The organism is Agrobacterium sp. GD03872 (assembly GCF_029840625.1).
GTDB lineage: Bacteria > Pseudomonadota > Alphaproteobacteria > Rhizobiales > Rhizobiaceae > Agrobacterium > Agrobacterium fabrum_A.
In genome coordinates, this window is the sequence record NZ_JAOCCY010000002.1 from 282,959 (window position 1) to 338,663 (window position 55,705).

General features: G+C 65.1%; 56 protein-coding genes and 1 pseudogene (2 of these 57 cut by a window edge). 42 read left to right on the forward strand and 15 right to left on the reverse strand.

Going from position 1 to position 55,705, the window contains the following annotated elements:
• The 4 genes in view from N5D22_RS05325 to N5D22_RS05340 are tightly spaced (at most 52 nt apart) and all read right to left on the reverse strand, a layout consistent with a single transcriptional unit that may run on beyond the window.
• Positions 1-39: the beginning of an ATP-dependent helicase gene (locus N5D22_RS05325; RefSeq protein ID WP_279654728.1), read on the reverse strand. It extends 1,779 nt beyond the left edge of the window; 39 of the gene's 1,818 nt are visible here — the first part of the coding sequence; it begins with the start codon at positions 37-39; its stop codon lies off the left edge, out of view.
• Entirely contained in the window at positions 26-1,810 is a 1,785-nt protein-coding gene (locus N5D22_RS05330) for an AAA family ATPase (RefSeq protein WP_279654729.1), read from the reverse strand. The genes N5D22_RS05325 and N5D22_RS05330 overlap by 14 nt, the downstream gene beginning before the upstream one ends.
• Before the next feature lie 33 nt (positions 1,811-1,843).
• Positions 1,844-4,396 (reverse strand): S8 family peptidase, encoded by a 2,553-nt coding sequence (locus N5D22_RS05335; RefSeq protein ID WP_279654730.1) that lies wholly within the window; start codon positions 4,394-4,396, stop codon positions 1,844-1,846.
• Positions 4,397-4,448: 52 nt separating this feature from the next.
• The gene (locus N5D22_RS05340; RefSeq protein ID WP_099503649.1) at positions 4,449-5,459 is read right to left on the reverse strand and encodes an ATP-binding protein; all 1,011 of its coding nucleotides are present in this window, start codon (positions 5,457-5,459) and stop codon (positions 4,449-4,451) included.
• Positions 5,460-5,981: 522 nt separating this feature from the next.
• Here N5D22_RS05340 and N5D22_RS05345 point away from each other — a divergent pair.
• From N5D22_RS05345 to N5D22_RS05365, 5 genes are all read left to right on the forward strand, one after another.
• Positions 5,982-7,175 (forward strand): DUF932 domain-containing protein, encoded by a 1,194-nt coding sequence (locus N5D22_RS05345; protein ID WP_099503651.1) that lies wholly within the window; start codon positions 5,982-5,984, stop codon positions 7,173-7,175.
• A gap of 173 nt (positions 7,176-7,348) precedes the next feature.
• Positions 7,349-9,487, forward strand: coding sequence for a ParB/RepB/Spo0J family partition protein (locus N5D22_RS05350; RefSeq protein WP_100964849.1), 2,139 nt, complete (start codon positions 7,349-7,351; stop codon positions 9,485-9,487).
• A gap of 59 nt (positions 9,488-9,546) precedes the next feature.
• Positions 9,547-9,765, forward strand: a complete 219-nt coding sequence (locus N5D22_RS05355) for a hypothetical protein (RefSeq protein WP_099503655.1) — start codon at positions 9,547-9,549, stop codon at positions 9,763-9,765.
• A gap of 68 nt (positions 9,766-9,833) precedes the next feature.
• The gene (locus tag N5D22_RS05360; protein ID WP_099503657.1) at positions 9,834-10,247 is read left to right on the forward strand and encodes a hypothetical protein; all 414 of its coding nucleotides are present in this window, start codon (positions 9,834-9,836) and stop codon (positions 10,245-10,247) included.
• Positions 10,244-10,468 carry a DUF6117 family protein gene (locus tag N5D22_RS05365; RefSeq protein WP_099503659.1) on the forward strand — a complete coding sequence of 75 codons (225 nt, stop codon included), beginning with the start codon at positions 10,244-10,246 and terminating at the stop codon, positions 10,466-10,468. The genes N5D22_RS05360 and N5D22_RS05365 overlap by 4 nt, the downstream gene beginning before the upstream one ends.
• Before the next feature lie 31 nt (positions 10,469-10,499).
• Here N5D22_RS05365 and N5D22_RS05370 read toward each other — a convergent pair whose 3' ends face one another.
• Positions 10,500-10,859 carry a hypothetical protein gene (locus tag N5D22_RS05370; RefSeq protein WP_099503661.1) on the reverse strand — a complete coding sequence of 120 codons (360 nt, stop codon included), beginning with the start codon at positions 10,857-10,859 and terminating at the stop codon, positions 10,500-10,502.
• A gap of 231 nt (positions 10,860-11,090) precedes the next feature.
• Here N5D22_RS05370 and N5D22_RS05375 point away from each other — a divergent pair, with 231 nt between their 5' ends.
• The 33 genes from N5D22_RS05375 (at position 11,091) to N5D22_RS05535 (ending at position 40,897) form a co-directional block, all read left to right on the forward strand.
• Entirely contained in the window at positions 11,091-15,416 is a 4,326-nt protein-coding gene (locus N5D22_RS05375) for a strawberry notch family protein (RefSeq protein WP_099503663.1), read from the forward strand.
• Positions 15,416-16,450 (forward strand): toprim domain-containing protein, encoded by a 1,035-nt coding sequence (locus N5D22_RS05380; RefSeq protein ID WP_099503665.1) that lies wholly within the window; start codon positions 15,416-15,418, stop codon positions 16,448-16,450. Before N5D22_RS05375 ends, N5D22_RS05380 begins: the two co-directional genes overlap by 1 nt.
• Positions 16,451-16,759: 309 nt before the next feature.
• Positions 16,760-17,683 (forward strand): DUF2493 domain-containing protein, encoded by a 924-nt coding sequence (locus N5D22_RS05385; protein ID WP_099504010.1) that lies wholly within the window; start codon positions 16,760-16,762, stop codon positions 17,681-17,683.
• Between the two features lie 22 nt (positions 17,684-17,705).
• Positions 17,706-18,341: a hypothetical protein gene (locus N5D22_RS05390; protein ID WP_199777575.1), complete on the forward strand. Its 636-nt coding sequence runs from the start codon at positions 17,706-17,708 to the stop codon at positions 18,339-18,341.
• 218 nt (positions 18,342-18,559) lie between these two features.
• Positions 18,560-18,724: a hypothetical protein gene (locus tag N5D22_RS05395; RefSeq protein WP_162894760.1), complete on the forward strand. Its 165-nt coding sequence runs from the start codon at positions 18,560-18,562 to the stop codon at positions 18,722-18,724.
• Between the two features lie 141 nt (positions 18,725-18,865).
• Positions 18,866-19,309, forward strand: coding sequence for a hypothetical protein (locus tag N5D22_RS05400; protein ID WP_099503667.1), 444 nt, complete (start codon positions 18,866-18,868; stop codon positions 19,307-19,309).
• 563 nt (positions 19,310-19,872) lie between these two features.
• Positions 19,873-20,199 (forward strand): DUF736 domain-containing protein, encoded by a 327-nt coding sequence (locus tag N5D22_RS05405; RefSeq protein WP_099503669.1) that lies wholly within the window; start codon positions 19,873-19,875, stop codon positions 20,197-20,199.
• A gap of 190 nt (positions 20,200-20,389) precedes the next feature.
• Positions 20,390-20,632 (forward strand): helix-turn-helix transcriptional regulator, encoded by a 243-nt coding sequence (locus N5D22_RS05410; RefSeq protein ID WP_024021493.1) that lies wholly within the window; start codon positions 20,390-20,392, stop codon positions 20,630-20,632.
• 120 nt (positions 20,633-20,752) lie between these two features.
• Positions 20,753-21,016 (forward strand): DUF2285 domain-containing protein, encoded by a 264-nt coding sequence (locus N5D22_RS05415; protein ID WP_099503671.1) that lies wholly within the window; start codon positions 20,753-20,755, stop codon positions 21,014-21,016.
• A 118-nt stretch (positions 21,017-21,134) separates the two neighbouring features.
• Positions 21,135-21,419 (forward strand): DUF6499 domain-containing protein, encoded by a 285-nt coding sequence (locus N5D22_RS05420; protein ID WP_246842050.1) that lies wholly within the window; start codon positions 21,135-21,137, stop codon positions 21,417-21,419.
• Between the two features lie 154 nt (positions 21,420-21,573).
• The gene (locus N5D22_RS05425) at positions 21,574-21,900 is read left to right on the forward strand and encodes a DUF2285 domain-containing protein (RefSeq protein ID WP_210408505.1); all 327 of its coding nucleotides are present in this window, start codon (positions 21,574-21,576) and stop codon (positions 21,898-21,900) included.
• A gap of 126 nt (positions 21,901-22,026) precedes the next feature.
• Entirely contained in the window at positions 22,027-22,308 is a 282-nt protein-coding gene (locus tag N5D22_RS05430) for a helix-turn-helix domain-containing protein (RefSeq protein WP_099503675.1), read from the forward strand.
• An 8-nt stretch (positions 22,309-22,316) separates the two neighbouring features.
• Entirely contained in the window at positions 22,317-23,201 is an 885-nt protein-coding gene (locus tag N5D22_RS05435; RefSeq protein WP_099503677.1) for a replication initiator protein A, read from the forward strand.
• Between the two features lie 208 nt (positions 23,202-23,409).
• On the forward strand, positions 23,410-24,048 hold the full coding sequence (gene parA / locus N5D22_RS05440; RefSeq protein ID WP_099503679.1) for a ParA family partition ATPase: 639 nt from the start codon (positions 23,410-23,412) through the stop codon (positions 24,046-24,048).
• On the forward strand, positions 24,045-24,299 hold the full coding sequence (locus tag N5D22_RS05445; protein ID WP_099503680.1) for a hypothetical protein: 255 nt from the start codon (positions 24,045-24,047) through the stop codon (positions 24,297-24,299). Before parA ends, N5D22_RS05445 begins: the two co-directional genes overlap by 4 nt.
• Entirely contained in the window at positions 24,296-24,817 is a 522-nt protein-coding gene (locus N5D22_RS05450; RefSeq protein ID WP_099503682.1) for a DUF2840 domain-containing protein, read from the forward strand. Before N5D22_RS05445 ends, N5D22_RS05450 begins: the two co-directional genes overlap by 4 nt.
• On the forward strand, positions 24,814-25,359 hold the full coding sequence (locus tag N5D22_RS05455) for a S26 family signal peptidase (RefSeq protein ID WP_099503684.1): 546 nt from the start codon (positions 24,814-24,816) through the stop codon (positions 25,357-25,359). Before N5D22_RS05450 ends, N5D22_RS05455 begins: the two co-directional genes overlap by 4 nt.
• Before the next feature lie 46 nt (positions 25,360-25,405).
• The gene (locus tag N5D22_RS05460) at positions 25,406-25,753 is read left to right on the forward strand and encodes a DUF736 domain-containing protein (protein WP_099503686.1); all 348 of its coding nucleotides are present in this window, start codon (positions 25,406-25,408) and stop codon (positions 25,751-25,753) included.
• A gap of 2 nt (positions 25,754-25,755) precedes the next feature.
• A complete protein-coding gene (locus N5D22_RS05465; protein WP_099503688.1) occupies positions 25,756-26,517 on the forward strand; it encodes a lytic transglycosylase domain-containing protein in 762 nt (253 codons plus the stop codon).
• Positions 26,518-26,761: 244 nt separating this feature from the next.
• Positions 26,762-28,501: a VirD2 family relaxase/mobilization nuclease gene (locus N5D22_RS05470; protein WP_279654732.1), complete on the forward strand. Its 1,740-nt coding sequence runs from the start codon at positions 26,762-26,764 to the stop codon at positions 28,499-28,501.
• 25 nt (positions 28,502-28,526) lie between these two features.
• Positions 28,527-30,512 (forward strand): conjugal transfer protein TraG, encoded by a 1,986-nt coding sequence (locus N5D22_RS05475; RefSeq protein ID WP_099503690.1) that lies wholly within the window; start codon positions 28,527-28,529, stop codon positions 30,510-30,512.
• Positions 30,513-30,521: 9 nt separating this feature from the next.
• Positions 30,522-30,956 (forward strand): CopG family transcriptional regulator, encoded by a 435-nt coding sequence (locus N5D22_RS05480; RefSeq protein ID WP_099504016.1) that lies wholly within the window; start codon positions 30,522-30,524, stop codon positions 30,954-30,956.
• A gap of 169 nt (positions 30,957-31,125) precedes the next feature.
• The gene (trbB, locus tag N5D22_RS05485) at positions 31,126-32,109 is read left to right on the forward strand and encodes a P-type conjugative transfer ATPase TrbB (RefSeq protein ID WP_099503692.1); all 984 of its coding nucleotides are present in this window, start codon (positions 31,126-31,128) and stop codon (positions 32,107-32,109) included.
• Complete coding sequence (locus N5D22_RS05490; protein WP_099503697.1) at positions 32,106-32,438, forward strand: TrbC/VirB2 family protein; 333 nt, start codon at positions 32,106-32,108, stop codon at positions 32,436-32,438. Before trbB ends, N5D22_RS05490 begins: the two co-directional genes overlap by 4 nt.
• Positions 32,438-32,719 carry a VirB3 family type IV secretion system protein gene (locus tag N5D22_RS05495; protein ID WP_099503699.1) on the forward strand — a complete coding sequence of 94 codons (282 nt, stop codon included), beginning with the start codon at positions 32,438-32,440 and terminating at the stop codon, positions 32,717-32,719. The genes N5D22_RS05490 and N5D22_RS05495 overlap by 1 nt, the downstream gene beginning before the upstream one ends.
• A gap of 12 nt (positions 32,720-32,731) precedes the next feature.
• Complete coding sequence (gene trbE / locus N5D22_RS05500; RefSeq protein ID WP_099503701.1) at positions 32,732-35,188, forward strand: conjugal transfer protein TrbE; 2,457 nt, start codon at positions 32,732-32,734, stop codon at positions 35,186-35,188.
• The gene (gene trbJ, locus N5D22_RS05505; protein WP_099503702.1) at positions 35,185-35,955 is read left to right on the forward strand and encodes a P-type conjugative transfer protein TrbJ; all 771 of its coding nucleotides are present in this window, start codon (positions 35,185-35,187) and stop codon (positions 35,953-35,955) included. The genes trbE and trbJ overlap by 4 nt, the downstream gene beginning before the upstream one ends.
• A gap of 10 nt (positions 35,956-35,965) precedes the next feature.
• Complete coding sequence (gene trbK-alt, locus N5D22_RS05510) at positions 35,966-36,343, forward strand: putative entry exclusion protein TrbK-alt (RefSeq protein ID WP_099503704.1); 378 nt, start codon at positions 35,966-35,968, stop codon at positions 36,341-36,343.
• Positions 36,344-36,347: 4 nt separating this feature from the next.
• Complete coding sequence (gene trbL / locus N5D22_RS05515) at positions 36,348-37,712, forward strand: P-type conjugative transfer protein TrbL (protein WP_099503706.1); 1,365 nt, start codon at positions 36,348-36,350, stop codon at positions 37,710-37,712.
• Complete coding sequence (trbF, locus tag N5D22_RS05520; RefSeq protein ID WP_099503708.1) at positions 37,712-38,395, forward strand: conjugal transfer protein TrbF; 684 nt, start codon at positions 37,712-37,714, stop codon at positions 38,393-38,395. The genes trbL and trbF overlap by 1 nt, the downstream gene beginning before the upstream one ends.
• The gene (trbG, locus tag N5D22_RS05525; protein WP_099503710.1) at positions 38,392-39,441 is read left to right on the forward strand and encodes a P-type conjugative transfer protein TrbG; all 1,050 of its coding nucleotides are present in this window, start codon (positions 38,392-38,394) and stop codon (positions 39,439-39,441) included. Before trbF ends, trbG begins: the two co-directional genes overlap by 4 nt.
• Positions 39,438-40,658, forward strand: a complete 1,221-nt coding sequence (locus N5D22_RS05530; RefSeq protein ID WP_099503712.1) for a TrbI/VirB10 family protein — start codon at positions 39,438-39,440, stop codon at positions 40,656-40,658. Before trbG ends, N5D22_RS05530 begins: the two co-directional genes overlap by 4 nt.
• Positions 40,659-40,660: 2 nt before the next feature.
• A complete protein-coding gene (locus N5D22_RS05535) occupies positions 40,661-40,897 on the forward strand; it encodes a DUF2274 domain-containing protein (protein WP_099503714.1) in 237 nt (78 codons plus the stop codon).
• Here the strand turns inward: N5D22_RS05535 and N5D22_RS05540 are convergent.
• Entirely contained in the window at positions 40,894-41,793 is a 900-nt protein-coding gene (locus tag N5D22_RS05540) for a LysR family transcriptional regulator (protein ID WP_099503716.1), read from the reverse strand. The two genes, N5D22_RS05535 and N5D22_RS05540, sit on opposite strands and share 4 nt — an antisense overlap.
• Before the next feature lie 355 nt (positions 41,794-42,148).
• Between N5D22_RS05540 and N5D22_RS05545 the strand changes: the two genes are divergently transcribed.
• Entirely contained in the window at positions 42,149-42,565 is a 417-nt protein-coding gene (locus tag N5D22_RS05545; RefSeq protein ID WP_246842056.1) for a MarR family transcriptional regulator, read from the forward strand.
• Positions 42,566-42,679: 114 nt separating this feature from the next.
• On the opposite strand, the gene N5D22_RS05550 is transcribed toward N5D22_RS05545, so the two are convergent.
• The 3 genes from N5D22_RS05550 to N5D22_RS05560 all read right to left on the reverse strand — a co-directional run bounded on the left by N5D22_RS05550 (position 42,680) and on the right by N5D22_RS05560 (position 46,857).
• Positions 42,680-45,658 carry a Tn3-like element ISMpo10 family transposase gene (locus N5D22_RS05550; RefSeq protein ID WP_012449407.1) on the reverse strand — a complete coding sequence of 993 codons (2,979 nt, stop codon included), beginning with the start codon at positions 45,656-45,658 and terminating at the stop codon, positions 42,680-42,682.
• A gap of 4 nt (positions 45,659-45,662) precedes the next feature.
• The gene (locus N5D22_RS05555) at positions 45,663-46,247 is read right to left on the reverse strand and encodes a recombinase family protein (protein ID WP_010339849.1); all 585 of its coding nucleotides are present in this window, start codon (positions 46,245-46,247) and stop codon (positions 45,663-45,665) included.
• A gap of 133 nt (positions 46,248-46,380) precedes the next feature.
• Complete coding sequence (locus N5D22_RS05560) at positions 46,381-46,857, reverse strand: DUF417 family protein (protein ID WP_010339850.1); 477 nt, start codon at positions 46,855-46,857, stop codon at positions 46,381-46,383.
• A 104-nt stretch (positions 46,858-46,961) separates the two neighbouring features.
• Here N5D22_RS05560 and N5D22_RS05565 point away from each other — a divergent pair, with 104 nt between their 5' ends.
• Together N5D22_RS05565 and N5D22_RS05570 are read left to right on the forward strand one after the other, a co-directional pair.
• Positions 46,962-47,504: a MarR family transcriptional regulator gene (locus N5D22_RS05565; RefSeq protein WP_010339851.1), complete on the forward strand. Its 543-nt coding sequence runs from the start codon at positions 46,962-46,964 to the stop codon at positions 47,502-47,504.
• 88 nt (positions 47,505-47,592) lie between these two features.
• A pseudogene (locus N5D22_RS05570) lies at positions 47,593-48,471 on the forward strand (YeeE/YedE thiosulfate transporter family protein); the annotation flags it as partial.
• A gap of 675 nt (positions 48,472-49,146) precedes the next feature.
• Here the strand turns inward: N5D22_RS05570 and cysS are convergent.
• From cysS to N5D22_RS05590, 4 genes are all read right to left on the reverse strand, one after another.
• The gene (gene cysS, locus N5D22_RS05575; protein WP_069311315.1) at positions 49,147-50,514 is read right to left on the reverse strand and encodes a cysteine--tRNA ligase; all 1,368 of its coding nucleotides are present in this window, start codon (positions 50,512-50,514) and stop codon (positions 49,147-49,149) included.
• Between the two features lie 54 nt (positions 50,515-50,568).
• On the reverse strand, positions 50,569-50,871 hold the full coding sequence (locus tag N5D22_RS05580) for a DNA-binding protein (protein ID WP_069310779.1): 303 nt from the start codon (positions 50,869-50,871) through the stop codon (positions 50,569-50,571).
• A 73-nt stretch (positions 50,872-50,944) separates the two neighbouring features.
• Complete coding sequence (gap, locus tag N5D22_RS05585; RefSeq protein ID WP_069310780.1) at positions 50,945-51,952, reverse strand: type I glyceraldehyde-3-phosphate dehydrogenase; 1,008 nt, start codon at positions 51,950-51,952, stop codon at positions 50,945-50,947.
• A 291-nt stretch (positions 51,953-52,243) separates the two neighbouring features.
• Positions 52,244-53,412 (reverse strand): IS3 family transposase gene (locus N5D22_RS05590; RefSeq protein WP_279654734.1). Its coding sequence is split into 2 segments (ribosomal slippage): positions 52,244-53,154 and positions 53,154-53,412, totalling 1,170 coding nucleotides; the frame shifts between segments, so codons are not numbered across the junction.
• 525 nt (positions 53,413-53,937) lie between these two features.
• On the opposite strand from N5D22_RS05590, the gene N5D22_RS05595 reads away from it, so the two are divergent.
• On the forward strand, positions 53,938-54,432 hold the full coding sequence (locus N5D22_RS05595; RefSeq protein WP_210408504.1) for a MarR family transcriptional regulator: 495 nt from the start codon (positions 53,938-53,940) through the stop codon (positions 54,430-54,432).
• A gap of 22 nt (positions 54,433-54,454) precedes the next feature.
• Here the strand turns inward: N5D22_RS05595 and N5D22_RS05600 are convergent, their stop codons facing one another.
• Together N5D22_RS05600 and msrA are read right to left on the reverse strand one after the other, a co-directional pair.
• Positions 54,455-55,213, reverse strand: a complete 759-nt coding sequence (locus tag N5D22_RS05600) for a ZIP family zinc transporter (RefSeq protein WP_069311316.1) — start codon at positions 55,211-55,213, stop codon at positions 54,455-54,457.
• Between the two features lie 66 nt (positions 55,214-55,279).
• Positions 55,280-55,705 carry the 3' portion of a peptide-methionine (S)-S-oxide reductase MsrA gene (msrA, locus tag N5D22_RS05605; protein WP_058193752.1) on the reverse strand. The gene runs 78 nt beyond the window's last position, so 426 of the gene's 504 nt are visible here — the last part of the coding sequence; its start codon lies off the right edge, out of view — the gene reads right to left on this strand; its stop codon occupies positions 55,280-55,282.

A 55,705-nucleotide genomic window follows, 5' to 3' on the forward strand; every position in this document is an offset into this window, starting at 1 on the left:
CTGGGCGAGATAGGCAGCGCTGACGCTACGCAACGGCATCGCGGATGTGCTCGAGCGCCTGCCGGATGTAGTCTGGACAGGTATCCGCGTCGACGTGGCGCGCGAGCGCCTGGGCAAAACGTCCTTTACCAATCCGTTCGATGAGCGCGATCAGCGCATCCTCGTCGAGCGTGTCGGGGTCATCCACCCACCCTTGCAGCTCGTCGCGGGTGTCCTCGCCGATGCTCAGTTCTTCTTCGATCACCTCCTGCATGGCGTCGGCAAGGCCGCCCGTAAACAGCTCGGGTTCCAGCGTGTTGCTGTTGACGAAGTAGCCGAACGGCTCGGCGCGGGTGATCACGGCGTCCGCATCGAGCCGCCTGTAGCTGACGCCTTCTTCGCGCAATTGCAGCACATTGATCAGACGACGCCGAACGCGCGGATGGCTGGCGCCATTGGGGTCGCGGTCCGTCAGGATCACGTGCGGGATGTTCAGGCCGTGCTGGCCCAGCAGCTTCACGTAAGGCGTGAAATTCGTGCCGCTGACCGAACAGACCGTGATGCCGAGCATGTCGAGCGGTATGCCCAGCGCCTCGGCAAAGGCCGGCACCAAGAAGCGCTCCGCGTCGCCCTCGACCAGGACGACACCGCGGGCGAAGAAGATCTCGCCGCGGCTCACATCGATGTAGCGCTGAAGGTCCGCCTCGTCGCGCTCGGTGAATGGCGCCGTGGCTGTCGAGACGGCGATCGTCGCGTTCGTCGCCGCGTCATGGCGGAGCAGGACGATCGAGCGGATCGGCGCGACGCTGGCGATGTGGGGCGAATGCGTCGTGAGGATCGTCGTCAGTGGCGGCGCATCCTCCTCCTCGTCTGCACCCGTGCCAAGGAAGTAACGATAGACAAGACGCTGGACGTGTGGATGCAGGTGCGCCTCCGGCTCTTCGACGACGAAGAAAGTGTGGTCACGTTCACCGTCCGTTACGAGCCGATCGAGTTCGAGACTCTTCAGCGCCATGAAGATCAGATTGGCTGTGCCGAGACTGGCGTCGGCAATCCCACGCGCGCCATTGTCGATCAGGAGGCGCAGGCTGCGCAGCAAGGCGTCGACCCGCGTCGGCGAAAGACCGAGGGTCAGCGGAACCGCATGTTGCTCGCCCGCGATGGCGATCAGCCGCTCGCTGATCCGCTCTGCCGTGGCGACCACTTCGGCATGGCCCTCCAACTCGGCTTGCGCCTCGTTCACCTGATCCTGAATTTCCGCGCGAGCATCCGCGTCCAGGGAGGTCGAAAGCTCCTCGATCAATGGTCTTAGCGGCGAGTTGCGCCAGCTCGCCAGATCCTTCTCGGCATCGCGCAGCGCAACCTGCACGTCGAGCGGCAGCATCCGCCGGAGCGACGGCCCGATCGACATCTCGGGGTCATCACCGCCAAAGATGATGTACTCATAGTCGGCTAGGCTCTCCGGATCTCGTGCGAGAGTGGCCTTCGGCTGAAAGCGGTACGTAAGCCGCGCGACCATCGGCGGCCCGGGATCGACCACGCAGTCATTCAGATGCGCCATCAACCGCGGATCATCGGTGAAGTCGGTCAGCTCGACGGCGATCTCAACCGTTTCCCCGAGCTTGTCCTCGCCTAACCCATCCCAGAAGTGCTCCAGGCCGAGCTGCCGGTCACGCTCCGACAAGCCCGGGTCGAGAATCAGTTGCAGTGCGCGGATGAAATTGCTCTTGCCGACTTTGTTCTCACCGACGATAACGATGTTCTCGCCGGTCTCGAGGTCGATCTCCGAGAAGTTCGCGAAGTTGCTTATCTTTACGCGCGAAATCCGCACGGCAATCCCCCGTTGCTATTCTGAATTCACGCGCTAGCCGAGTAGTACCTCGATCTCCTTGTTCTCAACAAGCGTACTGATCTCACTGTAGAGATCAACATCTTGACCGGGCGCGGAGATTGAAATGACCAGAGCGTACCGCGCTTTATCAGCCACCCGCTTTTGGCCGACGTGCGACTTCCACCATCCGCCGACGGGATAGACCGCGATAGCGTCGTGCCCCGCCAGTTCGATCGCCCTGCCGCGCCACAGGTCGCAATGCAGCGATCCTGCCTGGATAGCTTTTGGCCCTAGAAGCCAGCAACTGGCTTCGCCATCGGCTTCAGTGCCGTCCTTGGCCTGGCTCGCGGAAATCCGGCTACGGAAGCGCGCTGCCGTCTCGGTGCGCTTCTTCATGTCAAACCGCAGCCCGAAAGAACGATAGGTGTCCGGTCGGGTCGCCGCCTTGCCCGCCAAGTTCGGCTCGATGAAATACGACAAGGTCACCTTCATCGTGACAATCTCGTTTTCGAGCTTCTCCAACGCTGCTTTCGGCCAAGGCAGATCGTAGAAATGCATCTCGTTGAACACGCCCGTCCGGCCGTCCGCACCGATCGCGAAGGGCTGAATCTCGGCCTGGGCGACGAGCGTGGCGTCGTTGCGCGCCGACAGGATCGCTCGCTCGATGTCCGGCACGCCGTATCCGAACTCGCGAAGCATCTCCTGCTTCTTGCCTTTGGTAGCCGCCTTCCCGGTCTTCCAGTGGGCTCCGGTGCCGATGAACTTCTTCCGGATCGGTTCGGGCCATCGGGCAGAATCCACGGTTAGTGCGCGATGGGTCTCAGCCCACAGGTCCGGCCGAGCCGCTTGCAGGCGGCCGATGAAGTTTCCGGCCATCCCAGCGGCAGCGCTCGTCGCCCAGAACGGGACAAGCGGTTCAGCCGCGACATCGGAGCCAGCCGACAGGAGGGAGACGGCCGGGTCCCAGCCGCAGAAGCCGGTCGCGTCCGACATCATGTTGCCGGCCTCGAACAACACTTCCGGCTTGATGGGCGTCAGGTCGTCCGGCAGCGACTGAGAGCCACGACTGAAGGGGCTGCGGTGATTGGCCGGGACCGCGGCCTGCAACACAGGCGGCGGTGCCGGCGGCTGCTCCTTGCGGGTGAAGCCGCCAATGGTCAGGGCGTTCCAGCTCTGTGATGGGTCTTCCAGAGGCTGCGAGGGAAGGACGTCCACCGCCATGCCGCCGGAGACGTTCCCCGTGGCGACGACGATCAGCCGCTTGGGTCGCTCGGCCGCCGGGACGGCGTCATCAGCCTCGCCCGGCATTGCACCCGCCGCGATCTGGTCGATCGCACCGCTCCAGGTCGATGGCCGGCTTGGAGGAAAATCGGTGGCGGACGTGGCGATGCAAAAGCTCCGCATCACATTGGGCCGCTCGATCTCGACCGAACTGACAGCGCCTTGGGTCACCACGCCGTAGCTGGGCGGCTTTGTTGGCGGAAACCCGCCGGGCGGCAGCAGCTTCATGGATTCGGCGCCATGGGTGAGTTCGACAGGACGCTCATCGTTCATCAACGGTTCCAGGTCGCCGTAGAGTACGAGCCCCGCAAGCGGCGTGCCGTGACCGCCATGCGGCTGGTGATCGTCCGCACCCCAGGCGGGATCGTAAGCCCAAGCGCCGCGCAGGCCGGGCGCAATCAACGGATGAGCCGCCATCACGCCAGTGTCGAGCGTACAGACCACGGGAGCGTCAGGAGACGGCGGGCTCACGCGCTGCGCCAGCTCTTCCACCCAGTCATGCTGTCCAAGACCGGTCTCCCCACGGTCGAGGAAAGGCTCGATCGTTCCCGTCGCGCGGCGAATTTCGGTGATGGCGCCTGGCACGCGCGCCGCGAACGCTGCCACCGCCGCAGCAACCGCGTGAATGAAGACAACCGTCGTGTCGGGAAAGATCAGGCGATCGCCGTGCACATCGATGTTCGCATTGCGGGCCGCCGCCACCAGGCGATCCGCTAGTGCGACCGGCTGGCGAACCCAGAGCTCCCACCATAGGATGTCGGGCGCAGCCAGATCCACCTCGCCGGTGAACAGCGATACGGCTTCTGCAGCCCTGACTTCCTCGATCACCTCGAACCGCTCGGCATCGGGGCGTCTCTGATTGCCGGGATCGCGTCCATAGTCAGCGATGCGATTGCGCAGGAAGGCGCGGGCATCATCCGGCACGAACACCAAGGCGCTTTCGGTGCGGTCCTCGTTGCGCTCCGATCGCAAGATCACAACGTCCTGTGTAGGAAACTCCAGCGCCGCGGGCACCTTCACGGCCTTGATCCGGGAGTCTTCCGCTGGCGGCAGCGTCGTGACCTCCACGACAGTACCGGATTTCAGCCCCTGTATGGGCAGGCGCGGGTCGGCAGCGGCAGCCGGAACCGTCCCCAGCGCCGCTGCGAGCTGGTCGAGGAGCTGCGTCGCATGCGCCGTATAGTCTCCCCGGAGGGGTTTGCGTTCCTGATTGCGTGAGGGAAAGGTATAGGCCGCGGTCTCACGAAAGACGTCGATCGAGATATGCGCGCGGTCTCTCGTGTCGAAATTATCGGGCTCTGCCATAGGCTCCTACTTCTTCATTCGCGTTCCGTTCGATCCGTTCGGCGGAGCCTGCCTAACGGCCGGGTTGGCGACGGAACTTGCCCTTCAAAGTCTGTCGATTTTGGAGCGCGTCACGCAAGGCATCGGGCGATACCTTCGAGGCGCCTTCCAGGATGGCGTCCTTGACGACGGCATCGGCCGCGCGGACCAACTCGCCCTGGCTCAGGCCTTCGAGCACGCTTTCAATGCCGGGCCATACCGTCGACGCGAACTTGAACTTGCCAAGCCGACGTTCAACGATGGCCCGCGCTGACGTCGCGTCTGGCAATGTATATTCGACCACTTCGTCGAAACGACGCGCCAGAGCTTCGTCCAGGATCTCGACATGATTGGTCGCGGCCAGCACGAGACTGTCGGTTGAATTCGGCTCCTCCATGAAGGCCAGCACCGAATTCAGAACCCGTCGTATTTCGCCGACATCGTTCGGGTGGCCTCGGCGAGAGCCGATCGCGTCGAACTCATCAAGTAGATAGACGCCGCGGGTCTGCGCAATCTGGTCGAAGAGCAAGCGCAGCTTGCCGGCGGTCTCGCCGAAAAACCGGCTGAACAGCGATTCGAGCCGGACCGTGAACAGCGGCAGCCGCAGTTCGCCGGCCAAGGCCGAGGCCGTCATCGTCTTGCCCGTTCCGGGCGGGCCAACAAGGAGCATGTGCGTGGCGGGGGTCTGTCCGTGCTCACGCAGGGTCGCACGCTCCTGCTGCTGGCGGACGACACGGCCCAGCCGCTTGGCAATTTCATCGGAGAGCACCATGCTCGAGAGCGCAACCTTGGGATAGGCGCTCTCGACGAGGCCCTGCAATTCGCCGCGCGGCCGGGCGAGCGGGATCGGGGTCTGTCCGCCGGCAGGTTTGCCGGTCCCTCGCTGATCACGTGCCTTCTGGACAAGCCGTTTCAGCTTCTCAGCGTCATCCGCACGGCCCTGGCGAGCTTCCTGAGCGGCGATCTGCAAGGCGATCGACAGGAGCTGGTCCTCATCCCCGTCGATATGCGAGTTCAGGAGTGCGAGAATTTGCTTAGTCGACATGCTCGCCTCCTTTCTTTGGTTGGGCCTCGCTATACTGTTGCCTGCTCAGATGCTTTTGGCTCTCGCTTGCTTCGCCAACGCTATCGGAATCAGGCCAAAAGCGCCACCGTTTCCTCTCTACCACAGAGTTTCCTAACCATTCTTTCGACCCGTGGGATGCGAAGCTCAGCCGCCCAGCCGGCCAGACCAGTGTGGGCGACATCTCGACCGGCTGTGCTTCCCTCAATCAACGCAGGAACAAAACAGGAACTTTATATCGAACCCATCCTGGGGATTCAACGGGGTGCTTGCGGCCCCTGCGGGAGCTGATCGCGCGGCCGATGTCCTAGTTGTGGGCCGTCGAGGCTTCCAGAGATGACCTTGAGGGGAAAGCATTCCCCGGCGGCCGAGCCTTTGTCTCGGTCGACCCCTTCTGCGGGGAGACCCCGCAACGCCCCCTGAGAGTGAGAGTGCGGACCGGTTTTCCGTGACGGGTTGAGAGCTGGGAGAGAGCTTCCGGTGCCCGTCGTGGAGATTGGTCCCATGAACATACAGGTCCTCGATGCGCGCAGTGATGCGCGTGGCGGTTACAAGGTCGATGTCAGCCGTGGCGAGCAGATCGGCCGCGTCTCGTCCGAATGGTTCTCCCGGCCAGCGGATGAGCGCTATCTATCTCTGTCCGAGCTGGCGCATTCCGTTCGCGACCGGGCCGACCGCAGCCGGACGCGTGTCGTGGAAAGCGCACTCATCCATGTGGAGGCGAACCGCCGCGACCCGGAACGCCTGGCGTTGATCCTTCCCGGCACGGATACGCCTATCGCCCCGACCCATTGGAGCTTCGGCCAACTGGCCGGCCTGGTCGGCGCGCCGGCCGCCTATCTGCGCCAACTCCCGGCGCCGCTCGCCGCCATCAACCTGCAATATGGCCTGACGTCCAATCGGGCCGAGCAGATCAAGACGCTCGAAACCGATAACGGCCGTGTCGAACTGCGCGCCGTCACCGGCCCGGACTATGGCCGCATCTTCGACCACGAGCTGGTCGAGGCGGTGCAGCGCATCGCCGGCAACGGCACGGGCGACACACGCTGGAAGGTGCCAGGCGTGCTGGACTGGTCGACCGGCATCTACAATCCGCGCGTCGACATCACCAAAGACACCACGACGCTCTATGCCTCCGATCGGGATGTCTTCCTGTTCCTCGTCGACGACCTGAACCCGATCGAGGCCGGACGGCTGGCGGACGGCTCGCCGGATCTCTATTTCCGCGGCTTCTACTGCTGGAACTCCGAGGTGGGCGCCAAGACGCTCGGCATGGCGAGCTTCTATCTGCGGGCGGTCTGCCAGAATCGCAATTTATGGGGCGTGGAGGATTTCGAGGAAATCACCATCCGCCACTCCAAATATGCCGCCAACCGCTTCGCCCATGAGGCGGCGCCGGCGCTGGCGAACTTCGCCAACTCCTCAGCCCTGCCTTTCGTAAACGGCATAAAGGCAGCCCGCGAGAGAATCGTGGCACGCACCGATGAGGACCGTACCGACTTCCTGCGCCGCCGCGGCTTTTCGAAGGCCGAGACCAGCAAGATCATCGACACCGTGCTGGCCGAGGAAGGCCGGCCGCCCGAGTCGATCTTCGATTTCGTGCAGGGCATCACCGCCGTTGCCCGCGACAAGGCGCATCAGGACGCCCGTCTCGACATGGAGGCCAAGGCTAAGAAGCTGCTCGATCGGGCGGCCTGATCTCCGCAAGGCCGGGGATGCGGTTTGCGTGTCTCCGGCTCTGCGCTTCCGTGCCTTTCTGGTTTCCCGGTCCGTGGCGCTGCCCCCTTTAGAGGAAGAGGGCGGCGCTTCGCTTCGTGACGGGTTTAGGGCTGAGAGAGAGTCTCTCGGCGCCCGTCGCGGAGTAATCCCCGATGGCTACTGCAGTTCAGAAGATCATCCTGTCGTCCTCACGCGACATCCCCTTCAACAAGCTGGTGCTCAGCCAGTCCAACGTCCGGCGTGTGAAGGCCGGCATCTCGATCGAGGACCTGGCGGCCTCGATCGCGCGTCGCGGCCTGATCCAGAGCCTCAGCGTCGTGCCCGTGGTCGACGCCGAAGGTCAGGAGACCGGCATGTTCGAGGTCCCGGCCGGCGGCCGCCGCTTCCGTGCGCTGGAGCTGCTGGTCAAGCAGAAGCGCCTCGCCAAGATCGCCCCCGTGCCGTGCGTCGTGCGCAAGCGCGACGACGAGGTCCTGTCCGAGGAAGTGTCGCTGGTCGAGAATATCGATCGCGCGCCGCTTCATCCGCTGGACCAGTTCCGCGCCTTCCAGGATATGCGGGTGAAGGGCAAGACCGAGGAGGAGATCGCCGCAGCGCTCTTCGTCCCGGTCCAGGTGGTCAAGCAGCGCCTGCGCCTCGCGGCCGCATCGCCCGTCCTGCTCGACGTCTATGCCGAGGACGGCATGACGCTCGACCAGCTCATGGCCTTCACCGTCACCGACGACCATGCCCGCCAGGAGCAGGTCTGGGAGGCGATCAAGGACGCCTGGTCGAAGGAGCCCTATCAGATCCGTCGCATGCTCACCGAGACCACGGTGCGCGCCTCCGACAAGCGCGCCGTCTTCGTCGGTGTCGACGCCTACGAGGCGGCCGGCGGCATCGTCATGCGAGACCTGTTCCAGTCCGATGACGGCGGCTGGCTGCAGGATGCGGCGCTGCTCGATCGGCTGGTCGCCGAGAAGCTGAAGGCGACGGCTGAGACGATCGCCGCCGAGGGCTGGAAGTGGATCGAGGTCGCAGTCAGCTTCCCCTACGACGCCACGCGCGGCCTGCGCGAGCTGCAGGGCGAGCCGCTCGACTTGACGGCGGAAGAACAGGCGACGATCGAGGCGCTCAACGCCGAATATCAGAAGCTCGAGGCGGAATATGAAGACGCCGACGAGCTGCCCGACGAGGTCGACCTGCGGCTTGGGGAGATCGAGACGGCGCTGTCGGCCTTCGAAACCCGTCCGGTCCGCTTCGAGGCCGTCGACATCGCCCGCGCGGGCGCTTTCATCAGCATCGCCCATGACGGCAGCATCGCCATCGATCGCGGCTATGTCCGGGCCGAGGACGAGGCTCCCGAGCCCGGCATCGAGGCCGATGGGGACGACACCGAGCATCAGCCGGGCGAACCCGGTGTGCCGGCCTTGCAGCGCGCCGTCATCACGATCGGCGGCCAGCCCGTCGAGGCGGAGGACGACGAAGACGACGCGATCAAGCCGCTCCCCGAGCGCCTGGTCATCGAGCTGACGGCCTATCGCACCCTCGCGCTGCGCAACGCCGTCGCGGAGAACCCGCACGTCGCCATGACCGCGCTGCTCCACAAGCTGGTGTCGGACACCTTCATGACCCGCATGTATACGGGCGCCATGGAGGCCGGGGTGAAGCACGTCTTCTTCCCGGCGCAGGACGATGGGCTGAAGGACAGCCCGTCCGCCCGCGCGGTGCAGGACCGTCACGCCGCCTGGGCCGGCGACATCCCGAAGGACGACGATGCACTGTGGGATTGGCTCGCGGGCCTGGACGACGCCAGCCGGATGGCGCTGCTGGCGCATTGCGTCAGCTACGGCGTCAACGCGCTCTATGAGCGGCCGAACCCGCACAGCGCCGGCGGCGTGTCGCAGCACACGCTCGACATGCGGCTCGCCCAGGCCGACCGCCTGACCAAAGCGACGGGGCTCGATCTGGTGGAGGCCGGCTGGCGCCCGACCTTCGGCAACTACCTCAACCGTGTCACCAAGCCCCGCATCCTGCAGGCGGTTCGCGAGGGCATCGGCGAGCAGGCCGCGCAGCTCATCGACCACCTAAAGAAGGGCGACATGGCCAAGGAGGCCGAGAGGCTGCTCGCCGAGACCGGCTGGCTGCCCGAGCCGCTGCGCCTGATCGACGATGCCGAGGCGCCCACGCCGGAAGTCGAGGCTGGCGGCGAGGACGACGATGCGGCGCTGCCCGCGTTCCTCGCCGGCGACGACGAGGTTGTCACGGCGGAGGCCACCGACGACGAAGCGCACCTTGTCGCAGCCGAATGACGAGCACCCGGAGCGGCTTCGGCCGCTCCGGTCCTTTCCCCGATTGAAGGAGCATCGCCATGTCGCGATCCAACCCGTCGCCACGCCGCGTCGTCTTCCAGTACCTCGTTCCCGTACATGTCGAGGTCGAGGACGGCATCGTCGGCCGCGTGACGATCATCGACGAAACCCCGGTGCGCGCCCCCGTCGTCGTCGAAGGCGATCCCGCCTATCTCGCCGACGCCATCCGCGCCGCCGACGACGGCCAGGCCTGGCCATCCTGGCAGTTCGGCTACTAGCCGCGCCACCCCGAACCCACTCCGAGCCCGGCCCGAGCGCCGGGCTCTTTTCGTTTCCGGAGCCCGCCATGACCGATTTCTCCACCCGCTATTCCTGCCTGCTCGATGTCGGCACCTCCGCCAACGTCGCCCGGGCCTTCGACATCTACGCCGCCTTGATGGCCGAGAACGACCGCGAAGACCCGCCGGCCGAGCCGTTTCATCTATCTGTGACACCCGATCACGGTGCGTCGCGGCTCTGGCTGCGCGATCCCGGCACCGCAGATCCGCAGCTTGCGATCACCTTCGTGACGCGCTGCGCCGAGGCCCTCGCGCTGACCGGCCGTTGGGGATTTCAATGGGCCGGCATCGCCTCCGATCCCGTGGTCGATGGTTTCTCGGGCGGCACCCATGTGCTCGATCTTGCCACCGGCGAGACGATCGCATGGACGAGCACCGGCCGCTGGCTCGCCGACCGGCTTGCCAGGGGAGGCGCGCGATGAGCATCCCCGACCATGCCCGCGCCAACTTCCAGACGCTCCTGCGCGCCGCGAACAGTGGCGACCTGGCGCTGATGGAATGCACCGACGTAGCAACCGGCGAACCGCGCTACGTGATCTGCGCCGTCGGCCGCGATGACGGCGAGTTCGTCTTCACACCGTTCGGCCATCTCGCCGATGGCAATCCCTTCGAAATCTACAGCCCGCCGGACGCGTCGACATAGGCGAGCGCGCGCCCAATGTCCTCGCTCGCCGCTACCAGACCGCAACTTCCCACTGCCCGTTGACGCGGGCAAATCCGATTGGCCGGTTTTGCGGGCTCGCGTTCGGCCTGGTCGGATCGAGCACGATCTGCGTCATGCAGGTCACGCCCGGACCGACCCCACCCGGCGAGCAATCGCCGAGCTTCAGCGTCGCGTTCGCCAGCGACGTGCCCGTGAACAGGCGATGGCGCCGCACGGCCGCGGTCGCTTCGCCCTCGCTCGGCTCTGCGACGCCGGCGGCGACGGCCGGAGATGCAGTGACCGGCGAGATCACCGGCCTGAGCACGAAACCCGCACCGAAGCCGACAGCCAGACAGGCCGCGCCGAGAATGCCAATCGCACTGCCCTTCATCTCGCCTCCGATGCTCACTCAGCCGGCGCGGCACGCGCGAATGGTGCGAGGCACAGCGGCTTGTTTTCCTACGAGAACTTAGCGTCCCATCCGCACCGCCGGAAGCCGGTGCGACAGGCCGGGTTCCGGCCGCGCCAGAGTGAGAGGGTGGCCGGGACGGGTTTGAGCCCGTCCGGTCGAGAGAGAGCGCCGGGCCGGCTCGCTCCTGTTCCGCTCTCCGAGGTTCCTCTCATGCTTCATGATCCGCTTCCAGCCGCTCACGCGGCTTCGCTCCCGCTTGTCCCCCACACGCCGCCGGCCGCCTCTATCCTCGCCGCCGCCGAACGCATCCTCTCCCACCTCGAACAGGGCCGCACCGTTGATGCCGCCATGCTGCGCAGCGCCATGGAGGATGCCTTCGGCGCGTCCGACGCAGCCGGCGCGTGGGACTGGAAAGCCGCCTATGACGCCTGCGAGGTCGCGACCGTCCTGTTCCTACGCAAATACGGAAAGCCGCTTTTCCGTAAAGCCGCATCGCCGGCTTCACGACTCTCCGCGCTTGTGAAGATCGTCGGACTGTTACCGACGCACACGCGCCGATCCGAGGAGGCGCAGGCCTTCCAGCAATTCTCGACGCCGATCCCGCTCGGCCTTGCCGCGCTGACGGCGGCAACATTGGCCCCGGCAGATCGCGTGCTGGACCCGTCCGCCGGGACCGGACTGCTCGCCGTCCTCGCCGAGACCGCAGGCGCATCGCTCATCCTCAACGAGCTGGCCGAGACCCGCGCCGATCTTCTCACCTCTCTCTTTCCGGCCATGCCCGTCACGCGCTTCGACGCCGCCCAGATCGACGACCATCTCGATCCGGCCGCTGTGCCGAGCGTCGTCATCATGAACCCGCCATTCTCGGTGATGGCGAACGTCACCGGGCGGGTCGCGGACGCCGCCTATCGGCACATCGCCTCGGCGCTGGCCCGGCTGGCCGACGGCGGACGCCTCGTCGCCATCACGGGCGCGAACTTCTCGCCCGAGCTTCCGGCCTGGCGGGACGCCTTCGTGCGCCTGCAGGGACGCGGCCGCGTCGTGTTCACCGCCGCGATCGCCGGCTCGGTCTATGCCAAGCACGGCACGACCATCGAGACCCGCCTGACCGTCATCGACAAAGCGCCGGCCGAGGACCCCGAGCATTTCCCGGATTCGGCCGGGATCGCACCCGATGTCGCGACCTTGCTCGGCTGGATCGACGCGCAGCTTCCGGCACGCCTGCCGGTCTCGATCATGCGTCCCGCCGCGACACCGGCCGCAACGCCGCGCACGGTGCGAGGCTATCTCGCCCGCGCGGCGACGGCCCAGCCCGCCCGCCGTATCGCCCAGCTCGAAGGCGTGCCGCTCGACTATGAGACCATCGACTGGACGCCGCCGGAGACCGGCCGCCTGTCGGAGTCGATCTATGAGGCCTATGCGCTCCAGTCGATCCGCATCGCCGGCGCACAGCCGCATCCGACCAAGCTGGTGCAGTCCGCCGCCATGGCCTCGGTCGCGCCGCCAAAGCCGAGCTACCGACCGACGCTGCCGGCGCCGATCGTCGCCGACGGCATCCTATCCGACGCCCAGCTCGAGACGATCATCTATGCCGGCGAGACGCATGGCGAATATCTCGCCGGGGCCTGGACCGTGGACGAGACCGGCGATCTCGTCACCGCCGCGCCGGACGATGCCCCGAACGCGGTCCGCTTCCGCCGTGGCTTCATGCTCGGCGATGGGACCGGCGCCGGCAAGGGCCGCCAGTCTGCCGGCATCATCCTCGATAACTGGCTCCAGGACCGCCGCAAGGCAGTCTGGATCTCCAAGTCCGACAAGCTGCTCGAAGACGCCCAGCGCGACTGGTCGGCGCTCGGCATGGAACGCTTGCTGGTCACGCCGCTGTCGCGCTTCCCTCAGGGTACGTCGATCCGGCTGCCCGAAGGCGTCCTATTCACCACCTATGCCACGCTACGGTCCGACGACCGCGGCGAGAAGCTTTCACGGGTCAAGCAGATCGTCGAATGGTTGGGCTCCGATTTCGACGGAGTGATCATTTTCGACGAGTCCCACGCGATGCAGAACGCCGGGGGCGGCAAGGGAGAACGGGGCGATGTCGCCCCGTCGCAGCAAGGCCGTGCGGGGCTCCGGCTCCAGCACGCGCTGCCGAACGCCCGCGTGGTCTATGTCTCGGCGACCGGCGCGACCACCGTCCACAATCTCGCCTATGCCCAACGGCTCGGCCTGTGGGGCGGCGACGATTTCCCCTTCGCCAACCGCGCGGAATTCGTGGAAGCCGTCGAGAATGGCGGCGTCGCGGCGATGGAGGTGCTGGCCCGCGACCTTCGGGCGCTCGGCCTCTATACGTCCCGTTCGCTCTCTTATGACGGCGTCGAATATGAGCTGGTCGAGCACCAGCTCACACCCGAACAGACCCGCATCTACGATGCCTATGCCGGCGCCTTCGCCATCATCCATAATCATCTCGACGCGGCGATGCGCGCCGCCAATATCACCGGCGATACCGGCACGCTGAACCGGCAAGCGAAATCCGCCGCGCGCTCAGCCTTCGAGAGCGCCAAGCAGCGTTTCTTCGGTCATCTGCTGACCAGTATGAAGACGCCGACGCTGGTCCGCTCGATCGAGCAGGACCTGGCGGCCGGCCATTCCGCCGTCATTCAGATCGTCTCGACCGGCGAAGCCCTGATGGAGCGGCGGCTGGCCGAGATCCCCACCGAGGAGTGGAATGACGTCCGCGTCGACATCACGCCGCGCGAATACGTCCTCGACTACCTCGCCCATTCCTTCCCGGTACAGCTCTACGAGCCGTTTTCCGACAGCGAGGGCAACCTGTCGTCGCGGCCGGTCTACCGGGACGGCCAGCCGGTCGAGAGCCGGGATGCCGTCGCTCGCCGCGATGAGCTGATCGAGCGCCTCGCATCCTTGGAGCCCGTGCCCGGAGCCCTCGACCAGATCGTCCAGCGGTTCGGCACGGACGTGGTCGCCGAGGTGACCGGCCGCTCGCGGCGCGTGGTTCGCAAAGGCGACCGCCTTACGGTCGAGAACCGGGCGGGATCGGCCAACCTCTCCGAGGCGGCCGCGTTCATGGACGACGACAAGCGCGTCCTCGTCTTCTCCGATGCCGGCGGGACGGGTCGCAGCTACCACGCTGACCTTGCCGCCCGGAACCAGCGCCTGCGCATCCACTATCTCCTGGAGCCCGGCTGGAAGGCTGACGCGGCGATCCAGGGGCTCGGCCGCACCAACCGTACAAACCAGGCGCAGCCGCCGCTCTTCCGGCCGATCGCGACTGACGTGAAGGCCGAGAAGCGTTTCCTTTCGACCATCGCGCGCCGGCTCGACACGCTCGGCGCCATCACGCGCGGCCAGCGCCAGACCGGCGGTCAGGGTCTGTTCCGGTCCGAGGACAATCTCGAATCCCACTATGCGCGCGACGCGCTGCGCCAGCTCTACCTGCTGCTCGTGCGCGGCAAGGTCGAGGGCTGCTCGCTCGATCGCTTCGAGTCCGCCACCGGCCTGAAGCTGATGGACGACAACGGCATCAAGGATGAGTTGCCGCCGATCACGACCTTCCTCAACCGGCTGCTGGCGCTGACCATCGAGTTGCAGGGTATCCTCTTCACCGCGTTCGAGCAGCTTCTGACGGCGAAGATCGAGGGCGCGATCCGCAGCGGTCACTATGACGTCGGGCTGGAGACGTTGCAGGCCGAGAGCTTCGTGGTCACCGACAGCCAGGTCATCCACGTCCATCCCGGCACCGGCGCCGAGACGCGGCTGCTCACCATCACACGCCGGGAGCGCAATCGCCCGATCTCACTCGCCGATGCACTGGGCCATCTCGCCGATCCTCGCGCGCGCCCGCTGGTGAACGGTCGCTCGGGGCGCTCCGCCGTGCAGATGCCGGCGCCGTCGATGATGCTCGACGATGGCGAGATCGAACGCCGCGTCTGCCTGATCCGGCCGATGGAGCAGCATTATGCGCCGCTGCGCATGATGGACGAAAGCCATTGGGAGGAAGCTGATCGCGCTCGCTTCGCCGCGGCATGGCAAGCGGAGCTTGCCGACATCCCGGAGTTCTCCGACAGCACGATCCACATCGTCGCTGGCCTGCTGCTGCCGATCTGGAAGCGCCTGCCGGACGAGTCGACGCGGGTGTATCGGCTCCAGACCGACGCGGGCGAGCGCATCATCGGCCGCCGGGTCTCGCCGGCCTGGGCCGCCAACGCCGCCTCGCAGGGGGCGAGCACGCTGACGCCGGAACATGCCTTCGCCGCGCTGATGGAGGGCAGTACGGTCCTCGATCTCGCCGAGGGCCTCCAGCTTCGCCGCGCCCGCGTCATGAGCGCCTATCGCCTGGAGCTGACCGGCTTCACCGAGGCGATGCGCGAGCGGCTGCGGGCCTATGGCCTGTTCAGCGAGATCATCTCGTGGAAGCTCCGCTTCTTCGTACCGGCCGACGCCAGCGGCGTGAGCATCCTCACCAAGCTACTCGACACCTATCCGGTGGCGCGCATCTCCGAACGGGAGGCCGCGTGATGTCGCGTCGCGATGCTTCCGATCTCGCGCAGCGTCTCGGCCGGCAGGCCGAGGCGGTGTGTCGCCATTACCTCTCCAGCGGGCGGCGCGAGGGCCGCTACTGGCTGGTCGGCGACGTGCGCAACACGCCCGGTCGCTCGATGTATGTGCGGCTCAAGGACTCTCCGAAAGGTCCGGCCGGCAAATGGACCGACGCCGCGACCGGCGAGCATGGCGATCTTCTCGACGTGATCCGGGAGAGCTGCGGCCTCATCGACTTCAAGGACGTCGCCGACGAGGCACGGACCTTCCTCAGCATGCCCGCATCCACGCCGATGCCGGCGAACCCACGTCAGGCGCCAGCGCCGCACGGATCGCCCGAGGCAGCCCGCCGCCTGATCGGCATGTCGCAGCCGATCACCGGCACGCTCGTACAATCGTACTTACGCGAACGCGGCATTACGGATTTACGCGGAACCGGAAACCTGCGCTTCCACCCGCGCTGCTATTATCGGCCCGACGAGCATTCTCCGACCGAGACCTGGCCGGCGATGATCGCAGCCGTCACCGACCTCCGCGACAGGATCACCGGAGCGCATCGGACCTGGCTCGACCCGCGACGCCGCGACAAGGCGCCACTCGACACGCCGAGGCGGGCGATGGGCGATCTTCTCGGCAACGCGGTGCGCTTCGGCACGGGCGGCGAAGTCATGGCGGCCGGCGAAGGCATCGAGACCGTACTGTCGGTCAGGCAGGTCTTGCCCGACATGCCGATGCTGGCGGCGCTCTCCGCAGCCCATCTCGCCGCCATCCTGTTCCCGGACACGCTGCGGCGGCTCTACGTCCTGCGCGACGACGATCCGGCCGGTGACGGTGCGCGCGACAGCCTGGTCGAACGGGCGAACGCGGCCGGCATCGAGGCGATCGTCATCTCGCCCCAGCTCGGCGACTTCAACGAGGATCTCCGCACCCTCGGCATCGACGCGCTCAGAAGCCAGACCCGGATGCAGATCGGGCCGCAGGACGTGGTGCGTTTCATGGCGCTAGTGGCATAGCCGGCAGGCAGGAAGGCGGCGGCGGTGCCGTCAGGCCCGTCCGGATGCCCCATACCGTCTGAGAGGACCGCGCCTCGGCCTTCGAGAGGGCGATCGGCCCACAGTCGGGCCGGCCCGGCAATGGCGGCGGCCGACTATTTTCCGGCGGCGCGTGCCGCGCCTTTCCATCGCGAGGCAAAATAGCCGGCCTTCGCCATCCTCCGCTGACGCTCCTGCCCTTCGCTGCGCTCCGGGTGCAGAGCCGTCCCGCCGATGGGCTTCGTCGCCATGAAGGCCGCGACGGTCGCGGTCCTACCGACGGAGCATCCCATGGACGACCACGACGACTTCGAACCCCACCACGAATCCTCACCCACCGACCACGTCCTCAACGAATTGCAGCTCCACGGCTACCGGCCCTTCGCCGACGAACCGGACCAGCGGCTTCTTCCGGACGGAAACGCAGTCGCGGGCGCCGTCGCCGACATCTTCGACGCGCTGATCGTCACGCTGGAGGACACACGCCTCGAACCCGACCTCGACGATCTCCTCTGGTCGACCGTCAACGTCTTCCATCGCGCCACCGAACGGATCGCACGCGAGCTCGACGATAACGAGCAGGCCCAGAAGCGCTCGCAGCGGGAACAGGACGGCAGCGAGGTGAAATCGGTCGAACTCGAGCGCCAGATCGCCGAGGGCATGACTCTCATCGAGCGCCAAGCCGCCTTCGAGCTCATGCGCGACCAGGCCGCCGAGCACTACGAGCGCCACGTCGGCAAGCCCTGGCTCCCGCGCAGCGGATCGAAGGTCAACCATCGCAATCTCACCTCGGCAATGATCGACAGCCGCGATTTCCTTATGGCGAAGAAGCGTGCCGAACAGGAAGTCCTTCTTCCTCCCGGCCCGAAGATCGTCGTCACCGGCGGGCTCGACTTCAACGATCACCCGCTGATCTGGGCCAAGCTCGACCAGGTGCACGAGAAGCACCCCGACATGGTCCTCGTTCACGGCAAGTCGCCGAAGGGCGCGGAGAAGATCGCCTCGCTCTGGGCGAAGAACCGCAACGTGCCGCAGATCGGCTTCGCGCCCGACTGGACGAAGCACGGCCGCGCAGCGCCCTTCAAGCGCAACGACGAGATGCTGGAGATCGTGCCGAAGGGCGTGATGCACTTCCCGGGCACGGGCATCAACGACAACCTCGCCGACAAGGCCAAGAAGCTCGGCATCCCGGTCTGGAAGTTCGGCGGCGCGTGAGCGCCGTCAGACTTCGCAATACTTGCCGATCGCGAGTATTATTGCGCGCCGGAATATCAGAAAGGAGACGCCGCTGAATCTCGACCTGGACCTTCCGCCGCGCTCAGAACCACTCATCATTCCCTGGCCATCGCCGGGAATGCCCGGTGGATTCCTTCAATTCAACGATCCCGAGACTTGGCGGAAATTCATCGTCAGCCTCGGCATCGACGAGCGCATCCCGGACGTCGTGCGCGCGAAGTTCGCACGAGCGCAGACGCTCTACCTCCTGGGCTGGGTCGACCTCGACGTGCTGAAAGCCGGCGAGCTTGCGGCGCTGATCGCCCTCGAACTCGCCACGATGGACCGATATGGCGACAAGATTCCGAAGAAGAGCCGCCCCTTCGCGGCGTTGCTGAAGCATATGGTCGACGTCGACGGCCTGACCGACGCGCACATCCCGATGACCGTCCGCACCGGCGGCACCGCGATCGGCTTCGTCACCGGCGACGCGAAGCCCAGCCTCAGCCAGCGGCGCAACGGCATGGCGCATGGCGATCCCTTCGACGGACTGCCGGTCGGCGGGCTGCTCGAGCTGGTTCGCGACCTTATCAACTATGCCTACCGGGACTTCATCGCCAACGCACCGGCATGGCGAATGCAGGTGCTTCCCGACTGACGGGACAGGACCGGCTCGCGGCGCCGAGCACCACACCCGCTTCTCTGCGCTGATCCTTGGTCAGACTGGCCGCTTGGTGCCATCAACCCGTAAAGGGTCGGCTATGCGAGCATGCCGCCGCTGCGGCTGCGCCTGCGCGGTGATTGCAGCGACCAGTCCGACACTTCGGGCGCCTGTCAGCGGGGGATGGTCCTCCGCTCGAAACAGGAGCCGGGTCGATGTCCCTCAAGCAAGCACATGCCTTCGCCTTCAGCCTCGCCACCTCGCTGATGGCCGCCATCGTCATCTTCCAGGCCGGCGACGGCACGCATTCCGTGATGCCCGCCAGCGAGTACGACGGCGACACCGCCGCGATTGTCCATGAGATCGATCCTTTCGCCTGACCGGGGCAACCCGGTCCGCCGAAGCGGAAATCCGCCGCGATTTCCGCTCCCGGCGCAGTCGACCTTCAGCTATAGTGCGGTCGCGCCGTGGTGGTGGTGGCAGGCGCAACCGTCAGACCTTTTGGCACGGAGGCCACCACTATGATCATCCTCGCTATACTCGCATCCCTCGCAGCAATAGGCCTGCTTTGCTGGCTGTTGTTCACGCTGGCCGTCTTCGCGCTGCCGGCCTTCGTCGGCTTCGCCGCAGGAGCCTGGGCCCACGGCACCGGCGCCGGCATTCCCGGCGCGATCCTGGTCGGCCTCGTCGCCGCGGCCGTCACCTTCGCGGTCGGCCAGCTCCTCATCACCTTCGCGCGGCCGATGTGGCTGAAGCTCTGCGTCGCCGTCATCTTCGTCGCGCCCGCCGCCGTCGCGGGCTTCCACGCCACCCATGGCATCGTGAAGCACCTGATGCCGTCGGACGCTTGGCAGATCACATTCTCCGTCGTCGGGGCCATCGCTGTCGGCATCACGGCCTTCGTCCGGGTCGCGGGAATGGCCACGGCCAGCGGCCCCACCGGCCGGGACCTCGCGCGGGCCTGACGTCACGCATGTCGTCATGGTGCGGGCCAGCGCGATGATCGAAGCGGCGATCCCCGTCAGGAGAATGGGCGGTTGCGGGGCTTGGAAAGCGGATCGTCGTTCGGCCCTGAGAGCGACCCACGGCGGGCGCAGGCGAAGCGTCAGCCGTCGTAGCGAGAACCGAGATCCGTTGATGCGGGGACGTCCGCCGGAGGCAGGCCGGGTCAGGATGCCGTGATCGGCCCAGACAAAGGACGACAGCTCGCCGGTGAGGTTCGTGGCGATGTCATCTTGGCGGCAGCGGCGGGCCGCCATCTCTTCCTTTCTGTCCGTCACGCGACCGCTCCAAACGGCCTCTCCAATGGCCTGATCTGGCCGAAGGCCGGCTTCGCCTCGATCGCCTATGACGCAACAGCCGCGTCAAACTTTCTTCCCCTGCCGGCTGCGCCGTCATTCCTCGCGAGACAAGAAAGCCCTCCTTAGCTGTCAGGCCCCTTCGGGGTGCGCCGTCGATCGCCTCCGGCCAACCGATCGCCATCGAGGCCGCAATGGTGCGGCTCGGGAACGGAAAACGGAGACTTACAATGGCGACCATCGGCACCTTCAAGAAGAGCGGCTCGAACGAGTTCACCGGCGACATCGTCACCCTCAGCGTCCAGGCCAAGAACGTACGCATCGTCCCCGACCAGCGCGCCACCGGCGAGAACGCTCCCAGCCACCGGGTCCTGGTCGGCCGCGCCGAGATCGGCGCCGCCTGGTCCAAGCGCTCCAACGAGGGCCGCGACTATCTGGGCCTCAAGCTCGACGATCCGAGCTTCAACGCACCGATCTACGCCAACCTGTTCGACGACGAAGGCGAAGACACCTTCTCGCTGATCTGGTCCCGCCCCAACGGGCGGCGCGGCGACTGAGGCTCCGCGCAAGGCCCCGGCCGGAAGGTCGGGGCCTTCGGTTGTGACAGCCAGGCGACCGAATCAGTCGCCGCGTTTTTGGATCGCACCGAGCCCTCGCAGGCACTTCTTGCTAGAAAATCACGCCGAGAACGGCTATTATAGTCGTAGTTTTGGCGTGCGCGTAGGTCCGTATGGGAGGTGATCATGCATGATCACCGCCCGACAGTTTCGGGCCGCACGCGCGTTGCTGGGTTGGACACAGGAGACGCTCGCTGACAAGGCCCGGGTCTCATTGACTGCGCTCAAGCGCCTCGAATCCACCAGTGGTCTCGAGGTCTTTGAGAGTACGCGCGATGAGGTACGAAGGGCCTTCGAACGCGCCGGCATCGTCTTCCTGAACTCCGATCAGGGCAAGGGAGTGCTACTCGTCGATGCAAAGAAGGAAACCTGACGTTCGACACCTCGCCGCGTTGGCTCAACCTCCCGCAGCCGGGCCTTGCGTCATCCTTCCGATAAAATCATCGTTAACAATTCCCTCCGGATTGGATACATCTCGCGATCGGGGGATGTTGTGACCAAAGACGACTTTCTTGATCAGCCGCCGTCCGGGGCAGCGCTCACGGCCTATGACCACGCACATCTGAAGCTCTACGTCCGGCTGCTCGACGCCGAGAGTGAGGGCGCGGATTGGCGTGAGGTCGTCGCGGTGCTGTTCAATCTCGATGCGGGCGCCGATCCGGAGCGCGCCTTGCACGTCTACACCAGCCATCTCGACCGCGCGAAATGGATGACGAAAAGCGGCTTCTGCGAGCTTCTTCAGTGTCGCCTTCATTAAGGTGATGCGCAAACCGCATCACGTCGCGCCCACTTCGTCCTTCCCCCGCCTCGTTCAACCGGGAATCGTATCTGCCGCATAACTCGCGTTGCACGAATTTGCGCAGAGGCAGAGAAGGATGTCCGAAGATGAAGATTGGCGGTCCGAGGCCGCCTATGACTACATCGATAAGTTGACCCCCGGCGATCTTGCTTGGGAGTTCTTGCGTCGTAACCCCGATTATCGGAACGCATACCGTGACTTGGTAGCCACCGGGCGCCTTACCGAAGCTATCGCTCAGGAATTCGCTGAACGATGGGGGTTGCGATTTCGTCGCCGACCCTCGCAACTCGGCGCTAATCCAGCCGATCTTCTGGACCCCGCAAACCGATCCCGCGACACTTCCGTTCACCGTCGGACCTAACCCGGCGAGACATCTCCGCCTCCGCGTTGAGGATCTTCACGCCCACGCCATCATCGAGCATGATCCTGGTCTGATCCGGCTCGTACTGCGCGGCGAACCCCACGACGTCGCCCTGATCGGCGTTGATGATGCCCGCCCTCTTGGCGCGTTCATCATGTTCGATGAACTGACACCCGACCGGCTGACCGCGGTTGAACGCCTCTGGCACGCTATGTTCGGCAAGCGCGTGCCGCCCGATCCACGCCTGACGCCACAAAGACGTCAGCGCGCCCGCCAGATGTTGCGCGCCATCGACGCGCGCGCGAGCGGCGCCATCTACCGCACCGTCGCGGAGCATCTCTTCCCCCAGCACAAGATCGATGCAGCATCCTGGGTCGGCGACCCGATCCGGGAGATCACCATCCGTCTTGCCCGCGACGGCATGAAGCTCGTTCGCGGCGGCTATCGGACATTGCTGCGTCGCCCACGCCGGGATCGCTGATACCCGCTCGCGTGTCGATTTTAGCATCTTACTTCGACATCGTCCGGGGCGCCGTCTTCGCGCCACCGTGCTCGCAACCCGCCGCTTATTCGCAGCGGCCACCCGCGAGACCACGGAGGTTCGATCATGGCCGAAAAAGCCGCCAATCTACCGCCACGATACCTGAGAACGCAGGAGGCAGCCCGCTTCCTCGGGCTTTCCGAGCGCACCCTCGAAAAGCATCGCACCTACGGGACCGGCCCGACCTACCGCAAACTCGGCGGCCGCGTCGTCTATTCCGTTGACGACCTTCAAGCCTGGGCTGATCGCGGTCTCGTCACCTCGACCTCCGATCCGCGCGGCGGCACCGTTCTTCCGGCCAAGCGCCAGGCCGTCTCCCCTGCGGTCGCCGAACGTTTCCCGCGCTGAGTCCGGGCATGTCGGCGCGCCATCACAGCAGCGAACGCGAGCAGCTCGATCTCTTCCGGGCGCTGCCCGGCGATCTCGCGCTGCGCGATGCGCAGGACCTGATGGCGTACCCGTTCTTCGCGCTCGGCAAGTCCAAGCGGGTGGCGCCTATCGACTTCAAAACCGGCTCCATCGTCATCCGTGTCGAAGCCGTCCCCGAGCACGGCATGGCCACCATCTGGGATGCCGACGTGCTGATCTGGGCGGCCTCCCAGATCGTCGAGGCACGAGACCACGGATTGCGCCCATCGCGTCTGATGGCGACCACGCCCTACGAGATTCTTCAGTTCATCGGCCGCGGCGTCAGCCTGCGGGACTATGAGCGGCTGAAGGCCGCGCTCGACCGACTTCAGTCGACCACCATCGCGACGTCGATCCGCCAGCCGACGGAGCGGCGGCTGCACCGCTTCTCCTGGATCAACGAGTGGAAAGAGCGCGCCGACGGCAAAGGCCGCCCGCTCGGCCTCGAGCTGATCGTGCCGGACTGGTTCTACGCCGCCGTGCTCGACGACGCGCTCGTACTGACGATCGACCGCAATTATTTCGGCCTGACGGGCGGCCTGGAGCGCTGGCTCTATCGCCTCGTGCGCAAGCACGGCGGCAAGCAGGAATTCGGCTGGAGCTTCGATTTTCCGCATCTCCACGCCAAGTCCGGCTCGCTCTCGCCGCTCAAGCATTTCGCCTACGACCTGCGGGACATCGTCCGCCGGCAGCCTCTGCCGGGCTACCGCCTGACCATCGAGCAGGGCCTCGGCGGACCGGAAATCCTCTCCTTCGTGCCGACCGACCCGGATGCCCTCGGCATCCCGCGCCGTCGTCGCCGGAGCAACTCTCGCCCTGGGGATAAGCTGTGAATCGTCTCGTGCTATCAGGGACCGGCACTATCGTGCCATCGGGGACCGGACTCTCGTGCTATCGGGGACCGGAATCATCGATTCCTCGCGGTGAATCAGTAGCTTGCGAGCCCTCTAACTTATCTAACTTAGATTCCTACGGAATCTTTCTAACGCGACCGCGTTTTTCGGCCGCTGTGGACGAGTCCCCGATCGCCGGGAGATCGTCATGATCGTCGCGCTGCTCAACCAGAAGGGCGGCGTCGGCAAGACCACGCTCGCCCTGCACCTTGCTGGCGAATGGGCTCGCCGTGGACAGCGCGTCACGCTGATCGACGCCGATCCGCAAGGGTCTGCGCTCGACTGGTCCCAGCAACGCAGCCGGGAGGGGCTGGAGCGGTTGTTCGGTGTCGTCGGCCTGGCCCGCGACACGCTCCACCGAGAAGCGCCGGAACTGGCCCGCAACGCCGACCATGTCGTGATCGACGGCCCGCCCCGTGTCGCCGGGCTGATGCGCTCGGCGCTGCTCGCCGCCGATCTCGTGCTGATCCCGGTGCAGCCATCGCCGCTCGATGGCTGGGCCTCCGCCGAAATGCTCGCGCTGCTCGGCGAGGCGCGCATCTATCGCCCGCAGCTCGCCGCACGCTTCGTGCTGAACCGCTGCGCGGCCCGCACGGTTCTGGCCCGCGAGACCGCCGAGACGCTGGCGGATCACGACCCGCCCTTGCTCTCGACGACGATCGGCCAGCGCATCGTCTTCGCCGATGTCGTTCAGACCGGCCGGCTCGCCGCCGAGCAGGACGAGAATTGCCCTGGCGCGCGCGAGATCGCCGCGCTCGCAGCGGAAGTCGCGAGGATCGGCGCATGAGCGAACGGTCCCCGAAGCGCAGTTTTGCGGCGCGTCCGGCCGATCCCGAAGACTGGATCAAGGCGCCCGAACGCCATGCCTCCCGCAGTCAGCCCGCCGAGGACTTCTCGGCCCGGCTGACGATCGACGTCACCGCCGACATGCGCGGCCGCATCAAGATCGCCGCCTTTCAGCGCGGCCAGACCGTCGCCGACATGCTGCGTGCGCTGTTCGAGCGCGAGTTTCCACCCCCGTCAGGAGAAGGACAATGACCGGCCTTGTCGCCGTGCCAAAACGCGTCGGCCGTGCTGCCGACGAGCTGCCGCCCGAAGCGTTCACCCAGGTCGAACTCGTCTGGATCGAGAAGCACACGGAGTACTGGGTCCGCTTCGGCCGCGAGCGGCGCGAGCAGATCCTCGACCGCCGCCGTCGCATCCTCTTCTTCCCTCCCGGCAGCGTCTTCGCGCTCGTGCGCTGGGCGGCCAACGAGCACGGCACTGTCCTCTCGCGGCTCGACATCCTGCGCACGGTCGAGCGCAACGCAGCGTGCCAGACCGTTCCGACGGTCGCGCCCGGCGCAGAGGTTCTGCTGCATGTCGATGGCTGGCCGAAGGTCGAGCGCGTGCTCCAGCTCATCGACGCCATCGAGGCGCGCGGCATCGACCCGATCGACGTTTCGCCGGACCATTGGCGCCACGTCCACAACCGGATGACCGTCGGCGAAACGCCACGCGCTTATGGCCTTCGGCAGCATCGCGCATTTCTCCTGCGCCGGGAGATCGGCGCATGACCCGGCTCTCCTATGCCATCGTCACGACAGTGGCCGTGTCGCTTCTCGGCATCGCCTCCGTGGCATCGTTCGCGCCGAAGCTGATCTGGAACGCGTCCGCCAGCACGCCCGTCGGCTTCTACACGATAGAAGAACCCGGCCCGGTCGCCGTGACCGATCTGGTCGCGGTGGATGCCCCCGAGCCACTCGCCACTTTCCTGTCCGACGGCGGCTACCTGCCGCGCGGCGTGCCGCTGTTGAAGCGCGTCGCCGCGCTACCGGGACAGCGGGTCTGCCGGTCCGGGCTCGCCATCACGGTCGACGGTGTACCGATGGGTGAAGCCCTTGATCGCGATCGTCGCGGTCGCCCGCTCCCGATCTGGCAGGGCTGCCGGTTGGTCGCGAACGGCGAACTGTTCCTGATGAACTGGCAGGTCCGCGACAGCCTCGACGGCCGCTATTTCGGCCCGCTTCCGGCCACCGCCGTGATCGGCCGGGCCACCCCCCTCTACACCGACGAGGACGGCGATGGCCGCTTCGTCTGGCGCGCGCCGACGCGGTGACGGCCCGCCCATGACCCTGCCCACCGCAATCTGAAGGAGACGACCCATGCCCGTGATCGGTCAATTCATGCGCGAAAATGATGGCTTCATCGGCCACCTGACGACGCTGTCCTTGCATCAGGACATCATCATCGTCGCGGCCGAACCGTCCGATGCCGAGAACGCGCCGGACTACCGCGTCCATGTGCTTGACACCATAAGCAACGAGACCGGCGCGGAGATCGGCGCGGGCTGGAAGCGCACCGGCGAGAAGGCCGGCGAATACGTCTCGCTGCAGCTCGACGATCCGACCTTCGAACATCCGATCCGCGCCAATCTGTTCCAGTCGGCCGACGACAAGTCCGCCTGGGGCCTGCACTGGAATCGCCCGCCGAAGCGCGGCGAGCGGGACTAACGATGCCCGCCGCGCGCCGTCAGCCTGCCGTCGGAGGGAGGATCACCCTCCGACGTGCAGCCCTCCTTCTCCTTTCCGGCCTGATCCTCGCCGCGCCGGGGGCGAGCCCGGCCGGAGCACAGCAGGCGTCCGCCGAGCGGCCGTCGCGCAGTGATCCCTATGGTGCTTTTATCACCGAGGCGGCGCAGCGGTTCGGCGTCCCGGAAGCGTGGATTCGCGCCGTCATGCGCGTCGAAAGCGCCGGCGACGTGCGCGCCATCTCGTCGGCCGGGGCGATGGGCCTGATGCAGATCATGCCCGCCACATGGGCCGAACTGCGCGTTCGCCATCGACTCGGCAGCAACCCCTACGATCCTCGCGACAACATCCTGGCGGGCGCCGCGTATCTGCGCGACATGCACGATCGCTACGGATCGCCCGGTTTCCTGGCGGCCTACAACGCCGGACCGGGCCGTTACGAAGAGTATCTCGCCGGTCGCCCATTGCCGGCCGAGACGCGCGCCTATGTCACGACGCTCGCCCCAATTGTCGGCGGCGGAGAACTCGCCGGCCCAGTCGTGGTGGCGGCTGCCGATCCGCTCGCCTGGACGCGGGCGCCGCTCTTCGTCGTGCAGTCGGCCGGCAGCGGACCTGCCGCGCCAACGCAGTCCGAAGGCGCGCCCGGTAACAGCACGGCGTCTGCACCGGAGCGCGATCAAGGCCCGGCGGCTTCGCGCACCGATGGCCTTTTCGTCGCGCGCAATGTCGCCGGTGGCCCGCAATGACCGCGTTCGCACCCGTTCGCATTGTGGCGTGGTCTGGCGGGCAAATGGCGGTCCGGAGAGGAGGAGCAGTCAGCACAACCGCACGATGGCGAGATAAAAGCGCGCGAGGTGCGGCTTGGTGCGGTCGTGTTTTTTCAGGGACTTATGGCGCATTTGCGCGAGGTGCGCCTGATCGGCGCAGCCTGCGCTCTCGCGTTTTATTGAGGAATTTCCTTGGCTTTGCGCGATGTGCGGGGCCTTGGCCATGAGCGGAGAGGACGATTTCCGCATTCGCCCTGGCCGCATCCGCTCGACCCGGGCTCAAGCTGCGCGGCCCTTTATCGCGCAGGCGCTGGCAGCCGCGCAGCGAGCCGGTGGACGCGTCTCGCGCTCCGGCCAGATCAGCAAGGGCAATCGCTCGCGGTTTGGACGCGGACGGCGCGCGACCGTGCAGGCCAATCGGCTGCTCACGAGCCGATCGCGAAACACGGTCATCAAGACACGCGTCGTCCGTCATAGCGCGCGGGCTGCGCCGCTCTCCACCCACCTCAGCTATCTCCGCCGCGAGGGCGTCACCCGGGATGGGGAGAAGGCCCACCTGTTTGGTGCCGAGACCGAGGACTCCGATCCGAAGGCCTTCGCCGAGCGCACCCAGGACGATCGGCATCACTTCCGGTTCATCGTCTCACCAGAGGACGCGACCGAGATGAGCGACCTCAAGACCTATGCCCGCGAACTGATGGGGCAGATGGAGAAGGACCTGGGCACGAAGCTCGACTGGGTCGGCGTCGATCACTGGAACACCGACAACCCGCATGTCCATATCATCCTGCGGGGACGGACTGACGACGGCCAGGACCTCGTCATCTCCCGCGACTACATCAAGGAAGGCATGCGCGCCCGCGCGCAGGACCTCGTCACCCAGGAGCTGGGACCGCGCACCGATCACGAGATCCGCCGCAACCTGGGGCGTCAGGTCGAGGCGGAACGCTGGACCGATCTCGATCGCCAGATTGCCCGCGATAGCTATCGCACCGGCGTCGCCGACCTCGCCCCACATCCCGATCGGCAGCCAGACGAATTCCACGCGCTGAAGGTCGGTCGGCTGCGCAAGCTGGAGACACTCGGCCTCGCCGATCAGGTCGGTCCCGGCCAATGGGTCGTATCGGAGAATGCCGAGAAGACGCTGCGCGCGCTCGGCGAGCGTGGCGACATCATCAAGCGCATCCACCGCGGCCTGACTGAACGCGGCATCGAACGCGGCGCCGCGAGCTATGTGCTCGCCGGCGAGAGCATCGACGATCCGGTCATCGGCCGGCTGGTCGACCGCGGCCTCGATGACGAGCTGAAGGGCACGGCCTATGCCGTAGTCGACGGCACCGACGGGCGCACCCACCACATCAAGCTCGCCGATCTCGACGCCGCCGGCGACAGCGCACCGGGTTCGATCGTCGAGCTGCGCAAGTTCGACGACGCGCAGGGCCGCCGGCGTGTCGCGCTCGCCGTTCGCTCGGATCTCGATATTGAGCGGCAGGTCCATGCGACCGGCGCCACCTGGCTCGACCGGCAGGCGATCGCCCGCGAGCCGGTAGCCCTTGGCGGTGGCGGCTTCGGCGCGGAGGTGCGCCAAGCGATGGACCGACGTGCCGAGCATCTCGTTGGCCAGGGCCTCGCCGAGCGGCAGACGCGCGGCGTCAGCTTCTCGCCGGGCCTCATCGAAACCTTGCGCCAGCGCGAGGTCGAAGCGCTCGGCGAAAAGCTCGCGGCCGAAACCGGGCGTCCGTTCACCAAGGCCGGATCGGGCGAGTATGTGGCGGGCACCTACCGCCAGCGCTTCGCGCTCGCCTCGGGCCGCTTCGCCATGATCGACGACGGCCTCGGGTTCCAGCTCGTGCCCTGGTCGCCCTCCCTCGAACGGCAGCACGGTCAGCACGTCTCGGGCGTCTCGCGCGGCCCCGGCGGCGTCGACTGGAGCTTCGGCCGCAATCGCGGCCTCGGCATGTAACCCAACTAAGAAAGGAGTGCCCGCCATGTCGGCGACGAAGATCCTCTGGGGCCAGATCCTCACCGTCTTCCTGATCGTGCTGATGACGACCTGGGGCGCGACGCAATGGACGGCCTATCGTCTTGGCTTCCAGCCTCAGCTCGGCCAGCCCTGGTTCGAGCTCGTCGGATGGCCGATCTACTATCCGCCGGCCTTCTTCTGGTGGTGGTATTTCTATGACGCCTATGCCCCGCCGATCTTCGTCGAGGGCGCCTATATCGCAGCGTCCGGCGGGTTCATCTCCATCGCCGTCGCCATCGGCATGTCCGTGTGGCGGGCACGCGAAGCGAAGAATGTGGAGACCTACGGCTCAGCCCGCTGGGCGCGGCCTGAAGAGGTGAAGGCCGCCGGCCTCCTCGGTCCAGACGGCGTCGTGCTCGGCAGGCATGAGCGCGAGTATCTTCGCCACGACGGCCCGGAGCATGTGCTGTGCTTCGCGCCGACACGTTCCGGCAAGGGCGTGGGCCTGGTCGTGCCGTCGCTCCTGACCTGGCCGGGCTCGGCGATCGTTCACGACATCAAGGGCGAGAACTGGACCCTGACCGCCGGCTACCGCGCCCGGCACGGCCGCGTGCTGCTGTTCGATCCCACAAACGCGAAGTCGGCGGCCTACAATCCGCTGCTCGAGGTGCGCCGCGGCGAATGGGAAGTCCGTGACGTGCAGAACATCGCCGACATTTTGGTTGACCCGGAAGGCTCGCTCGAGAAGCGGAACCACTGGGAGAAGACGTCGCACGCGCTTCTGGTCGGCGCGATCCTGCACGTCCTCTATGCCGAGGCCGACAAGACATTGGCGGGTGTCGCGGCCTTCCTGTCCGATCCGAAGCGGCCGATCGAATCGACGCTCGCGGCGATGATGAAGACCGCCCATCTCGGCGAGGCCGGGCCTCATCCGGTGATCGCCAGCGCGGCTCGTGAACTGCTCAACAAGTCGGACAACGAGCGGTCGGGCGTGCTGTCGACCGCGATGTCCTTTCTCGGTCTGTATCGCGATCCGGTGGTCGCGGAAGTAACCCGCCGCTGCGACTGGCGCATCGCTGACGTGGTCGGCGGCAAGCGTCCGACGACGCTCTACCTCGTGGTCCCGCCATCCGACATCAATCGGACCAAGCCACTGATCCGCCTAATCTTGAATCAGGTTGGACGCCGGTTGACGGAGGACTTGCAGGCTAAGGGCAACCGGCACCGCCTGCTGCTCATGCTCGATGAGTTTCCCGCGCTCGGCCGCCTCGACTTCTTCGAGAGCGCGCTCGCTTTCATGGCCGGTTACGGCCTCAAGGCCTTCCTCATCGCGCAATCGCTGAATCAGATCGAGAAGGCCTACGGCCCTAACAACTCAATTTTGGACAATTGCCATGTCCGCGTGAGCTTCGCGACCAATGACGAGCGCACGGCCAAACGCGTTTCGGATGCCCTCGGCACCGCGACCGAGATGAAGGCGATGAAAAACTATGCTGGCCACCGGCTATCGCCCTGGCTCGGCCACTTGATGGTATCGCGCTCGGAGACCGCCCGACAGTTGCTGACGCCCGGCGAGATCATGCAGCTCCCGCCCTCCGACGAGATCGTCATGGTCGCCGGCATTCCGCCGATCCGGGCGAAGAAGGCCCGCTACTACGAGGATCGCAGATTTCAGGAACGCATCCTCACGCCGCCCACACTCACCAAGCCGGCGAGCGCAATGACCGACGACTGGAGCACGCTCGCCATACCGGCGGCTCCCAAGCTGAGCACGGTCATCGCAGTGCAGGACGGGTCCGATGACGATCCGACGGATTCCGAACGCCGGCATCAACCCGAACTGAGCCGGACCCAGGCCGTCGAGCGAAAGCCGGTGCTCGAAAATGAATTCGAGATCGATCCCCGTGACGATGTCGACGAGGATGCCGCACGCCTGAGCCGCATGACGCAGACGATGCGCCAAGTCGCCCGCCAAGCCTCGCTCGATCCGGGCGACGGTATCGAACTTTAGGATGTGTCGGTGAGCAAGCCTCCGAAAAAGCAACGCCTCTCCGTGTATCTCGACCCGGATGTCATGAAGGCGCTCGCGGCCCATGCGGCGCGGCGAGACCTGTCCCTATCGCTGGTTGCCGAGGCTGGCATTGCTTCGTTTCTCTCGCCGGACGCCGCTGAGCGGCAGGAGGCAGCCACGACGAAGCGGCTCGATCAACTCGACCGTCGCCTGGCGCGAATGGAGCGCGACCTCGGCATATCGGTCGAGACGCTAGCTGTATTCATCCGTTTCTGGCTGACGTCCAATCCGCCGTTGCCGGAGCCGGCCCAGGTCGCGGCACGCGCCAAGGCGGCCGAGCGCTACGAAGCCTTCGTGACCGCGCTCGGCCGACGACTCGCGCAGGGACCGAAGCTCAGACAGGAGATTGCGGAAGACATCCCGCCCGCGCGTGACGCGGAATAATCACTGATCCGCGCATCACAAGTATTCGGGCGTTCCGCCGTTTTCCTGTCTTTGTACGCCACAGTACGACTGCCACATCATGGTTGTTGTCAGGCCATGATTTCTGCCTCTTCTACTCATCCCCGATCCAGGGCCGCGCATCGCGGACCCGCAAGAGAACGGGGACGACGTGGCGGCACCTCACCAGAAATCGGAGGCGATCCTTCGCGGCGCGCGCATGCTGCGCACAGCCCTCGGGTCAGCGATCGCCACGTTTCTGGAAGATCCCGCGATCGTCGAGGTGATGCTCAATCCCGATGGGCGGCTCTGGGTCGACCGGCTTTCAGAGGGTCTTTCCGACACCGGTGAACGACTGTCGCCCGCCGATGGCGAGCGGATCATTCGCCTTGTCGCCCATCACGTCGGCGCCGAAGTTCATCCAGGCGCCCCGCGGGTCTCGGCCGAACTGCCCGAGACGGGGGAGCGGTTCGAGGGGCTGTTGCCTCCCGTGGTGTCCGCGCCGGCTTTCGCGATCCGCAAGCCCGCCGTCGCTGTGTTCACGCTCGGCGACTATGTGGCGTCCGGAATCATGGCGGCGGATCAGGCCGAAACGCTGCGCCAGGCCGTTGCCGATCGGCGCAACATCCTCGTCGCCGGCGGAACCTCGACCGGCAAGACGACCCTCACCAACGCGCTGCTGGCAGAGGTCTCGAAGACCTCGGATCGCGTCGTCCTGATCGAGGACACGCGCGAGCTGCAATGCGCCGCGCCCAACCTCGTCGCCATGCGGACGAAGGACGGCGTCGCCTCGCTCTCCGATCTTGTTCGCTCCTCGCTCCGCCTGCGACCCGACCGCATTCCCATCGGCGAGGTCCGCGGCTCCGAGGCGCTCGATCTTCTCAAGGCTTGGGGCACCGGCCACCCGGGAGGCGTGGGGACGATCCACGCCGGCACCGCCATCGGCGCGCTGCGCCGAATGGAACAGCTTATCCAGGAAGCCGTCGTCACGGTCCCCCGCGCGCTGATCGCCGAGACGATCGATCTGGTCGCCGTGCTCTCCGGCCGCGGCGCCTCGCGCCGGCTTGCCGAACTCGCCCGCATCGAGGGCCTCGGCCCCAACGGCGACTACCGCGTCACGCCCGCAAGCCAACCCCTCACAGGAGACCCGTCATGATCAAGCATGCTTTGCGCTTTCGCCGCCACATCGCCACGGCGGCGTCCGTCACCTTCCTCACGCTCGCACTGGCACCGGCCGCGCATGCGTCGGGCTCATCGATGCCGTGGGAAGCCCCGCTCCAGTCGATCCTGGAATCGATCGAGGGACCGGTCGCCAAGATCATCGCGGTCATGATCATCATCATCACCGGGCTGACGCTGGCCTTCGGTGACACGTCGGGTGGCGCCCGCAAGCTGATCCAGATCGTGTTCGGCCTGTCGATCGCCTTCGCCGCATCCAGCTTCTTCCTGTCGTTCTTCTCGTTCGGCGGCGGGGCGCTCGTCTGATGGCCGACGGCGCGGATCATGGCGGCGAGGTTCCGGGCTTTTCCGTGCCCGTCCACCGGGCGCTGACCGAGCACATCCTGCTCGGCGGCGCCCCACGTTCGCTCGCCATCCTCAACGGCACACTGGCGGCCGCGCTCGGTCTCGGCCTCCGCCTCTGGCTAGTGGGTCTCGCCCTTTGGGCGGTGGGGCACTTCGCGGCCGTCTGGGCAGCCAAGCGCGATCCGCAGTTCGTCGACGTCGTGCGCAAGCATCTGCGCATCCCCGGCCACCTGTCGGTCTGAGGAGCGACACCGATGATGAACCTTGCCGAATATCGTAATCGTAACACCCGGCTCGCCGACTTCCTTCCCTGGGTCGCGCTGGTCGGCGAAGGCGTCGTACTGAACAAGGACGGCAGCCTGCAACGCACTGCACGCTTTCGCGGACCTGACCTCGACAGCGCCGTACCGGCCGAGCTGGTCGCGGTCGCCGGCCGCCTCAACAATGCCTTTCGCCGCCTCGGCTCCGGCTGGGCCATCTTCGTCGAGGCACAGCGGCACGGCGCTGCGACCTATCCCGCCAGCATGTTCGCCAACAGCGCCTCGGCGCTGGTCGATGCCGAACGCAAGGCCGATTTCGAGGAAGCCGGCGCGCATTACGAGTCCAGCTACTTCCTCACCTTTCTCTATCTGCCCCCGGCCGAGGATGCGGCGCGCGCCGAAACCTGGCTCTACGAGGGCCGCGAACATACCGGCGTTGACGCACATGAGATCGTGCGCGGCTTCGCCGACCGCACCGACCGCATCCTCAACCTCATCGACGCTTTCATGCCGGAATGCGCGTGGCTCGATGATGCCGAGACGCTGACCTACCTGCATTCGACCATCTCGACGAAACGGCATCGAGTCCGTGTTCCCGAGACGCCGATGTATCTCGACGCGCTGCTGGCCGATCAGCCGCTCACAGGCGGCCTCGAGCCCCGGCTTGGCAACGCGCATCTGCGCATCCTCACCGTCGTCGGCTTCCCGACCGCGACCACGCCCGGCATTCTCGACGAGCTGAACCGGCTGGCCTTTCCCTACCGCTGGTCGACGCGCGCGGTACTGCTCGACAAGACCGACGCCACCAAGCTGCTGACCAAGATCCGGCGGCAATGGTTCGCCAAGCGCAAGTCGATCGCGGCCATCCTCAAGGAAATCATGACGAACGAGGCCTCGGCGCTCGTCGACACCGATGCGGCGAACAAGGCGGCCGACGCCGACATGGCGCTGCAGGAGCTGGGCGCCGATTATGCCGGCCAGGCCTATGTGACGGCCACGATCACGGTCTGGGACGACGATCCGCGCATCGCCGCCGAGAAGCTCCGGCTGGTCGAGAAAATCATTCAGAGCCGCGACTTCACCGCGATGGCCGAGACCATCAATGCCGTGGACGCCTGGCTAGGTTCGCTGCCCGGCCACGTCTACGCCAACGTCCGGCAGCCACCCATCAGCACATTGAATCTCGCCCACATGATCCCGCTGTCGGCGGTGTGGGCGGGACCGGAACGGGACGAGCACTTCGATGCACCCCCACTGCTTTACGGCAGAACGGAGGGCTCGACCCCGTTCCGGCTTTCCATCCACGTCGGCGATGTCGGTCATACGCTGATCGTCGGGCCGACCGGCGCCGGCAAGTCGGTGTTGCTCGCACTCATGGCGCTCCAGTTCCGGCGCTATCCGCAATCCCAAGTCTTCGCTTTCGACTTCGGCGGATCGATCCGCGCCGCGGCGCTCGCCATGCGTGGTGACTGGCATGACCTGGGCGGTGGCCTAACGGACGGCGCCGACGACAGGGTGTCGCTGCAACCGCTGGCCCGCATCGACGACGTCGCGGAGCGGGCCTGGGCCTCCGACTGGCTGATCGCGATCCTCTCCCGCGAGAGCGTAACGGTCACGCCCGAGGTCAAGGAGCATCTCTGGTCGGCCCTGACCTCGCTGGCATCGGCGCCCGTCGCGGAGCGCACGTTGACGGGCCTCTCCGTCCTGCTCCAGTCCAACGACCTGAAGCAGGCGCTCCGACCCTATTGTGTCGGCGGGCCCTATGGTCGGCTGCTCGACGCTGAGGCCGAGCATCTCGGCGAAGCCGATGTTCAGGTCTTCGAGACCGAGGGATTGATCGGCACCGGTGCTGCCGCCGCCGTGCTGGCCTATCTCTTCCACCGTATCGAGGACCGCCTCGACGGGCGGCCGACGCTGCTCATCGTCGATGAGGGCTGGCTCGCGTTGGACGACGACGGTTTCGCCGGTCAGCTCCGCGAGTGGCTGAAGACGCTCCGGAAGAAGAACGCCAGCGTTATCTTCGCCACCCAATCCCTCTCCGATATCGACGGATCGGCGATTGCGCCCGCCATCATCGAGAGCTGCCAGACCCGCATCCTGCTCCCGAACGAACGCGCGATCGAGCCGCAGATCACCGCCATCTATCGCCGCTTCGGCCTAAACGATCGCCAGATCGAGATCCTCGCGCGGGCGATGCCCAAGCGCGACTACTACTGCCAGAGCCGCAGGGGAAACAGGCTCTTCGAGCTGGGCCTGTCGGATGTGGCGCTCGCGCTTTGCGCGGCCTCGTCGAAACAGCATCAGGCACTGATCGCCGCGGTTCACGCCCGTAGCGGCACGGACGGGTTTCTCACCGAGTGGCTGGCCGAAAACCGGCTCGCCTGGGCCGCCGACCTCGTAGCCGACCTCACCAACGTCACCCCCCAACATAATCCGGAGGCACGCCCATGACCCGTTCCGTTCATTCCCGCTCGCGCGCGCTGCGCATGAGCGCCGCGCTACTCGCCGCGCCGCTCGCGCTGTCGCCGATCTTCGCCCCGCCGGCAGCCGCGCAGTGGGTCGTCTACGATCCGACCAACTACGCCCAAAACGTCCTGACGGCCGCTCGCACGCTTCAGCAGGTCAATCAGCAGATCACCCAGCTTCAGAATGAAGCCACCATGCTGATCAACCAGGCGCGCAATCTGGCGAGCCTGCCTTACTCCTCGCTGCAGCAGCTTCAGCAGTCCGTCCAGCGAACCCAGCAGCTCCTGCAACAAGCGCAGGGCATCGCCTACGATGTCCAGCGCATCGACCAGGCGTTCACGTCGACCTACGGCAACGCCTCGATGTCGGCCTCCGATCAGGCGCTCGTCGCCGGAGCGCGCGAGCGCTGGCAGAACACCGTCGGCGGTTTGCAGGACGCCATGCGCGTGCAGGCGGGCGTCGTCGGCAACATCGACACCAATCGCGGCGAGATGTCGGCACTGGTCGGCCAGAGCCAGGGCGCGACGGGCGCCTTGCAGGCGACACAGGCCGGCAATCAGCTTCTCGCCCTTCAAGCCCAGCAGCTCGCCGACCTCACCGCCGTCGTCGCCGCCAACGGGCGTGCCCAGAGCCTTTCCGAGGCCGAGCGCGCCGCCGCGGCTGAACAGGGTCGCGAACAGCGTCGCCGATTTCTGACGCCAGGCAGCGGCTATCAGCCCGGCAACGCCCGCATGTTCCCGAGCGGCAACTGAGGACGTGGTCATGGACGGCAAGATGCTCGCGCGGGTCGGGGCGGTTGTATTCGTCGCGGTCGCGGTCACCGCCACGGCGATCGAGATGACCCGGAAGGAGGAGCCGCCCGAGCTATGGCCGTCCGGCCGCGCCACTCAATCGCAGAGCGATCCGCTGCGTGACGAGTTGATCCGTTGCCAGGCGCTCGGCGAAGCCGGCCCGCGCGATTCAGCTTGCCTACGCGCCTGGGCGGAAAACCGTCACCGCTTCCTCGCGCCTGGCGCGCGGCCCGCCGAGCGGTTGCCGGACATGCCGCCCGCGCAGCGCGATGGCCTCACGCCTCAGTCGGAACGAAGCAACGCACCAGCCGCGACGCCCGCCACGCCTGAGCTCGACGAGGCGCGATAGCATCATGGGCAGCACCGGCGTCATCGACCACTTCCTCGAGGTTTTCACCCGCTATATCGACAGCGGGTTCGGCCTCCTCAGCGGCGAAGTCGCCTTCATCGCAACCACCCTCATCGTCATCGACGTGACGCTTGCGGCGCTGTTCTGGTCGTGGGGCGCCGACGACGACATCGTAGCGCGGCTGGTGAAGAAGACGCTGTTCGTCGGTGTCTTCGCCTACATCATTGGCAACTGGAACAACCTCGCCCGGATCATCTTCGAGAGCTTCGCCGGTCTAGGTCTGAAGGCAAGCGGCACGAGCTTCTCGACCGCCGACCTGATGCGCCCGGGCAAGGTCGCCCAAACCGGCTTGGATGCTGGCCGGCCGCTGCTCGACTCGATCTCCAGCCTGATGGGCTACTGGTCCTTCTTTGAGAACTTCATCCAGATCGCCTGCATGTTCCTCGCATGGGTGCTGGTGCTGCTCGCCTTCTTCATTCTCGCGATCCAGCTGTTCGTCACGCTCATCGAATTCAAACTGACCACGTTGGCCGGCTTTGTGCTCATCCCGTTCGGTCTTTTCGGGAAGTCTGCCTTCATGGCCGAGCGCGTCCTCGGCAACGTCATTTCCTCCGGCATCAAGGTCCTGGTGCTCGCCGTCATCATCGGCATCGGCTCGACGTTATTTTCCGAGTTCACGTCCGGGTTCGGGGGGCAGAACCCGTCGATCGACGAGGCTATGGCGATCGTCCTTGCAGCTTTGTCGCTGCTCGGTTTGGGAATTTTCGGCCCCGGCATCGCCAGCGGCATCGTTTCCGGCGGCCCGCAACTCAGCGCTGGCGCTGCGGTTGGTACCGGCCTAGCCGCAGGCGGAATGGTCGCACTCGGTGCTGGCGCTGTCGGTGCCGCCGCATCCGGAGGTGCAGCCCTGGCTGGCGGCGCCGCCGCTGCGGCTCGTGGCGGCGCTGCGGTCGCCGGCGGCGCTTCGACCGCTTACAGCCTTGGCTCTGCCGGTCAGTCGGGCGCGGCTGGTGTCGCTTCCGGTCTCGGTGGCGTTGCCCGCGCTGGCGGAAGTGCCGCTGTCTCTCCATTGCGTCGGGCCGCATCGCGCGCCGCCGAAAGCATGAAGTCCAGCTTCAACGCGGGCGGCAAGGCCGCCTTCGAGGCGACGGGCGGCTCCTCCACCATGGGCTCGATCGGCGGTGACGCTGCCGGTGACGGTGCCGCGTCCTCGGGTTCCGCCGGTGCCGGCGGGCCACCCGCCTGGGCGCAGCGGATGCGCCGCTCCCAACACATGACCCATGCCGTGCAAGCCACGGCCCACGCTGTCCGCTCCGGCGACGCCCACGGCGGCGGCTCCTCCGTCAACCTGTCCGAAGGCGATCGCTGATGTTCAAACGACCCTCTACCCACTACGGCAAAGCCCCCGAACCCGAGACGCCCTACCAGCGTGCCGGCCAGGTCTGGGATGAACGCATCGGCGCCCCGCGCGTGCAGGCCAAGAACTGGCGCTTGATGGCATTCGGCTCGCTGATCCTGTCGGCCGGCTTCGCCACCGCGCTCGTCGTGCAGTCGGCACGGGGAACGATAGTTCCTTGGGTGGTCCAGGTCGATCGACTCGGTCAGGCACAAGCGGTCGCTCCCGCCGAGGCGGACTACCGTCCGACCGATCCGCAGATCGCCTTCCACTTGGCGCGCTTCATCGAGCAGGTTCGCTCGATCCCGGCCGACGCGATCATCGTGCGGCAAAACTGGCTGCGCGCGTATGACTTCACGACCGATCGCGGTGCCATGGCGTTGAACGACTACGCCAGGTCCAACGACCCGTTCACACGGGTCGGCCGCCAGCAGGTCGCCGTCGACGTCTCCAGCGTCATCCGCGCTTCGCCGGACAGCTTCCGCGTCGCGTGGGTGGAGCGCCGCTACGAGAACGGCCAGCTCGCCGAGACAACCCGCTGGACTGCGATCCTGACGATCGTCGTGCAGGTCCCCCGAAACGCCGATCGGCTGAGGGCGAACCCGCTCGGCATCTACGTCAACGCCATCAACTGGTCACGGGAGCTTGGGCAATGAAGCCGTCTTTCCGTAAAGCCGGAAGCCCGGCTTTACACACATTCGTATTCCCGGCTCTCCGCAGGGCCGCAATCCCGATGGTCCTGCTGGCGACAACCGCACTCGCCGGCTGCGCTACGACCAACCCCCCGCCTGAAATATCCTACGACAACGCGGCTCCCGCGGTGCAGACCGTCGATCCACCAGCGCCCGTCACTGTGGTCGAGCTGCCGCGGCCGCTCCCGCTACCCGGCCAGTTGCAGCGCGTGCCGGAGACGCGACGCGCGCCCGAGCCGGCCAACCCGACGGCGCGCGTCAACCAGGCCAACGAGGCGGCCCGCGTCCAGCCGGTGCGTGATGGATTTATCAATTCGATGCAGGTCTATCCCTGGACGCAGGGTGCGCTCTACCAAGTCTATACGGCGGTCGGACAGATCACTGACATCGCGCTCCAGCCCGGCGAGCAGCTCGTCGGCGCAGGACCCGTCGCCGCAGGCGACACGGTACGGTGGATCATCGGCGACACCGAGAGCGGATCGGGTGCGACGCGCCAAGTCCACATCCTGGTGAAGCCGACACGGGCCGACCTGATGACCAACCTCGTCATCAACACCAACATGCGCACTTATCACATGGAGCTTCGCTCGACCGAGCGGACCTATATGGCATCGGTCTCGTGGCAGTATCCACAGGATCAGCTTATCGCATTGCGTCGGCAGAATGCCGAGGCGCAAGCCGCCCAACCCGTGGCGAGCGGCGTCGATCTCGCCAACGTCAACTTCCGCTACGCAATCGAGGGGGACCGCGCGCCGTGGAGGCCGCTCCGCGCCTTTGACGACGGCCGACAGGTCTTCATTGAGTTCCCGCGCGGCATCGGCCAGGGCGAGATGCCCCCGCTCTTCGTCGTGGGCGCCGAAGGCAACACCTCCGAATTGGTCAACTATCGCGTCCGCGGCCATCACATGATCGTCGATCGGCTCTTCGCCGCGGCCGAACTGAGGTTCGGCTCCGGCGACCGGCAACGGCGCGTTCGCATCACCCGCACCGATGGGAGGCCGACCTCGTGAGCGAGAGCCCGCCCCGGAGTGGGGATGCCCCGGACGACGATCCGCAGCCCTTGACCGGCGAACCCGCCGGTCCCGCGCCAATGCGGCTGCGGGCCGAGCCGCCGCGTGTGACGCGGCTGTCGCGTAAGGTGTTGGCAGGGCTCGGCCTGATCGCCAGCGTCGGGCTTGGCGGCGCATTGATTTACGCGCTTCAAACGCGGGACGGCGCCCGGCCGAATGAGGAGCTGTATTCCACCGAGAACCGCTCCACAGCCGATGGCCTGGCCGGGCTACCGCGAGACTATGCTGGCGTGCCGCGGCTTGGTCCGCCGCTTCCCGGAGACCTCGGCCGGCCTATCCTCAGCACACAGGATCGCGGCCAGCCAGTGCCGACCCCTGGCATCGCCACGCCCAATCCCGGCATCAGCCCGGAAGAGCAGCGGCGCCTACAGGAGATCGAGACCGCGCGGACGAGTCGCCTATTCTCCGGATCGGAAAGCCGGGGTGCGCCCGCTGCGGCGGGGGCGGCCCCGGCACTCCCGCCCGCACCGGATTTGGCGAGCCTTGGCCTCGCGCCGCCGCCAGCAACTCCCTCCGCACAGGATCGTCAGAACGCCTTTCTCAACGCGGCCACCGATCGACGAACGGTGTCTCCCGATCGCGTCGTTGCTCCGGCGTCGCCGAACATCCTTCAGGCCGGCGCAGTCATCTCGGCGGCACTCATAACCGGCATCCGATCGGACCTCCCGGGCCAGATCACCGCCCAGGTGACCGAAAACATCTACGACAGTCCCACAGGACGCATCCTGCTCGTGCCACAGGGCACGCGCGTCATCGGCCAGTACGACAACAATGTGCAGTTCGGGCAAAGCCGTGTGCTGCTTGTCTGGAACCGGCTGATCTTTCCGAATGGTCGCTCGATCGTTCTCGAGCGCCAGCCTGGTGCCGACGCCGAGGGATATGCCGGCCTGCAGGATGGGGTGGATTACCATTGGTGGGATCTCGCCAAGGCGGCAGGACTTTCGACGCTCCTCAGCGTTGGCGCCGAACTTGCCGTCGATAATGATGACCGGCTTATCCAGGCGATCCGCAATGGCGGCCAGGACACGATCAATGACGCCGGACAGCAGATCGTCCGCCGTCAGCTCAACGTGGCGCCCACTCTCACAATTCGCCCAGGCTACCCAGTCCGCGTCATCGTAACGCGTGATCTCGTGCTCGAACCCTATGGGGAATGAATATGTCTAAGCTCAAGCTAGGTCCCCTCGCGGACGATAAACCCGTAAAGGTTCAGGTCGAGCTGCCAGCCCCTCTGCATCAGGACTTGGCCGATTACGCGGACCTCCTGGGCCGCGAGCAAGGCCAGCCGGCGGTGGAACCCGCTCGGTTGATCGTCCCGATGCTACAGCGGTTCATCGCTACAGATCGCGGCTTCGCGAAGGCGCGGCGAGCGTCCACGCAGCGGAAGGCTGATTAGGCGGCGCCTACTTTCATACCGGGTAGAGCGTCGAAACACTTCAGTAGAAGGGGCAGCGCTGGATTATCGTTGTCGCTAGACGAGATCATTGCTGCGGTCGGCGCCCGGCTGGATCGAAGTGGCACCAGAGCAAGGTCTGGACGGCGAACCGCACTCGTGATGGTAACCCCAAACCCCTGTTCGACCATCGTCAGCAGGGTCTCTCGACTGACCTGTTGAATTGAAAGTTGGACGGCACTCTCGACCGCCCCGACCATCCGTCGCAGCATCGCAGCGAGTTCTCGTCCGGCCCCATCGGAGCGGGACAGAAAGATTTCTCCGCAGAGGTCATCCCAGACGAGATTAGGCCGCGATGCCAATTTGTGACCTGGGGACAGCGCGACGAACAGATCCGGTTCACATAGGCGTCGGATTTGGAGCGCAGGGTCTCTAGCCGCGCCCAGGCTGATTGCCGCGTCTAGCAACCCCCGTCTGACACCCAGTGTGTTTGCTTCTGACGTTCCTTCCTCGAGTTTGACCTCAATCGTCGGGTATCGGAGCCGGAAGCTCGCTAGAAGGTCGATGATAGGGCACGCGGGAAATGCTTCGAGCATTCCGAACCTGACGACACCGGTCGTCTGCTTCCGTGTAGTGCGGATTTCCGTCGCGGCTTCGCGAAGGAATCTCGCACCCACTACCGCCTGCTGAAGGAAGCGTTCCCCCTCGGGCGTCAAATCAGCGCCTGATCGCGTGCGGTGGAATAGCGAGCACCCAAGCTGGCGCTCAAGTATCTGAACCCGACGGCTCACGGTGGATTGCGATATCGCAAGGCGCTCGGCCGCGCGTCGAAAACTACCCGCCTCAGCGACCTGAACGGCGTACTTCAAGTATCGAAGGTCCAGCGTCAGATCGGGCATGACACTTTTCCCATGGCTGTGGCCCGCTTGCAGGAGATCGAGCCCAGAAGCCGGAGCCGTCGGAAGCGCGCCCGCTCAAGCCGCCTCGCGCATGAAAAGGTTGCATGCGTATCGATCCCAGATGTGGAATCCGAGCCGAGCCCTTTGTTGAGCATGACCATATCCGAATCCGTGAGAGATGTATGCGTCGGTCATACATTTCTCCCATCTTGATGTCTATGCGCGACGCATATATTATTTCGGAATGGAGCCTGAGGTCGCCAAATATCATTTTGGTGCTCTGGCGCTGGCGGTCGCCGAAAGCATCGCCAGCGTCTCGGCCTCGCTTTCACCCAGCGGCTCCGCGACCGCGATGATGATATTTCTGAGTTTGGAGCCTGGGCTTCCAATCAGTGTTCTAGCGACCCGGATTAGGCTGTCGCATGCTGGAACAGTGAGGCTGATCGACAGACTGGTACAGGACGATTTGGTGGAACGACGCCGGAATAATGCAGACCAACGCGCGCGACTTATCCACCTCACCGGTTCGGGGGAACGTCTGACTGGAGCTTTACTCAAAGCGCGAGAGCGCGTCATCGATGAGTGTGTCTCTGCGTTGTCGCGCGGAGATCTCGACATCCTCGGCACTCTATCCGAACGGCTGCTTTCAGCTAATGGGTTCGACAAATCCGGCTCTAGCAGCCTCTGCCAACTGCTCGGCTACGGAAAACAAGTCCATTCAGGACCCGTGGGCCAGACAGGGCGGTCCCGGCGCCGAAACGTTGCCCGTTGAGGCTGACAAGATGATTGAGCAGGTCTACAATTGGCTTCGATAGCCCTCGAATTTCTGCTTTGCGTGCTTGCCTTCTGGTTTGGGGTCGGTACACAGAACGGACCCAGATATACGCTAAGGTTTTGCCGTGCCTTCGACGGCGCGCATCTGGCGAAGCGGTCTGAGCGCGGTGGATGGCGCATCGGGATCGGTCCAGAGGTAATCGCCGGTGAGATTGATATGCTGCCAACCGAGCGGTGATAGGTGTTGCAGCAGGTCCGGCGGGACCGGCCGGCCGAGGTTGGCGAGATGCATCCGGGCGGCTTGCAGGTAGGTCGTGTTCCACAGGACGATGGCACCGGCGACGAGGTTCAGCGCGCTCGCCCGATGGCTTTGGGCTTGCAGCGCATGATCGCGGATACGGCCGATGCGATGGAAGAAGATGGCGCGTTTCAGGGCATTTTCCGCTTCTCCCTTGTTGAGTTCGCGGGTGGCGCGGCGACGCTGTTCGGGCTGCTCGATCCAGTCGAGCGTGAACAGGGTACGCTCGACGCGACCGATCTCGCGCAACGCCAGTGCCAGGCCGTTGGCGCGTGGATAGGAGCCGAGCCGTTCCAGCATGATCGAGGCGCTGACGACGCCTGTGCGGATCGAGGTTCCCAGTCGCAGCACGTCGTCCCAGTGTGCCTCGATCAGACCTTCGTCGATGCGGCCCGCGACCAGCGGCGCAATATCGGGGCCGGGTTCGATGCCGTTAAACAGGTGCAAACGGCGTGCGGCGATATTCGGGATACGCGGCGCGAACCGGAACCCAAGCAGATGACATAGCGCGAACACATGGTCGGAGACGCCCCCGCCATCGACGTGATGCTCTTCGATGTGCAGATCGGCGCCGTGGTGGAGCAGCCCGTCGAGCACCTGTGCCGCCTCGCTCGCCGAAGCGGAGATAACTGTGGAATGGAACGGCGCGTAGCGATCCGAGACGTGGCTGTAAAAGGAGACAGCCGGCTCTGTCCCCTTGTGCGGATTGACTGCGCCGGTTGCCTGGGCGCGGCGGTCGAGCGGAAAGTTCTGACCGTCTGAGCTGGACGAGGTGCCGGACCCGAACAGCGCGGCCAGCGGCGCGGTGTGTTGGGCGTCGACAAGCCGGGCGAGCGCGCGACCGTAGGTTTCCTCGCGCAGATGCCATGAGGCGAGCCAACCGAGTTGGCGCTGGGTCACGAGATTGCAGGCTTCCGCCATGCGCGTATGGCCCAGATTGGTGGCATCGGCGAGCACCGCCGTGAGGATCGCACGTGGTTCATCCGCGGCACGGCCACTTTGCAGATGCGTGAAGCACTGGCTGAACCCGGTCCATCGATCGACTTCGGCAAGAAGGTCGGTGATGCGGATCGCGGGCAGATGCGCATAGAGCGGCGCAAGGGCGGTATCGGATTCCTCGGGAGTAATCGCCTTCAAGGGCGAAATCCGCAGCCTGCCCAAGCTGAGCTGCACGTCTTCCAGCGCGTCCGTCTCCGCCTTTCGCTCGACCTCGGCCAATCGACGGGCGAGGCGGGCGCGTCGTTCGGCCAGCCAGATATCGGCCGTATCCGGTGCCGGTATCGGCAAGGGGCCGGCCGCGCGCATGTTGGCGAATACGGGGGCAGGAATGAGTTGCTGCTCGACAGCACGATAGCGTCGGCTTCCCTCGACCCACATGTCGCCGGCGCGAAGCCGGTCGCGAAGCTCGACCAGCACGCACAATTCATAGATCCTGCGATCGGGAATGCCGGTGCCGATCGCCCGACGCCAAGCTTGCCGGATGAAGCCGACTGGCGTGCCTGCAGGCAATTTGCGCAGATGACCAAAATGAAGGTCGCGCATGATCGCGACCGCTCGCGCGAGCGCATGGCAGGCTGGCACCGCCCCGAATGTGAACGAGGCGATGAACGAGGGACCGACCTGTCGGAGGACGGGGTAATTGGTCGCGGCGACCGCGACGGGATCGACCGAATCGGGGCGGATCAGCTTGCGGGCTTCATCGACCTCGCGGCCGAGATCATTCCATCCGATCGCTGCCTCGACCGCAGCGCCGATATCGCCACCTGATATCTTGGCGGCGAGCAAGGCAGCGCCGAGTTGGGCAAGCAGCCGGATTTTGCCGTTGATGGTGCGCCGGTTGCGCTTGAGTGTCGTGTCCGCGCTGTTCTGTTCGCGCCGGAACATCTGCCCAAGCAGGCGATCGAACATCAGCACCGCATCGTCGGTGAGGGTAACGATGGTTTCGAGGATGGTCGCCACCAATGTGGCGCGACGCCGCGTCGCTTGCAGCGTCCGAACATGTTGCGCGGTCAGCCGCACGCCTTCCTGGCACAGGCGTCGGAGGCGCTCGGGATGGACGCCTACGGCGATATCCGGATCGATCCCGATGGCCCGAAGCAGTGTCAGTCGCTCGATGATGGCGGCGAATGTCTTTCGGCCGGGCTTGCCGGGTGACTGCCGCACCCAGGCCAGATCGCTCAAGTTCGTGCCTGTGTGGGGCAGGAGAAGCGCATCGAGCAGCCGGCGCTGTCGAGCATCGAGTCCTCGGGTCAGATGCTCGGCGACATGGCGTTCGGCATCGAGCAACGCCTGTGCGACCATCCGCTCGACCGAACTGATGCCCGGCACAATGATGCGCCGTCGCCGGCACTCATCCAGCATCACGCGCGCCAGCCTAGCCCCGCTGGTCGTCGTCAGCGCGATCGGCAGGAGCCATTCCTGCAACGTCGTTCGCAGCGGCCGACTGAGCGGCATGAAGCCGAATGCATCGCGCAGTGCATCGAGCTGTTCGTACCGGGTCGGGCCGCGCGTCGCGTAGTCGGCCAGCACCTCGGGTCCGACCTGCAATTGCTCTGCGACGAACGCGAGCGGCGTATCAGGGATCAGTTCACCGGGTCGCAGGAAACGGCCAGGATAGCGCAGCGCGCAAAGCTGGATCGCGAAACCCAGCCGGTTATGCGGTCGCCTCCGGCGGACGATGATGGCCAAGTCGTCCCGGCTCAATGTCCAGTGCTGGACGAGCAGGGTTTCGTCGTCGGGAAGCGCGAGCAACGCCGCGCGTTGCTCGTCCGACAGGACGGCGCGACGCGGCATCGGCTTAGACCTTGGCCGGTGCGGTCCAGCCGATCCGGGCAAGCGTGCCGAGAAGGGTCGAACGCGGCACCTTGAAGGTCCGGCAGACGGACGCCTTGCTGGCCCCGCCATCCAGCGCGGCGGTGATCCGCTCGAGCGTTTCGGCGTCGATCATCGGCGGGCGGCCACCTTGGCGTCCCCGGCGTTTGGCAGCAGCCAGTCCCGCCATCACCCGTTCGCGCGTGAGCGCACGCTCATATTGTGCCAATGCACCGAACAGCGAGAACAGCAATTCGCCGTGCGGCGTGGTCGTATCCATCTGCTCGGTCAGCGACCGGAACGCGATGCCGCGCGCCTTCAGATCGGTGACGATCGTCAGCAGGTGCGGCAGCGAGCGTCCGAGCCGGTCGAGCTTCCACACGATCAGTGTGTCGCCCGCGTTCAGATAGTCGAGGCAGGCTTTCAGGCCTGGTCGGTCGTCGCGCGCGCCGGATGCCTTGTCGGTATGGAGATGCCGATGATCGACCCCGGTTGCGACGAGCGCGTCCCGCTGGAGATCGACCGTTTGGCGGTCATCGGTCGTTGACACCCGCATATATCCGACCAGCATGTACGACAAACCCTCGAAAGCATGTTTTCGAACACCCTATCAAAGCGACAGGGTTTGTCGATCGTTATGGGCTGAGGCGGGTATGGTTCGGCAAAAGCGCAGGTCCGGAGCGTCGCCTATCACCTGTTTGCCGTCACGCGTCTGCTGTCCGTATGGACGCAAGTAGAAGGCACGCTGATGCCGCAAGAAGCACCAGGTCCTTCAACAGGAACTGTCCGGTTCCGGCCGAAATCGCCGGGAACCCGCCAGCGGTCGGCTCGGCGACGCCAGGCGTGCTCAGGAAAAACGTCAGTGTCACGGCATAAGTTAGGCATGACATCGCCGCGCCGAGAGCGGAGGCCGTCTTGTTGAAAGCACCGATAATCAGCGCAGCGGCCGTCGCGAGCTCGACGGTGCCTATAAAATAGCTTCCACCCTGCACCCCAAAAACGGCCGGAATCCAGCTCATGATCGGACTGTTCTTCATCAATGGCGCGATGCCCATCGCTTCATAGCTCGTGAATTTCATGCAACCGAACCAGAGAAAGATGACCACCAGCGCCCAGCGCAGCAACGCGAGAGACCCGCGAGAGCCGGTCGTCTTTTCAGCTATGTGTAATGTCGAAAACATGGTGCCTCGCTTTCATCATGGCGCATGACCTGCCTTCATGCTTAGACAGGCGTGATATATGCGCTGCGCATACACTATGCGCCATCAATGAATGAGGCAACCCTTTGAACGTACTCTCGGACCGGCTCGTCAATCTGTTCGGCGCCCTCGCAGTGGGCATCACCGATCGAATTAAGAAGGCGGCATTCGACCCGACGATACCCGGCGGTGGCGAAACCACCGCGGCGATCGTCGTCATCGGTCACGCGACCGGTCTTTCGATCGACGAATTAGGACGGGTGCTAGGCTTGTCCCACGCGGGGACGGTGCGGCTTGTCGATCGATTGGTTGCAGCCGGGTTCGCCGTTCGATCCAAAGCGCTACGGGACCGTCGTGCAGTAGCGCTGATGCTCACTGAGGCAGGCGAGACTCGCCTATCTGCGATCCTGCAACGAAGAAACGAGACTTTATCCGAAATCCTTAGCCATGTCTCGAATGCTGACCGCCTCGTGCTGGAACGTATTGCCGAGACAATACTTGCGCAGATGTCTGACGACGCTGTCTCGGCGCTGACGATATGCCGGCTCTGCGACGAGAGGCGATGCTACAACTGTCCGATGGATGCCTTTGGAATGCTGGAGTCGTCGACGCATAGAGTCGACCCATAAGTGCGCGCAGAGACGCTTAGCGTATATCTGTGCCCGTTCTATGTCCTGACCCCGGTTTGGGTATTCCGCCAATCAAGGTGGAACGTGCCTAGTCGTCGCTGCTCACGAAATCCAGAAGCGACGCCCGCCGAGGATGTTTGTTGGATTTCTAGCGGCGTCAGCAGCTGCGGGCCTTATCTCGATACCGCTTGTCTGGTCTGGAGCGCTGGGCGCTACTCTCACGCCGTCGACTAGCATCAACTGGCTTCTCTTAGTTGGAGCAATCGCATTTGGGCTAGGCGCACTGATCAACGACACTTGTCTTCTCGGGTCATTGGCACGCTTGGGCGATGGGGAGATAAGGCTTATAGCGCTGCCGCTTGGCTTGGCTTTCGGTATATGGGCGGCCGATCAAACAAGGTTCGGCTATGAGGCGTCATGGCCAAGCCTCACTGCTACTCCCACTCTGTTGGGCCTTGCGACGCTTGCCGGTCTTTTGTTGGTGCTTATGCTGTCGATCGTGTTCGTCTGTATAAAGCGCGTTGCGCGCAAGAGGCCGGCGTGGCCCTTCGCCGCGTCGATGATCGGCCTCGGCGTAACTGGCGGTCTATTGTACGCACTGTCACCAGCGTGGACCTTCGCTGACTTGATTCAACGCGGGCTTCCTCTCCGCATGTCACCATCAGGCGAGGTCACGCTTGTTACGGTGATCTCATCGGTCGCGGGTGCTCTCACGGCTTCCTTTCGGCAGGGCAATCTGCGTCTTCAACTGCCCACTGGCTATGGCATAATTCGATCGATCGTCGGTGGCGCTCTCATGGGTGTCGGTATAGCTCTCATACCCGGCGGGAACGACGCAATGATCTTGGCGGCTGTTCCTACGCTCTCTCCTGGCGGAATAGTCGCCTACCTTCTGATGACGCTGACCATCGTCATCGGCTTTGCCGCGCGGAACGCGCTGCCCGGCCGGCGCGCTCCCGCACTGTAGAGCCGCGAAAGCACTTCAAAATGGATGCCCGTGCGATCATTCCTGCCGTCGATACGGACGATGCCTTTCAACCGGGCAGTCGAGACAACGGGCCTGATCGCACAGCCGGCAAGTCGCAACCCCCCCGAGGGGATCGCACAGTAGAGACGACAGGATGGAGTCGGCCGCGCGCTCCAATGCGCCGCGATCCTCAACTGAAACCTTGCTGAGTAGCTCCGCCACAGCGGCGTTACGGAGGCCAAGCAACTTAGTTCTCTCTACTTGGCCGAGGGCGGTTAAAGTAACGTGAGCCACACGACGGTCAGAAGTCGATTGCGACTTCGCTACGAGTTTCTGATCCTCCAGCCTCTCGACGACGCGGACGGCGCCTGCGTGTGACAGTCGAAGGACTTGGCGGACCTGTCCGATCGACATGCCCGGCGCGTGACCGATAGCGATGAGAGCGGCAGCGGTCTCGCCACCAGCGCTGAAAGCCTCGCCGATCGCTATACGCACTCGATCCGCTACCGCTTGCGAAAGCGCGCCGAAAATGTTGATCAAGCGATCAGAGGGTTCATCCATCATCGCAACTCATTCGATATATGCGTCGCGCATACGATATCGAGTGAGTGTTGTCGAGCCGTCCCACGGGCAGGCTACAGAACTGCCAAGCCGCTAGAGCGCTACTATAGGAGTTCACAACCGTCGCCAGGTTGTCCCTGTAGGTCCATCCTCCAACGCGATACCCAAGTCTGTGAGTTCTGCGCGGATCCGGTCCGCCTCGGCGAAATCCTTTCGGCTCTTCGCGTCCGTGCGAGCGTCGATCAGACGGGCGACGTGATCTGATTCCCCACTAGGCCCGTCTAAAAAGAAGCGAAACCAACGTTCACGTCTCGAAAACAGCCCAAGGAGCATGCCGCTCGCAATGAGCGATTTCGGGTCATCGATCGCGACCAACTTTGAGAGCGCCAGCGGCGTGTTCAGGTCGTCGGCAAGGGCGTCGACGACAGCTTGATTGCAGTCATCGATGCCGAGTTCCTCATCGTCGATGAAACTAAACATCTTCAGTCGCCGATACAGTCGATCCAAAATCGTTTTTGTTTGGGAGAGCAGCGCCTCGTTCCACTCCAGCGGCTGCCGATAATGCGCTGACAGCAACGCCAGACGCAGCGTCTCGCCTCCGTGGCCCCGCTCCAGCAGTTCGCCGACGCTCACAACGTTGCCGAGGCTCTTTGACATCTTCCCAACACCGGCCGCAGTGTCCGTCATCGTCAGAAAGCCGTTGTGCAACCAGTAGCGTGCCAACGGCGAGCCTGCATGAGCCGACCGGCTTTGTGCGCTTTCGTTTTCATGATGGGGGAACACCAGATCAAGCCCGCCGCCATGAATGTCGATTGTCTCGCCGAGATTCTCTGCAATCATTGCCGAGCATCCGATGTGCCAGCCCGCGCGCCCACGCCCCCAGGGCGAGTCCCACCCGATTGCCTCCGGCGGTGACGGCTTCCACAGGACAAAATCGGCCGGATCCTTTTTGTAGGAAGCCACCTCCACCCGTGCGCCGGCGATCATTGCATCGCGGTCACGGCGTCCGAGCGCGCCATAGTGCAGGTCGGACGGGACATGAAACAGCACGTGGCCGTGTGTTTCATAGGCGAAGCCGCCCTCGAGAAGCTTAGAGATCATGGCGATCACGCCAGGAACATGGGCTGTGGCTTTCGGCGCGATATCCGGCGGGCGCACGCCTAGTGCGCCCATGTCGGCGAGGTACAGTTCCTCAAACCGCCGCGCGATAACTGACGGATGCACACCCTCCGCGCTCGCTTCATCGATGATCTTGTCGTCGACGTCAGTTACGTTGCGGGCATAGGTCACCGCATCCATTCCATAAACATGCCGCAGCAGGCGCGAAAGCACGTCGAAAATCACGGCCGGCCGCGCGTTCCCAATATGGGCGCGGCTGTAGACAGTCGGTCCGCACACATACATCGTGACCCGGGCAGGATTGCTCGGAACGAACACGCGCTTCTTAAGAGCAGCCGTATCGTGAAGCTTGATGATAGTCATCGCCGGCTCTCTCGCGCTCACGGCCTCTTGCCCGGCAGCGACGAATGCTCGGCTTCAGACGTCGTCGGTGCCCACCGGCCCACCTTCACCCTCCATTCGATTGATGGCGCGCACATCCTTGGCATTGAACTTAAGCCGCACCCCGATCCCCCCGCTCGAATCATCGTCGATAAAAACCGCGCCTCCGCGTTCGAGTGCATCGCGTAACCGAGCTATGTCGGCGAAATCGAGCCCCGCTCTGCCAGCTTCGAAATCCGCTATGGCGTCTTCCTGCAGCCCCGCCACTAAGGCAGCGTGAGCGCGGGGCCACTGAACAAGAGCACGCGCTGCGCGCGCCAATGGTCCAGTCATGCCCATGATCGCTCCTACCCGAATGTCGTTCTCGGCGAAGCAGGCAGCATCCCTATCGTAGCCGCCTGCATCCTGCCGGCTAGATCAGCTTGCCCATGGCTACTGCCGTATCCGCCATGCGCGTGGCGAAGCTCCACTCGTTGTCGTACCAGGCAAGGACCCGAACCATTCTGCCGTCCACGACGTCAGTTTGCGGCAGAGCGACGATGGCGGATTCGCTGCGGTGGGTGAGATCGATTGAAACAAGGGGTTCTGAGGTCGTCGCGAGCACACCCTGCATCGACCCTTCAGCGGCCTGCCGAATGGCGTCGTTGACTTCCTCGATCGACACTTCACGGGCGGCTGACACACTCAAGTCCACGACAGATACGTTGGGCGTCGGTACGCGGATGGACGATCCGTGAAGCTTCCCTCTCAGCTCTGGGAGTACGAGCCCGATCGCGTTCGCGGCGCCAGTAGACGTCGGGATCATAGAGAGTGCGGCAGCACGCGCGCGGTAAAGGTCCTTGTGGACGGTGTCCAATGTCGGCTGGTCGCCCGTATAGGCGTGCACCGTCGTCATATATCCGCGCTCGATGCCGAAGAGATCGTTCAAAACCTTGGCTACCGGCGCGAGCACGTTCGTCGTGCAAGAGCCGTTCGAGACGATTATGTCATCTCGCGTTAGAGCGTCGTGATTGACCTTGAAGACGATGGTCTTATCAGCCCCCTCGCTAGGCGCTGAAACCAATACTCGCTTCGCGCCTGCCCGAAGGTGGGATTGTGCCTTTCCGCTCGTCGTGAAAAGCCCAGTGCACTCGAGCACGACATCGACGCCAAGCGATGCATGCGGGAGGTCTGCCGGATCACGCTCCGAAACAACTTTAATCCTTCCGGAACCGACGTCGATCCAGTCCTCGCCCGCTGCGATAGAGCCCCGGAAGGGACCATGCACCGAGTCGTACTTGAGGAGATGCGCCATCGTGGTGACGGGACCAAGATCGTTGATGGCCACCACCTCAATGTCTTGGCGGCGATGCTCGACAATCGAGCGCAACGCGAGGCGTCCGATACGTCCGAAGCCATTTATTGCGACCTTGATCGTCATGCGCGTCTCCGCTTGTCCGTAGTTCAAGCCGCTTGATCGACGGCCTTCCTCGGCGTTCGCCCTGGCGTACCGCTCATCGCCGACGGCCGGCTGAAGCCGACGGCCCTGAAAGACCGAAACGGTTGAGTATGTATGCGCCGCGCATAGACCTATCGCGAGGAGAGTAGAACGTCAACACGTTGCCAGTGCGCCCATGGCGTTGCGTTCAGCCAAGTGTAGTTGCAGGTCGCCGTCACGGTTGCGCGCCTGACAGGAGGTATCGCCTTGACCTGCCCCCCGCCGGTCCCTCGATCATTGTGAGAGCCCTTGGGGTTGATAGTTGATCTCCTGCGCCGACGGTAGCGGATGGCCGGCGGAGATGTTCAGGTTTCGCAGCCGGCCATCCGCGGGGTTCAGCCGCACCGCCTCGGGGGTGAGGCCGCCATGGGCCGAGTGCGGGCGCACGTGATTGTAGTCGATCCGCCAGCGCTCGATGACGGCGCGGGCCTCGGCCAGGGTGCTGAAGACCTCCTCGTTCAGGCACTCGTCGCGGAGCTTGCCGTTGAAGCTTTCGACGAAGCCGTTCTGCTGCGGCTTGCCCGGAGCGATGTAGTGCCAGTCGACGCCGGTGCGGTTAGTCCATTCCAGCATCGCCCGGCTGGTCATCTCGGTCCCGTTGTCGCTGACGATGGTGTGGGGCCTGCCACGCCGGGCGATCAGGATGTCCAGCTCGCGGGCCATGCGATGGCCGCCGATCGAGGTGTCGACGACCAGGGCCAGAGCCTCGCGGGTGAAGTCGTCGACGATACACAGGATGCGGAAGCGCCGGCCCCAGCTGAGGCTGTCGGCCACGAAGTCCAGGCTCCAGCGCTGGTTCGGTCCGTCCGGCAGGGCCATGGGCGCGCGCGTCCCCGTGGCCCGCTTGCGGCCCCGTCGGCGGCGCACCGCCAGGCCCTCCTCGCGGTAGAGCCGGAAGAGCTTCTTCTTGTTCATGCTGACGCCCTCGCGCTCGAGCAAGATGCCGAGCCGCCGGTAGCCGAAGCGGCGTCGCTCCGCCGCCAGGGCCCTCAGCCGCTCGCGCGTTTCGCCGTCGCCCGGATCGGGCAGGCGGCGCACCGTCTTAGGATCGATCTGGACCAGCCCGCAGGCCCGCCTCTGGGACAGGCCGCGCTCCGTCATCAGACGAAGCACGGCCGCCCGGCGCGCTGCAGGCCCGATCAGTTTTTTCCCAGAAGATCCTTCAGCGCCGACACGTCCAGCATCGACTCCGCCAGCAGCTTCTTCAGCCGCCGGTTCTCGTCCTCCAGCGTCTTGAGCTTCTGGGCGTCCGACACGCTCATGCCGCTGTACTTCGCCTTCCACCGATAGAAGGTCTGCTCGCTGATCCCGTGCCGCCGGCATACCTCCGCCGTTGGGCTCCCAGCCTCCTGCTCTCGCAGCACGCCAATGATCTGCGCTTCGTTGAACCTGCTCTTCTTCACGTCCGTCTCCTTGGATGACGGACTCTCACTCAAATCGAGGGATCAGGAAGGGGGCAGGTCAGCCTTTGTGCCGGACAGAGATGCGCAAAAGGCGCTCGCTGCCCAACGAGCAACAGGCGAGGTCCGCGATCGCATGCTGATTGACCTCGGAACACGTAGCTCCGCCGCACACGCGGTCCAATGCCTAGGCGCAGGAGTCGCGCAAGCCTGCGGATAACGAGGTCGCCACGTCTAGCGGGACGACCGAGGTGATTCGTGTCCCGGCTCGGTGGTCATGCGGTCAATCTCGCGAACATCATAGCCGATAGCTATCGATTGAAGGGCGTCTTGAGCGCTGCGACATCTCATAGCTACAGCGGGGGGGAGTCCCGTAACCGACTGTAAAGCATTGTAAAAGCGCGCTTTCCTAACGCAGTCTCTCCGCAAATCGTGTAAGAGTTTGGCTTGCTGTCTATGCTCCGCGCACATATAGATGCGGCAATGGATGGACCTCGAGATCGCAACATTTTCGGGGCGTTCGCACTCATGATCAGCGACGACATCGTTCGCGCTAGTTCATCGCGGGCGCCGGAAGCTGGCCCTGCTGCCTCTGCATTGGCGCTGCTCGCGCACAAGCCTGGGCTATCTATTCGTATGCTCGCGGTCGGCGTGGGCCTGTCACACGCAGGAACGGTTCGTCTCGTGGACCGGCTAGCGGCCGAAGGGCTGATCGAACGCCGGGGTCATTCAACAGACGGACGCACGCGGTCTCTCTATCTCACTGAGTCAGGGAAGGTTGCGAGCGACGGCGTGCTCGCATCGCGGGACGAAGTCATCGCCGAGGGTCTTTCGATCCTCGATCCTGCCGAAGTGAAGCTCCTGTGCGATATCGCCGAACGCGTCCTCCGCGCTCGTTTGGAGAACCTCGAGCACTCATATCGGATTTGTCGGCTCTGCTGCTACGATGGCTGCACCAACTGTCCAATCGACGCCGAACTGCACGAAAGAGGCGTGGATCGAGAAGGCAGCGACGGCGCGTAACCAGCTTGTTGACGTGGCGGCGTCAGTGCTGCGCGATCAAATAAGCTGCGAGGAAGCCCACAACGGTTATGAAACCGATGAACGGAGGCGCCTTTTCGAAGGCTTCTGGAATCATTGCCTCAGCCAGCATCGCGATGACCGCGCCCGCAGCGAAGGAAAGAATTGCGGGAGCTTGCGTATCGGCCGAACCAAAAAGCAGATTGCCCAAAGCTGCTGAAATGCCCACGAGAAGTGGGATGCCGATCCAGATCGTGAAGATGTAGCGTCGAGATCGCCCGGCGACTTTCATACCCGATGTACTCGACAGACCCTGCGGCACGTTTGCGAGAAAGAATCCAGCGATCACCGCAACGCTGATCGCGCCGCCGTTCGCGACCGACATCCCGATCACCATCGCTTCCGGGATGCCGTCAAGGACGCTGCCGAGCGCGATCGCAGCGCCGCTCCCGTGCTGCTCGCCCTCACGCGGCTGCTCGGTGCATTCACCGCATCGCTTGCGATTCTTCGCGCCACGCCGAGACAGGTAGAAATTGGCTCCGCTGAAGATCGCAGCGCCGGCAAGCAGCGCGATGACCGCTGTGGGCCCGAGATCGTCCGAGACCCGTTCTCCAATGAGCTCGGTGGCTACAACTGCTATCAGAACACCGCCGCCAAAGCCCATGACGGCTGAAATCATGCGGTGAGTGAGCTTGCCAAAGAGGGCATCCGCGACGATCGCGCCGACAAGCAGCCCACTGCCTGACAGCAATCCCCACAGGCCCGCGATCACGTACTCAGGCATCACGACCTCGCTTCGCATCGCGAGACGCGAAGCCGAACATGAGACAAAGCCGCGCCAGTTTGGAACTCATCGATCTGACCTGTCCAAGCGCCAATTCGCTCGCTCGAAATGGCAGCTATAACCCTGGGGATTCCGGGCGAGATAGAGTTGGTGCTCAGCTTCCGCCTCCCAGAACGGCTCCTCCGGGTTGATTTCGGATACCACCGGGCCAGGCCAGCGGCCTGACGCTTCGATCTCGGCGATCGTTTTTAAGGCCACGTCCATTTGGGCCTGCGACGTGTAAAAGATCGCCGAACGATAGCTTGGACCGACGTCGCTACCTTGCTGCTCGTAAGTTGTCGGGTCGTGGATCTGGAAGAAATATTCCAGGATCTTGCGATAGCTCGTCACCGCCGGATCAAATGTGATCTCAACCGCTTCCGCATGGCCATGATGACGAGCATATGTAGGGTCAGGCATCTCTCCGCCTATGTAGCCAACGCGCGTGCCTAC

Excerpts from the sequence above, each read along its gene's own strand:
- N5D22_RS05335 (WP_279654730.1), bottom strand. The coding sequence starts at position 4,396 with ATGGCAGAGCCCGATAATTTCGACACGAGAGACCGCGCGCATATCTCG.
- N5D22_RS05340 (WP_099503649.1), bottom strand. The coding sequence starts at position 5,459 with ATGTCGACTAAGCAAATTCTCGCACTCCTGAACTCGCATATCGACGGG.
- N5D22_RS05345 (WP_099503651.1), top strand. The coding sequence starts at position 5,982 with ATGAACATACAGGTCCTCGATGCGCGCAGTGATGCGCGTGGCGGTTAC.
- N5D22_RS05350 (WP_100964849.1), top strand. The coding sequence starts at position 7,349 with ATGGCTACTGCAGTTCAGAAGATCATCCTGTCGTCCTCACGCGACATC.
- N5D22_RS05355 (WP_099503655.1), top strand. The coding sequence starts at position 9,547 with ATGTCGCGATCCAACCCGTCGCCACGCCGCGTCGTCTTCCAGTACCTC.
- N5D22_RS05360 (WP_099503657.1), top strand. The coding sequence starts at position 9,834 with ATGACCGATTTCTCCACCCGCTATTCCTGCCTGCTCGATGTCGGCACC.
- N5D22_RS05365 (WP_099503659.1), top strand. The coding sequence starts at position 10,244 with ATGAGCATCCCCGACCATGCCCGCGCCAACTTCCAGACGCTCCTGCGC.
- N5D22_RS05370 (WP_099503661.1), bottom strand. The coding sequence starts at position 10,859 with ATGAAGGGCAGTGCGATTGGCATTCTCGGCGCGGCCTGTCTGGCTGTC.
- N5D22_RS05375 (WP_099503663.1), top strand. The coding sequence starts at position 11,091 with ATGCTTCATGATCCGCTTCCAGCCGCTCACGCGGCTTCGCTCCCGCTT.
- N5D22_RS05380 (WP_099503665.1), top strand. The coding sequence starts at position 15,416 with ATGTCGCGTCGCGATGCTTCCGATCTCGCGCAGCGTCTCGGCCGGCAG.
- N5D22_RS05385 (WP_099504010.1), top strand. The coding sequence starts at position 16,760 with ATGGACGACCACGACGACTTCGAACCCCACCACGAATCCTCACCCACC.
- N5D22_RS05395 (WP_162894760.1), top strand. The coding sequence starts at position 18,560 with ATGTCCCTCAAGCAAGCACATGCCTTCGCCTTCAGCCTCGCCACCTCG.
- N5D22_RS05400 (WP_099503667.1), top strand. The coding sequence starts at position 18,866 with ATGATCATCCTCGCTATACTCGCATCCCTCGCAGCAATAGGCCTGCTT.
- N5D22_RS05405 (WP_099503669.1), top strand. The coding sequence starts at position 19,873 with ATGGCGACCATCGGCACCTTCAAGAAGAGCGGCTCGAACGAGTTCACC.
- N5D22_RS05410 (WP_024021493.1), top strand. The coding sequence starts at position 20,390 with ATGATCACCGCCCGACAGTTTCGGGCCGCACGCGCGTTGCTGGGTTGG.
- N5D22_RS05420 (WP_246842050.1), top strand. The coding sequence starts at position 21,135 with ATGTCCGAAGATGAAGATTGGCGGTCCGAGGCCGCCTATGACTACATC.
- N5D22_RS05425 (WP_210408505.1), top strand. The coding sequence starts at position 21,574 with ATGTTCGATGAACTGACACCCGACCGGCTGACCGCGGTTGAACGCCTC.
- N5D22_RS05430 (WP_099503675.1), top strand. The coding sequence starts at position 22,027 with ATGGCCGAAAAAGCCGCCAATCTACCGCCACGATACCTGAGAACGCAG.
- N5D22_RS05435 (WP_099503677.1), top strand. The coding sequence starts at position 22,317 with ATGTCGGCGCGCCATCACAGCAGCGAACGCGAGCAGCTCGATCTCTTC.
- parA (WP_099503679.1), top strand. The coding sequence starts at position 23,410 with ATGATCGTCGCGCTGCTCAACCAGAAGGGCGGCGTCGGCAAGACCACG.
- N5D22_RS05445 (WP_099503680.1), top strand. The coding sequence starts at position 24,045 with ATGAGCGAACGGTCCCCGAAGCGCAGTTTTGCGGCGCGTCCGGCCGAT.
- N5D22_RS05450 (WP_099503682.1), top strand. The coding sequence starts at position 24,296 with ATGACCGGCCTTGTCGCCGTGCCAAAACGCGTCGGCCGTGCTGCCGAC.
- N5D22_RS05455 (WP_099503684.1), top strand. The coding sequence starts at position 24,814 with ATGACCCGGCTCTCCTATGCCATCGTCACGACAGTGGCCGTGTCGCTT.
- N5D22_RS05460 (WP_099503686.1), top strand. The coding sequence starts at position 25,406 with ATGCCCGTGATCGGTCAATTCATGCGCGAAAATGATGGCTTCATCGGC.
- N5D22_RS05465 (WP_099503688.1), top strand. The coding sequence starts at position 25,756 with ATGCCCGCCGCGCGCCGTCAGCCTGCCGTCGGAGGGAGGATCACCCTC.
- N5D22_RS05470 (WP_279654732.1), top strand. The coding sequence starts at position 26,762 with ATGAGCGGAGAGGACGATTTCCGCATTCGCCCTGGCCGCATCCGCTCG.
- N5D22_RS05475 (WP_099503690.1), top strand. The coding sequence starts at position 28,527 with ATGTCGGCGACGAAGATCCTCTGGGGCCAGATCCTCACCGTCTTCCTG.
- N5D22_RS05490 (WP_099503697.1), top strand. The coding sequence starts at position 32,106 with ATGATCAAGCATGCTTTGCGCTTTCGCCGCCACATCGCCACGGCGGCG.
- N5D22_RS05495 (WP_099503699.1), top strand. The coding sequence starts at position 32,438 with ATGGCCGACGGCGCGGATCATGGCGGCGAGGTTCCGGGCTTTTCCGTG.
- trbE (WP_099503701.1), top strand. The coding sequence starts at position 32,732 with ATGATGAACCTTGCCGAATATCGTAATCGTAACACCCGGCTCGCCGAC.
- trbJ (WP_099503702.1), top strand. The coding sequence starts at position 35,185 with ATGACCCGTTCCGTTCATTCCCGCTCGCGCGCGCTGCGCATGAGCGCC.
- trbK-alt (WP_099503704.1), top strand. The coding sequence starts at position 35,966 with ATGGACGGCAAGATGCTCGCGCGGGTCGGGGCGGTTGTATTCGTCGCG.
- trbL (WP_099503706.1), top strand. The coding sequence starts at position 36,348 with ATGGGCAGCACCGGCGTCATCGACCACTTCCTCGAGGTTTTCACCCGC.
- trbF (WP_099503708.1), top strand. The coding sequence starts at position 37,712 with ATGTTCAAACGACCCTCTACCCACTACGGCAAAGCCCCCGAACCCGAG.
- trbG (WP_099503710.1), top strand. The coding sequence starts at position 38,392 with ATGAAGCCGTCTTTCCGTAAAGCCGGAAGCCCGGCTTTACACACATTC.
- N5D22_RS05535 (WP_099503714.1), top strand. The coding sequence starts at position 40,661 with ATGTCTAAGCTCAAGCTAGGTCCCCTCGCGGACGATAAACCCGTAAAG.
- N5D22_RS05540 (WP_099503716.1), bottom strand. The coding sequence starts at position 41,793 with ATGCCCGATCTGACGCTGGACCTTCGATACTTGAAGTACGCCGTTCAG.
- N5D22_RS05545 (WP_246842056.1), top strand. The coding sequence starts at position 42,149 with ATGATATTTCTGAGTTTGGAGCCTGGGCTTCCAATCAGTGTTCTAGCG.
- N5D22_RS05550 (WP_012449407.1), bottom strand. The coding sequence starts at position 45,658 with ATGCCGCGTCGCGCCGTCCTGTCGGACGAGCAACGCGCGGCGTTGCTC.
- N5D22_RS05555 (WP_010339849.1), bottom strand. The coding sequence starts at position 46,247 with ATGCTGGTCGGATATATGCGGGTGTCAACGACCGATGACCGCCAAACG.
- N5D22_RS05560 (WP_010339850.1), bottom strand. The coding sequence starts at position 46,857 with ATGTTTTCGACATTACACATAGCTGAAAAGACGACCGGCTCTCGCGGG.
- cysS (WP_069311315.1), bottom strand. The coding sequence starts at position 50,514 with ATGACTATCATCAAGCTTCACGATACGGCTGCTCTTAAGAAGCGCGTG.
- N5D22_RS05580 (WP_069310779.1), bottom strand. The coding sequence starts at position 50,871 with ATGGGCATGACTGGACCATTGGCGCGCGCAGCGCGTGCTCTTGTTCAG.
- gap (WP_069310780.1), bottom strand. The coding sequence starts at position 51,952 with ATGACGATCAAGGTCGCAATAAATGGCTTCGGACGTATCGGACGCCTC.
- N5D22_RS05595 (WP_210408504.1), top strand. The coding sequence starts at position 53,938 with ATGATCAGCGACGACATCGTTCGCGCTAGTTCATCGCGGGCGCCGGAA.
- N5D22_RS05600 (WP_069311316.1), bottom strand. The coding sequence starts at position 55,213 with ATGCCTGAGTACGTGATCGCGGGCCTGTGGGGATTGCTGTCAGGCAGT.